General features: G+C 46.1%; 49 protein-coding genes (1 of these 49 running past the window's edge). 8 read left to right on the plus strand and 41 right to left on the minus strand.

What is annotated here, in order from left to right:
• The 7 genes from FJQ58_RS00945 to FJQ58_RS00975 all read right to left on the minus strand — a co-directional run.
• Window positions 1-1,539: MBG domain-containing protein (locus FJQ58_RS00945; protein ID WP_139990583.1), on the minus strand; the 1,539-nt coding region annotated here is incomplete at its 3' end.
• A 398-nt stretch (window positions 1,540-1,937) separates the two neighbouring features.
• Window positions 1,938-2,435: a DUF3267 domain-containing protein gene (locus FJQ58_RS00950; RefSeq protein WP_139990629.1), complete on the minus strand. Its 498-nt coding sequence runs from the start codon at window positions 2,433-2,435 to the stop codon at window positions 1,938-1,940.
• 143 nt (window positions 2,436-2,578) lie between these two features.
• Window positions 2,579-3,043 (minus strand): DUF975 family protein, encoded by a 465-nt coding sequence (locus tag FJQ58_RS00955; RefSeq protein ID WP_238403673.1) that lies wholly within the window; start codon window positions 3,041-3,043, stop codon window positions 2,579-2,581.
• Window positions 3,044-4,245: 1,202 nt separating this feature from the next.
• Entirely contained in the window at window positions 4,246-5,292 is a 1,047-nt protein-coding gene (locus FJQ58_RS00960; RefSeq protein ID WP_139990585.1) for a hypothetical protein, read from the minus strand.
• Window positions 5,293-5,296: 4 nt separating this feature from the next.
• Window positions 5,297-10,435, minus strand: a complete 5,139-nt coding sequence (locus tag FJQ58_RS00965) for an AAA family ATPase (RefSeq protein ID WP_238403675.1) — start codon at window positions 10,433-10,435, stop codon at window positions 5,297-5,299.
• 1,072 nt (window positions 10,436-11,507) lie between these two features.
• Entirely contained in the window at window positions 11,508-12,002 is a 495-nt protein-coding gene (locus FJQ58_RS00970; protein ID WP_139990586.1) for a hypothetical protein, read from the minus strand.
• 1 nt (window position 12,003) lies between these two features.
• A complete protein-coding gene (locus tag FJQ58_RS00975) occupies window positions 12,004-12,303 on the minus strand; it encodes a hypothetical protein (RefSeq protein ID WP_139990587.1) in 300 nt (99 codons plus the stop codon).
• 632 nt (window positions 12,304-12,935) lie between these two features.
• Here FJQ58_RS00975 and FJQ58_RS00980 point away from each other — a divergent pair.
• The gene (locus FJQ58_RS00980; RefSeq protein WP_139990588.1) at window positions 12,936-14,321 is read left to right on the plus strand and encodes a hypothetical protein; all 1,386 of its coding nucleotides are present in this window, start codon (window positions 12,936-12,938) and stop codon (window positions 14,319-14,321) included.
• Between the two features lie 370 nt (window positions 14,322-14,691).
• Here the strand turns inward: FJQ58_RS00980 and FJQ58_RS00985 are convergent, their stop codons facing one another.
• The 9 genes from FJQ58_RS00985 to FJQ58_RS32765 form a co-directional block, all read right to left on the minus strand.
• A complete protein-coding gene (locus tag FJQ58_RS00985) occupies window positions 14,692-15,558 on the minus strand; it encodes a sulfurtransferase (protein ID WP_338016114.1) in 867 nt (288 codons plus the stop codon).
• A 28-nt stretch (window positions 15,559-15,586) separates the two neighbouring features.
• Window positions 15,587-16,360 (minus strand): ABC transporter ATP-binding protein, encoded by a 774-nt coding sequence (locus FJQ58_RS00990; RefSeq protein ID WP_139990589.1) that lies wholly within the window; start codon window positions 16,358-16,360, stop codon window positions 15,587-15,589.
• 18 nt (window positions 16,361-16,378) lie between these two features.
• Window positions 16,379-17,416 (minus strand): ABC transporter substrate-binding protein, encoded by a 1,038-nt coding sequence (locus FJQ58_RS00995; RefSeq protein ID WP_139990590.1) that lies wholly within the window; start codon window positions 17,414-17,416, stop codon window positions 16,379-16,381.
• Window positions 17,417-17,447: 31 nt separating this feature from the next.
• Window positions 17,448-18,233 (minus strand): ABC transporter permease, encoded by a 786-nt coding sequence (locus tag FJQ58_RS01000; RefSeq protein WP_139990591.1) that lies wholly within the window; start codon window positions 18,231-18,233, stop codon window positions 17,448-17,450.
• 66 nt (window positions 18,234-18,299) lie between these two features.
• Window positions 18,300-19,667: an LLM class flavin-dependent oxidoreductase gene (locus FJQ58_RS01005; protein ID WP_139990592.1), complete on the minus strand. Its 1,368-nt coding sequence runs from the start codon at window positions 19,665-19,667 to the stop codon at window positions 18,300-18,302.
• 47 nt (window positions 19,668-19,714) lie between these two features.
• On the minus strand, window positions 19,715-20,704 hold the full coding sequence (locus FJQ58_RS01010; RefSeq protein WP_139990593.1) for an aldo/keto reductase: 990 nt from the start codon (window positions 20,702-20,704) through the stop codon (window positions 19,715-19,717).
• Window positions 20,705-20,826: 122 nt separating this feature from the next.
• Entirely contained in the window at window positions 20,827-21,690 is an 864-nt protein-coding gene (locus FJQ58_RS01015) for an ankyrin repeat domain-containing protein (RefSeq protein ID WP_139990594.1), read from the minus strand.
• Between the two features lie 475 nt (window positions 21,691-22,165).
• Complete coding sequence (locus FJQ58_RS33290; protein WP_338016115.1) at window positions 22,166-22,420, minus strand: VOC family protein; 255 nt, start codon at window positions 22,418-22,420, stop codon at window positions 22,166-22,168.
• Entirely contained in the window at window positions 22,381-22,578 is a 198-nt protein-coding gene (locus tag FJQ58_RS32765) for a VOC family protein (protein WP_238403676.1), read from the minus strand. The genes FJQ58_RS33290 and FJQ58_RS32765 overlap by 40 nt, the downstream gene beginning before the upstream one ends.
• Before the next feature lie 128 nt (window positions 22,579-22,706).
• Here FJQ58_RS32765 and FJQ58_RS01025 point away from each other — a divergent pair, with 128 nt between their 5' ends.
• On the plus strand, window positions 22,707-23,816 hold the full coding sequence (locus FJQ58_RS01025) for a metallophosphoesterase (RefSeq protein WP_139990595.1): 1,110 nt from the start codon (window positions 22,707-22,709) through the stop codon (window positions 23,814-23,816).
• Between the two features lie 76 nt (window positions 23,817-23,892).
• On the opposite strand, the gene FJQ58_RS01030 is transcribed toward FJQ58_RS01025, so the two are convergent.
• Together FJQ58_RS01030 and FJQ58_RS01035 are read right to left on the minus strand one after the other, a co-directional pair.
• Complete coding sequence (locus tag FJQ58_RS01030) at window positions 23,893-25,044, minus strand: serine hydrolase domain-containing protein (protein WP_162341232.1); 1,152 nt, start codon at window positions 25,042-25,044, stop codon at window positions 23,893-23,895.
• Between the two features lie 84 nt (window positions 25,045-25,128).
• Window positions 25,129-25,470 carry a winged helix-turn-helix transcriptional regulator gene (locus FJQ58_RS01035; protein ID WP_139990597.1) on the minus strand — a complete coding sequence of 114 codons (342 nt, stop codon included), beginning with the start codon at window positions 25,468-25,470 and terminating at the stop codon, window positions 25,129-25,131.
• A gap of 143 nt (window positions 25,471-25,613) precedes the next feature.
• On the opposite strand from FJQ58_RS01035, the gene FJQ58_RS01040 reads away from it, so the two are divergent.
• Entirely contained in the window at window positions 25,614-25,967 is a 354-nt protein-coding gene (locus FJQ58_RS01040) for a DoxX family protein (RefSeq protein ID WP_139990598.1), read from the plus strand.
• An 86-nt stretch (window positions 25,968-26,053) separates the two neighbouring features.
• Here the strand turns inward: FJQ58_RS01040 and FJQ58_RS01045 are convergent, their stop codons facing one another.
• The 3 genes from FJQ58_RS01045 to FJQ58_RS01055 are packed head-to-tail and all read right to left on the minus strand — an operon-like array spanning window position 26,054 to window position 28,249.
• Window positions 26,054-26,485 (minus strand): hypothetical protein, encoded by a 432-nt coding sequence (locus FJQ58_RS01045; RefSeq protein WP_139990599.1) that lies wholly within the window; start codon window positions 26,483-26,485, stop codon window positions 26,054-26,056.
• Between the two features lie 10 nt (window positions 26,486-26,495).
• Window positions 26,496-27,035, minus strand: a complete 540-nt coding sequence (locus FJQ58_RS01050; RefSeq protein ID WP_139990600.1) for a LytTR family DNA-binding domain-containing protein — start codon at window positions 27,033-27,035, stop codon at window positions 26,496-26,498.
• A 32-nt stretch (window positions 27,036-27,067) separates the two neighbouring features.
• Window positions 27,068-28,249 (minus strand): serine hydrolase domain-containing protein, encoded by a 1,182-nt coding sequence (locus FJQ58_RS01055; protein ID WP_139990601.1) that lies wholly within the window; start codon window positions 28,247-28,249, stop codon window positions 27,068-27,070.
• A 329-nt stretch (window positions 28,250-28,578) separates the two neighbouring features.
• Between FJQ58_RS01055 and FJQ58_RS01060 the strand changes: the two genes are divergently transcribed.
• Window positions 28,579-29,250, plus strand: a complete 672-nt coding sequence (locus FJQ58_RS01060; RefSeq protein ID WP_162341234.1) for an MBL fold metallo-hydrolase — start codon at window positions 28,579-28,581, stop codon at window positions 29,248-29,250.
• A 175-nt stretch (window positions 29,251-29,425) separates the two neighbouring features.
• Here the strand turns inward: FJQ58_RS01060 and FJQ58_RS01065 are convergent, their stop codons facing one another.
• On the minus strand, window positions 29,426-30,397 hold the full coding sequence (locus tag FJQ58_RS01065) for an aldo/keto reductase (protein WP_139990603.1): 972 nt from the start codon (window positions 30,395-30,397) through the stop codon (window positions 29,426-29,428).
• A 172-nt stretch (window positions 30,398-30,569) separates the two neighbouring features.
• On the opposite strand from FJQ58_RS01065, the gene FJQ58_RS01070 reads away from it, so the two are divergent.
• The gene (locus tag FJQ58_RS01070) at window positions 30,570-31,013 is read left to right on the plus strand and encodes a MarR family winged helix-turn-helix transcriptional regulator (protein ID WP_139990604.1); all 444 of its coding nucleotides are present in this window, start codon (window positions 30,570-30,572) and stop codon (window positions 31,011-31,013) included.
• Between the two features lie 105 nt (window positions 31,014-31,118).
• On the opposite strand, the gene FJQ58_RS01075 is transcribed toward FJQ58_RS01070, so the two are convergent.
• The 7 genes from FJQ58_RS01075 to FJQ58_RS32770 all read right to left on the minus strand — a co-directional run bounded on the left by FJQ58_RS01075 (window position 31,119) and on the right by FJQ58_RS32770 (window position 39,939).
• The gene (locus tag FJQ58_RS01075; protein ID WP_139990605.1) at window positions 31,119-32,072 is read right to left on the minus strand and encodes a hypothetical protein; all 954 of its coding nucleotides are present in this window, start codon (window positions 32,070-32,072) and stop codon (window positions 31,119-31,121) included.
• The gene (locus FJQ58_RS01080) at window positions 32,069-32,626 is read right to left on the minus strand and encodes an RNA polymerase sigma factor (RefSeq protein WP_139990606.1); all 558 of its coding nucleotides are present in this window, start codon (window positions 32,624-32,626) and stop codon (window positions 32,069-32,071) included. The genes FJQ58_RS01075 and FJQ58_RS01080 overlap by 4 nt, the downstream gene beginning before the upstream one ends.
• A 338-nt stretch (window positions 32,627-32,964) precedes the next feature.
• On the minus strand, window positions 32,965-33,720 hold the full coding sequence (locus FJQ58_RS01085) for a YheC/YheD family protein (protein ID WP_139990607.1): 756 nt from the start codon (window positions 33,718-33,720) through the stop codon (window positions 32,965-32,967).
• A gap of 240 nt (window positions 33,721-33,960) precedes the next feature.
• A complete protein-coding gene (locus FJQ58_RS01090; RefSeq protein WP_139990608.1) occupies window positions 33,961-35,700 on the minus strand; it encodes an ABC transporter ATP-binding protein in 1,740 nt (579 codons plus the stop codon).
• Window positions 35,697-37,631, minus strand: coding sequence for an ABC transporter ATP-binding protein (locus tag FJQ58_RS01095; protein ID WP_139990609.1), 1,935 nt, complete (start codon window positions 37,629-37,631; stop codon window positions 35,697-35,699). Before FJQ58_RS01095 ends, FJQ58_RS01090 begins: the two co-directional genes overlap by 4 nt.
• A gap of 84 nt (window positions 37,632-37,715) precedes the next feature.
• Window positions 37,716-38,666 carry an ABC transporter substrate-binding protein gene (locus FJQ58_RS01100; protein ID WP_139990610.1) on the minus strand — a complete coding sequence of 317 codons (951 nt, stop codon included), beginning with the start codon at window positions 38,664-38,666 and terminating at the stop codon, window positions 37,716-37,718.
• A 247-nt stretch (window positions 38,667-38,913) separates the two neighbouring features.
• Window positions 38,914-39,939, minus strand: a complete 1,026-nt coding sequence (locus tag FJQ58_RS32770) for a helix-turn-helix domain-containing protein (RefSeq protein ID WP_238403677.1) — start codon at window positions 39,937-39,939, stop codon at window positions 38,914-38,916.
• A 266-nt stretch (window positions 39,940-40,205) separates the two neighbouring features.
• Here FJQ58_RS32770 and FJQ58_RS01110 point away from each other — a divergent pair, with 266 nt between their 5' ends.
• Genes FJQ58_RS01110 through FJQ58_RS01120 form a run of 3 tightly spaced genes read left to right on the plus strand, consistent with a single transcriptional unit; the run spans window position 40,206 to window position 43,181 of the window.
• Entirely contained in the window at window positions 40,206-40,412 is a 207-nt protein-coding gene (locus FJQ58_RS01110; RefSeq protein WP_139990611.1) for a helix-turn-helix transcriptional regulator, read from the plus strand.
• Window position 40,413: 1 nt separating this feature from the next.
• Complete coding sequence (locus FJQ58_RS01115; RefSeq protein WP_139990612.1) at window positions 40,414-40,860, plus strand: hypothetical protein; 447 nt, start codon at window positions 40,414-40,416, stop codon at window positions 40,858-40,860.
• 44 nt (window positions 40,861-40,904) lie between these two features.
• Window positions 40,905-43,181, plus strand: coding sequence for a preprotein translocase subunit SecA (locus tag FJQ58_RS01120; RefSeq protein WP_139990613.1), 2,277 nt, complete (start codon window positions 40,905-40,907; stop codon window positions 43,179-43,181).
• Between the two features lie 60 nt (window positions 43,182-43,241).
• Here FJQ58_RS01120 and FJQ58_RS01125 read toward each other — a convergent pair whose 3' ends face one another.
• The 12 genes from FJQ58_RS01125 to FJQ58_RS01180 form a co-directional block, all read right to left on the minus strand.
• The gene (locus FJQ58_RS01125; RefSeq protein WP_139990614.1) at window positions 43,242-44,249 is read right to left on the minus strand and encodes a FecCD family ABC transporter permease; all 1,008 of its coding nucleotides are present in this window, start codon (window positions 44,247-44,249) and stop codon (window positions 43,242-43,244) included.
• Window positions 44,246-45,295: a FecCD family ABC transporter permease gene (locus FJQ58_RS01130; protein ID WP_139990615.1), complete on the minus strand. Its 1,050-nt coding sequence runs from the start codon at window positions 45,293-45,295 to the stop codon at window positions 44,246-44,248. The genes FJQ58_RS01125 and FJQ58_RS01130 overlap by 4 nt, the downstream gene beginning before the upstream one ends.
• Window positions 45,282-47,252, minus strand: coding sequence for an AraC family transcriptional regulator (locus FJQ58_RS01135; RefSeq protein WP_139990616.1), 1,971 nt, complete (start codon window positions 47,250-47,252; stop codon window positions 45,282-45,284). Before FJQ58_RS01135 ends, FJQ58_RS01130 begins: the two co-directional genes overlap by 14 nt.
• 714 nt (window positions 47,253-47,966) lie before the next feature.
• The gene (locus FJQ58_RS01140; RefSeq protein ID WP_139990617.1) at window positions 47,967-48,434 is read right to left on the minus strand and encodes a hypothetical protein; all 468 of its coding nucleotides are present in this window, start codon (window positions 48,432-48,434) and stop codon (window positions 47,967-47,969) included.
• A 24-nt stretch (window positions 48,435-48,458) separates the two neighbouring features.
• Complete coding sequence (locus FJQ58_RS01145) at window positions 48,459-49,217, minus strand: SDR family NAD(P)-dependent oxidoreductase (protein ID WP_139990618.1); 759 nt, start codon at window positions 49,215-49,217, stop codon at window positions 48,459-48,461.
• A 135-nt stretch (window positions 49,218-49,352) separates the two neighbouring features.
• Entirely contained in the window at window positions 49,353-49,778 is a 426-nt protein-coding gene (locus tag FJQ58_RS01150; protein ID WP_162341236.1) for a MarR family winged helix-turn-helix transcriptional regulator, read from the minus strand.
• Window positions 49,779-50,265: 487 nt separating this feature from the next.
• Window positions 50,266-51,105, minus strand: a complete 840-nt coding sequence (locus FJQ58_RS01155) for a sulfurtransferase (protein WP_139990620.1) — start codon at window positions 51,103-51,105, stop codon at window positions 50,266-50,268.
• Between the two features lie 257 nt (window positions 51,106-51,362).
• Window positions 51,363-52,523 carry a tryptophan synthase subunit beta gene (gene trpB, locus FJQ58_RS01160; RefSeq protein ID WP_139990621.1) on the minus strand — a complete coding sequence of 387 codons (1,161 nt, stop codon included), beginning with the start codon at window positions 52,521-52,523 and terminating at the stop codon, window positions 51,363-51,365.
• 115 nt (window positions 52,524-52,638) lie between these two features.
• Window positions 52,639-52,794 carry a DUF2569 family protein gene (locus FJQ58_RS33370; RefSeq protein WP_162341238.1) on the minus strand — a complete coding sequence of 52 codons (156 nt, stop codon included), beginning with the start codon at window positions 52,792-52,794 and terminating at the stop codon, window positions 52,639-52,641.
• A gap of 21 nt (window positions 52,795-52,815) precedes the next feature.
• The gene (locus FJQ58_RS01170; protein ID WP_238403679.1) at window positions 52,816-53,670 is read right to left on the minus strand and encodes an alpha/beta hydrolase family protein; all 855 of its coding nucleotides are present in this window, start codon (window positions 53,668-53,670) and stop codon (window positions 52,816-52,818) included.
• Window positions 53,671-53,711: 41 nt separating this feature from the next.
• Complete coding sequence (locus tag FJQ58_RS01175) at window positions 53,712-54,953, minus strand: molybdopterin-dependent oxidoreductase (protein WP_139990622.1); 1,242 nt, start codon at window positions 54,951-54,953, stop codon at window positions 53,712-53,714.
• A gap of 199 nt (window positions 54,954-55,152) precedes the next feature.
• Window positions 55,153-57,671: the final stretch of an immunoglobulin-like domain-containing protein gene (locus FJQ58_RS01180; protein ID WP_162341240.1), read on the minus strand. Its footprint extends 5,569 nt past the window's final position; only the last 2,519 of its 8,088 coding nucleotides appear in the window; its start codon lies beyond the right edge, outside the window; the stop codon is at window positions 55,153-55,155.

Raw genomic sequence — 57,671 nt, forward strand, 5'->3', positions numbered from 1 at the left:
TAGCTTATTATTCGGGTCAACCAGTGTGGCTTCAATCGTATAGTTCCCTACATCACTTGTTTGGTCAGCACTCGTTGCGTACGTTGCTGTAATCCCATCTGAAGATAATCCGCCAGTTATTGTCCCTGTGAATACCGGATTGCTTGTACCATATTCACGAGTCGCATCGTCTGCGGTTACTGTAAGGGCCGCTTTCGTAACAGTTAGACTACCTGCTGTTTTGGTTACTTCGTAATTTCCTAGCTTATTATTCGGGTCAACCAGTGCTGCTTCGATCGCATAACTCCCTACACCACTTGCCTGATCGGCACCCGTTGCGTACGTTGCTGTAATCCCATCTGACGATAATCCGCCAGAGACCGTTCCTGTAAATACCGGATTGCTCATTCCGTATTCACGAGTCGCATCGTCTGCGGTTACTGTAAGGGCCGCTTTCGTAACAGATAGACTGCCTGCGGTTTTCGTTACCTCATAATTCCCTAGCTTATTATTCGGATCAACCAGTATGGCTTGAATCGCATAGTTCCCTACATCACTGGCTTGATCAGCACTCGTTGTGTATGTTGCTGTAATGCTATCTGACGACAAACCACCCGTTACCGTCCCTGTAAATACCGGATTGCTCATTCCGTATTCACGCGTCGCATTATTTACGGTTATTGCAAGCGGCCTCTTATCGACCGTCATCATAACAGAGTCACTCGAAGTAAGATGGGTAGGATCTCCAGCGAATTCCGCTGTTAGCATATGATTCCCTATTGCCGTATTAACCAAATAGCTAAATACTGCTTCACCATTTCCATTCGTATTAGATGAACCAAGTACAGCTCCATCCAGGGAAAATGTGACTCTTTTATTCGATACTGCTTGATTTTGAGCATCAAGCAATGTTACTCTAATCTCCTCAGTATCACCATAAGTTGTTGTAAGCTGGTCCATCTGCAATGAAGTCGAATAGTCCCTCTGCTGAGATGCTACATACGTCCTGAATGCAAAATCAAAATTGGAATGATTCCAAGTTCCCATATAATACGGTATACCGCCGGCATATGTGCTAGGGGTGTATATTCTCCAAGTTACTTGGAGCATTTGATGTGGATCATTGTTGGTTGTCTCCATCATCATGGCATACTGCTTGTTAGACTCCACGTAAATCCCTTCGTTAAAGGTAAACCGAACCCAGCCTCCCGGAAAATCAGGCACAATACTACTGCTTGCCTTCGCTACGCCTAGTACTGTCCCATTAATATCTACACCTTCATGAATCGTCAAGCTTATCTCTCGCTCAGTAGCTGCCGATTTCCACATAAATACATCGACATCGTACATCCACCCTGTTTTACCTGCAGTAAAGCTTTGTCCTACTCCTTTTGATCCGCCTTGCGAATTCGGGATCGTATTTTCTGTATCCGATGTTTGATCAATTGGATCAACGAATGCCGCTTGGCTAGATTCTGACATTGCGAAGGCAATCAATAAAATACCAATTACGATTAGAACCCCTCTTTTGAAAAGGTTCATATGTCTTGAATGAAACATGGTTGCAACGCTTCCTTCCGTTCTTTATTAGTATGTACTATGAATGCTCTTATCTTGAAAATTAATAAACGCACCTAACTATTAACATTATTATACATCATAACCTTTTCGCTACTAGGATTAATCTATAAAAAAAATACAAAATGACCTTAAAAATAGCTGTAATTACCCCTTACCCTTCTTCGGATTGAGAGTATCTTTACCGTTCAATTACCTTATTTAATGAACGGAAAGAGATCTGCACGTAAATAAGACCGAATACCACTCGTAAGAGGAGGATTTCCGGCCTTTAATTGCTCTTTTTATATCTTTAATTCATTGCTTCATGAACTGTTCCACAGCCTATTAAAGGGTGTTAGCCCTACTAGCAGAATACTAACTTCTTTCGTTCGTATACGTTAATTTTCAGCTTTATAATAACCTCTACAAAATACAGATTTATTTGGTTTGATTAAAATCAAAAAAGAATTAATCACATCTGAGGATGAGATCATGCAATTAATCCAACAAATAAATAACAAAAGTGACTGAAGCCTACCCGATAAAAAGAATGAGGCGATAGCTGGTACTACCGATAATAAAATAAATGGCAAGCTCATAAATAGCCAATACCTTGTTTTCGATAACGTCGCATTCGTGTTTAACCAGAAAAATAGGCCTTTAAATGTTAAGCTAATATCGCCTTTACTATGTACTACAAGAATATGTATGATCTCATGTAGGACAAACACAAAGACGATAATAGGAATAAGGGGCATATTTGAAAAGAAGTTGAAGCCGTCCTTGAAGCAAATCGGTGCCAATATAATAAAAGCCATTAATACATAAACAAATTTCATATAATGCTCACGAAACCAATGATTTTGAATGAACGGAGTCCATTCTGACAACCGCATGCTTTTATGAGGCAAATGCCGGAACCACAAAATCATAGCTAAATTCACCCATTCTACGATAATGAACGATAACAATTCATAAATAATATCGAAATTGCCGCAAGAGCCTTAGACTCCTGCAGCATATGATCATAGTTTCTTATTTAAAAGACAGGGGTTTGGTTCAATCTAAGCTCTTCCTCACTTGTCAGTCCATTCTTCAGTGCCTGTTCTCGTAATGCCAAGTAAAGCTCGGCCTTTGTGGAATGGATATAAGGCATCACAAAAAAGACACCAACGAAGATTAGAAGCAGCCCAAGAAGGATCCAGCCAAGAAAGCTTAGTTCTAACACGAAGATGCGGAATTTACTTCCCCGTGTCATATCGTTGCTTAATTCTACCGCGCGCCTATAGCCAATGTTGGGGTTGTCCGCCAAAATATATGGCACCATACTATACGCGTACGATTTTACGATGCCGGGGATGAAGAGAAGCAAAAACCATAAGAAGTTCAATAAGCTTCTCCATAACATCGCTTTCAGAACATCCCAATACCTATGCTTATTAAAAGCGTAGCCGATATGATTTAGATTTACCTCATACTCCGCTGCTTGCTTGAAGTAACGCATAGAACCAACCTCAAGGGGAAAACAAACAAAAATCCGAAACGCAAGGGAAAATACGAAAAATATAATAAACGCGATAATTCCGATTACCAAGAATGGAGCAAGGGCCTCCCAATTCACATTCCAATGAAAGATATCCGAGACATCAGAGTTACTAGAAAAGCCCAAGTTAAAGTTTAGGGTTGGAGGGCTTCCACCACCTCCACTGACAAAAACTAATATCATACTTACCAAAAATGCCTTCCAATACGATGTTCGCAGCACCTCTTTCGCCCTTTGCTTTAACACCTTACGATCCCACACTGCGATCCCTCTCTCCTGTAATGTTTTAGTTTTATTTAAAAATTGATACCATTGTTAATATAGTACGACAAGCAGGGAATCATTCGTTTCCTATATAAAAGCTATGAGTACTTTTAAATAATCCTACCACAGATATACCTATATTTACCTTCTTTTTTTGTCATGGATCGACAACGATATGTAGTTTTTATGAGATTCATGAAGCATTATGGCATCTATACATATATTAGAACTAAATTTTAGTGATCCAGACTCTTGTTAGAACTTTTTTCCCTTAACTCGGGCAGTAAATGATTAACATTCTATAATCCCGCATTGCTGATTCTAGGTTGACTCTGAACATAAAAAAACATCGCCGGGGTTTGTAAGCCCATTGGCGATGTATTCAACATATACATACTGTTATACCTTGCTCAAATCTTCTTCGTTTCCGGTTGTGATCGGGTTATTAGAATAACTAATCCAAATACTCCAGCTCTCATCTGTTCTATGAAAATGGTTTCTAGGTGGAAACCTTGGGCATGTACAGAAAACGTGATTCCTTGGTTTTTTGTGTCGTTAACTAGAATGATTTTGGGGATATTACTTCTACCACATAGCTGAAAGACTCGGTAACTAGCATTTCATCGTTTGTGAAACTGAGGAAGTAACAAGCATACAGCCAAATATTCGGTTGTTGCTGCTGACAATCAGCCAAAAGCCGTGATTCCTCCATCTAGTGGCATTGGTGGAACCTAAATGGCATCACCAGTGGCAACCTTACCGACAAGGGCGAGCTTCCTAAAAAACTATACAAATGGCACTTCCAAAAATAAAAATAAAACCAACAAAAACAACGAAGAGGCTGTCCCTTAGTCTCGAGGACTTACTGGACAACCCCTTAAATTTTCAACTACCTTTCCCTAGCCTCGACCATTTAACGCGAATATCTTCATAATTCGACTGCTTTCCAATGGTTCCAAGTGTGCTAGATCATTCCTGGCGTCATATACGAGACGGAATGTGCTCTCATCCCCTTCATGGCGGAACCCGCTCGATTTGAAATAGTAGTACCACATATGTCTAAACTCCATATCGTAAGGCGATTGCAGCACCTTATCGAAATCATCTATTACAGGAAATATATCCTCTAAAGCAGTTCCATATCGCTCAATAAAGTCTCGACGTACCTTCTCAATGATGGGGAAGATCGTTTGGATCTGCGCTTCCCATATGATCTGTTCCAGAATCCCTCTCTCACTCACTAGCCTTGCCGCCTCTTCATGGGCGGGCACCAGTCTCAATAATAATCCTCGCAAATCAAGCGCGGCTTCTTCTGTAGCCAGTGCACTGCATAGATTAGGATTAGTGCCCGCAATTCGGGAAGCGAGCAATGCAATATATTCTCGTACCCCCGACGATAGAAGCTGGCGCTGCGCTACGCAATACGATGCGAACAATTGCATATCATAGCTCGTGAAATAATCCCCCCATCTTAACATCGTTACACCTTTGCGCGGTTGAGTAAGTGGAGCAACTCCACTGTACGTAAGGATAAACAAACCATTGTGCATAGTACTAAATTTCGCGTATTCTATGGCGGTATCGATCCATTCCCTCCGCATATTGGCATTCCTTACTATGAATGCGCGATCAGCGAGCAAGTGATGCTTCGCTATGTATTCGATACGACTGCCGTCCATCGGATGATAATCGCTCTGGGGAGCATATCTGTTCATCAGCGTTTCGCCAATGGCAACATTATCCCCCCAATTCTTGGCATGGAGGTTCTCAATCTGAAGACTGCTATCCCACTGCCGTATTCTATCCTGCAATAGAAGGAAGAAGTGATCCATGTAGGGGGCTTCTTCAATTAGAAGGACCTTTCCGCTTTCTGCCGCCGCTACTATATCATGAAAATAGCGAGTGGCGCCTGAGATGAAGTTCCACCAAATCAGCTGTTGATCCATCTGATTACTTCACCCCCAGCTCGTATAGTTGCTCGAAGAGTTCGAACTCACTGCTGCCCAGCATCTGAAGAAAGCTATGACGATTGAATACATATTTGTCAGAGCCGCGTGTCTCCCGGCGGATAATATTTAGCTCATCCATCTCTTCAAGCAACGCTGCCACACTACTTTTTTTCAAGCTTGTAATCTGGTCAATCCCAAACTCGTTGCAGATTAGGAGAATATCCTCAACCGACGTGCCCGGACTAGTGTTTGAAGAGTAATAGCGATAAGCGATCACTTTCGCCAGCGTTTCGTACAGGTTATCGGAACCTAGCTTTAGCGTAATCCGGAATTTGTTCTCGATCTCGATTAGGAATTCCTTCTGACCAAGCAGTGTCTTGATATACTTCTCGTCAAGCAAATACGGCGGGTTCATGTTCTCGTTGTAATTGCCGTTTCGGTAGCTATCGCTGATTGCCTCGATAAGCTTCTCGCAATAAAAGTGAATGAGCCCCGGATAATAGTTCGTCTTTGCCAGTATTAGATTGATGATGTCTTCGCCATTCTCCTCGATCCGAAAACCCAAGTAATGCAACGGCCGCAACAACAGGTCACGAGCATCCAGGTACTTAAGCGGCCGAATCGTAATATGTCCAAAATGAGCTAATACGCTGTTACCGCCCAGCCTTTGCTTGTCGAACCGGATGACGTCTCGAAGACCGGCCAGTACGAATTTAAACTGTCCATTGAAAGTATTCTTCAGCTCCCGCAAAATTTCCAACGGCACGTTGCCGCCTTCTTCGCAACTGGACAAAAAGGCATCTGCTTCGTCAAGTAACAGCATGAACTTATAGATTGGCGTTTCTGTCGAAGTAAGTCGTTTGCGCAGCGCTATCCGTAACTGTTCCCATGTGCCACAATGCTCTTTCAAAACTTTTTCGTAAACCAACGCTTCACTAATGCTCCTTAGCGAAGCGTTAGCATCCTTTTCCCTCAAGTCTACAAAGACCGCATAACGGCCTTTGTCTGGGTTGTGCTCTCGGTTCTTGGACTCTTGTAGCAATGCCGTCTTTCCAAGTTGTCGACCTCCGTAAACAAATATCGGCCCGTTTAAATCCCTGATCTTGTCCAACTCATCGGTTCTTCCAATGAACATCTCAGGAGAGATTCTGCCTACTGGTATATATGGCTGAATCTTACTCGATGGAAGTGTAACCATTAGAAACGCATTTCCCCGTTCGATCTGGCTGTATCCGGCAAGGAACAACGCCATAACCCGGTCGATCACGACGACAATTCCCGGGAATGACTTCAGCTTGATAGACTTGGCCAACAGCTTGCGATGAGCCAACGACAGCGCATAATCCAGAATGACGATCGTCGCCGATCCGTTGCCTGCATCATGTCGCGCGACTTCGTCCAGTAAATTATCGGCAGTACGAACACCCGCCATCGTTAGGATCCGCAAGCCTTTTTGCACGGCGTCCGTCCCGAATTCCTTGAACGGGTGAGGATAATGGCTAAGCAACGCATCCTGCGCGGCCGGATACACCATGAATTCATTGTCGTCCAGTCGATCGACGTGCCTGATGCGATGGAATAGCAACTGCTCCATAAATTCTTTGATATGGTCTGGATGAAGCTTATACCACTGTCGAATAAATCGTTCCGCGCTGGCCACATTACGGTTATTTTGATTCGAGAAAAGCATTTTCCGAACCGATTGGTCGTATGTCCGATACAGATCCACATTTTTATGTGCGTTGCAGCTATTAAAGAGTGCTTGATAATTGTTGTGAAACTGTATCAGCAGATCGCTGTCGAACATCTGGATAGACGAAGTGTCCTTGTAACCGGACGCAGCAAGTTGAATATAGTCTTCGGCCACCGTCATGTTACGCTTTTCGAGGGCCATCTCGATCTTCTTAAGGATCGGCCACTGCCGCAACGTCTCTTCGTCGCCGATCTGCTCTTCGCGTTCCTCTTCGCGAAGTATGTCGCTCTTCAGAGCGTTCAACCGGCTACGCATCGCTTCCACCCTGATATCCGCACGTTGGACTATGCTCATTCTGCATGTATCCAACAGCCGCTTAAAAAATCCTGCGTTATGCGTCTGCTCCGCGTGCTTTTTGGCAGCTTCTGCCAGTCGAATATATCCGTACATCTCGTCGTTGCTGGACATCTGTCCATAGTTTTGTGCGAGTTCTACTTCAGTTCTGAACTCTTCGTTATATCTGTCCAGTTGTTGCATGGCGCGTCGGCGGGTATCCTTCACCGTCACCTCGTTCGCCCATTCTCCGGGCCTACGGGTAATGAGATCATAGGCCCCCATGTTGTATTCACGCAAAGCCTGGCTGGCTGTATCCTCCCAAGTTCGCTGCCCAGCATTAGAATGTTCCAGTAACCTCTCCCATAACCGGTATCCGTGAATCGGTCGCAGGTCCTGTAGCCATTCCCCATCTCTGAATGGCTTATAGTCCTCGCTAAGCTCTACGCTGACGGACAATAACAAAGGTTCATAAAACCTTCGATTCGTCTCACCCAAAGCGCCATCCAGTACTTGCTGGATATGCTCAATCGTTGAACGGAGCAAGGTATGTCCCGCTTCATTCCAATTATCGGTCGTGTCCTCAAGCTGAAGCAATGCTTCTTGCATCAGCTTCTTGGAGCGATTGCGGGTCTTGCTTGCCAACTCAGGGGAAATATCCGTAGTCCCTCTCTTTGCATTTAGCGCATTACGACAAGCGTAGCAGCGCAATAGCAGTTCCGTTGCATCACGAAGCCAACTCCGCATTCGGCTGCGATATGCACCCTTCAACATATCGCTTTTATCGTTTGACGCCTTCATGTTCATACCTGCCCAATAACGATCGATATATTGCTCTAGCTTGGCCTCATTTGGGTTAAGCTCTAAGCCAATCCATTCTCCACTCAGCGAAATATCCGTGAACTGCTGGCATATGTCACGTAATTGTGATAGTGGAGTATTATGCGCTTGTTGTAGATAACTGGTCATAACCCCGCTGTTTCCGTAGAGATCAACCGCCATCTGTTTTACCTTACGATGGTTAATCTCCGTAGAGACATTGCGCGGGAACACGGTTTTCAACATCTCCTCTATCTGGTGACGGTTCTGATCCAGCGTATTGTTGATGCCAAGTTGATTGCGCACGTCAGAGGAGGTACAATATTTGATTCCAATATTATAACGTTCGATGAATGCCCAGAAATAACTGATGAGTTGCTTAATACCCGAATATCTTTCCATAACCCGACTTGACAAATCGCTATTAATCTGCCGCCAGCGATTATTCAGTCGATAATCGTTTGGAGCGTCAGGATCGAAGAATAGTCTAAGCCATATTGCGGACTGCAGATAATCGTCCAACTGCTCATAGGATCCGAATGGCAGTTCAATTGGCAAATCGGCGAGCAGATGAACGTCCGTCTCGCTCCACAATGGATCTCTTACAATATATGAGATTTTATTCCTTAGAACGGAAACTGTTTCCGAATGCTCTGCCGCTTCGTGAAGCAGCAACATACCTTCTGCACGGCGGCCAGAAATGAACATTTGCATGGCCGTGTCGACAATGAGTTGAAGTTCGTCCGTTCGAATAGCAGCAGATTGCTCGACAGCTCCTTCTCCTTGTTCTTCTAAAGAATGAAAACTGTTGACTTCCAATATTGACTCCGAATCGAATTGCTCCTGCTGAGTGTCAACGGATATTTGCATTTCTTCTCCATTATTCTCTGACTCGAGATCCTGCAACCCGAACAACGCGGCAAACTGATCTTCTCCCCGTCCATCTCCAATGAATAACTTATCGTTTTTGATAAGAAGGAAATACACCGACCGATCCGTCCGAGACAGAAGGTTAGCCCATAGTCCCCCTTCCTCTGGGGTTGAGACGATCATCATTGGACTGATTTCAGTGTGTTGCTTCAGTATCTCAATAATCTTATCGCAATCGCCTCTCATATCAACTACATTCAGTAATCCGGGAATTAGCAAAAACCGTTTATCAGTCTGTTTATCAAAAAGCTCTCGGTACGGAAACGGCATGATTCTTGGAGGGTTGACAGATATCCGTTTCGGAAGAAATTCAAAGAAGAGCTCCTGTACGCGATTAAACAGACGAAGCCTGAATGCAATCTCTTCTCTCTGATTCGCATGCAATACTCTTGGCTCATCCTCCGGGCGGAAGTAAAGCTTGGTACCTACCCGCGTCTGTATGAATTTACGACTTGAATCCTTACGGAACGCTGCCGCTCCATAGGCACTAAGCGTATAAAATATATCGGAATCGGAGCGAAGGGTAATCGTATGTATTGACACGTAACCCTTCTGATAGAGTTTATTCAAGTTATCTTTAACAGATTCAAGTATGTTAGACTCGGAGTTGTCTCCGCGCAGTTGTCCTGCAAATATATCTAACTGACTTTGCGCCACGGCCCCATTATTATAAAGATAACTTAACAGGATTAATGCTAACCGTGGACGAACCGAGATTTGTTTCAGATCCCCTTCAAACCGATTCGCCGAGAAGTTGTCTGCCAGTTTCTTCTTTTCCAAAATATCGTATTGGAGCACTGTGAAATCGATTGCCCCACCTGTATGACGAAAGTCCTCCAAGAAATCATTCGAATATTTCACGAGCGGTTCAGCTTTCATCCCGTCCAATATGGCTTCGTATGCAGCTGCGCCTTCCGCTTCTGCTTCGATGCCCAAGATAGGATCATCGATTTCCGACAGACCTTCGGTCAGCTTTGCGAAAGTACTATCCGCAGGCACAGCAAGCTCGACCATGGCAATTAAGGGATCATCCACCTGTAATGATAGCCAACCCTGCTCAAGCGCATATCGAGTTGCAAATCCAATGGATTTCGTAATCTGCTTGAATGTGTCTAATTGAACAGTCCCTGCATCAGGATACTCAATGATTTGAATTACTGCTTGGTATACTTCCCATACTTCCAATAGCTGATCTTCGCTATCCGAGTCTAGCAACTTACTCGCGGTCGTTTGTTGAATTAAAAATTCATCGAGTACCTCTTCATTAGAGCAATGTAAACGAGTGAACAATTGAACTACACCCTTCGCTTGCTCAAGCATTGACGACTGGTTTATATCTTGGATAAACCATTTCAACTCTGTCATGGTAGAAGGTTTCTTATTGGATATTGGAAGTTTGCTCAAAAGTTCGTCTTGAAATCGAAATACTGTCGATACGATCGATTTTAGATCGTCCAAAGCATCTACGGGCCACAAATCATCTGAATCCGCGATTATTGAAAGCTTTCTCACATGTTCAATAGCGTTTTGACGAGCCTGCTCCAAGAGTTCCATTTCTTCACTTAAACTATTTGCCTGTGCGATATGATTCTGAATTCCCATCACCCCTCCACAATGTATAGTTCTATTATACTATACACCATATTCTTCCTCTAGAAGAAATTGGGATATGAAACAGAATACCTATAAACAAAAATTGAGTTTCACCCGTCAAGATAAATATGTAAGAAGCTGACGATGTGCTCAGTCGACATTTCAAAACGAACTATAGCTCACATCGATTTCGGCAGTTGAGCTCAGTCGTAAGCATAATCAGGTAAATCCAGAACTCCTGATACGGGCTTTAAGAATATAGATGCAGCTTTTCTTTTTCGAAGAACATTGCGTTGACTCCCGAACACCGACGCTATAGCTATGGTAGCTTTTTTGATTTCATTTTTCAGACAAGCCATTTGTATGCAAACGACAGCAGGAACACTCGAACAGGTGACTTCTGTTGCGATTACTTTAATTAACCATTTGTTGACTCCTTATTGAATAAACACTTTTGATTTTCGAGTCGTTGATTTGGCTTTATCAATTCCATATAGTAATCCGGCCTTCATTGTGAATATGGTGGGGAGCAGTGACATGAGAGCTCTATACAACGCATTGTTAAGCATACGACCCTCGCATACGTACATCCTCACCACTGTACGCACACAAAGAAGGCCGATCAGCTCCTCCTCGTAGGAGTGCGAACCGCCCCTTATCGCTTTTAACGCATCTTCTTACTCTTTTGTTTTTTGTTCCCATCGCTCACATTAAAGATGTTTATCTTATTCTCTGTTCCATGACTGGCATTAGCATCATTCAACTCATTGTCTGTCCTCGCAATCATAAATTTCGGAACAGGTCCCTCCGTTTGGAATGTGGTTCTTTCAAAAAAAAGTCCGGTTTAATTGTCGATGGCGTTTTTGAAGAATACGATTACACTCATAGCTGTCTTGTCGCCTGAATATATGCAGAAATCCCTTTTGGTTGGTTTCGGTTCTGCAATATAAACTTCACGATATAGTTCTGTGACCAAATTTTCAAAGTTTCTTCTAGCCTTGACGATGGTATTAATTGTCTCTTTCTTCAACAAAAAACGATCCTTAACTTCAATATATACGCCGGTACGATGTTGCCCATCTGTGAATGGGTGATATGCTTGATTTGATCCTGAGTTTTCCAAAACGTAATCGACAATATCCTTTAAAATTTCCTTGATAATATCTGAGTTTGTCGTGGACTCTTTCATGTGCTTCTTTAGAAAGTCTATAATAGTATCGAGTTTTGTAAACCGCAGTTGCAACACTGCGTTTACAGTTTTGAGAGACCATACCAATACAGCAGCTTTTGTTGCAAGACGATTATAAACACTATTTGCGGATTCTTTTCGAGCAAACAATTTAGAATATTTCGTTAACTTCCCGAGTAATTTCAGCAGGGTTCTTGGTGCCTAAATAAAACAGCCAATCATCAAGAATATGTCCGCAATTCTGAACCGATTGTTCCACGTAATCGTCAAATTTCTCCGATGTTACGTTCTCAGGGAAAGGTTCCGCATTAATCATGATGATCCTGCCTAAAAGCCCACGACTATTAGAAATTAATGTTTGCTCAGACAGTGGAACTTCTCCGTTAAAGGCTAAAACAGTCTGTGGCTTTTGACGTTCTCTGTTTATAAGTTGTCCTGTTACTTTACCCACTTTCATTTTATCTCCCTAGACACCATTGATGAGCGTATGTAGTAAATTTACCACTGCTGGCTTAATATGATGGGTATCATCCAGTATGATAGGCATATGGTTTGCTCGGCTTGCTATTCCCCAAATCCGTTTGGTGTGGCTCCGTCCCACGAACGAACAATTGGTCTACAGTTACCATATACTAAATTGAATGCTATCATTTGAAGGGATGTCTTTCCTGTAGCAGCAAGTTTCGAAAAATCACGTCCATGCCCTCTCTAAGACGATCACTGATAAGGTGGACAACCGGAGCTGCTAACATGGTTAGAAATACAAGTTTCTTGCTATAGTGTTATATTTGTCTGGTCGCTTCTTCCCGAGTTCCTACTTTGCTGCTACTGAACTTAACAAACTCTTGGTAATCATCTAAACTAAAACAAAAACAGTTAAACCCATCTGACTCTTATCGAGTCAGCGGCTTTATACTTATTTGAAATATGTTATATTGAAAATCAGTTTAATGAACTCAACTATGTAGATTTACAAGACTTAAAGACAAGTTAGATTGCTAATTTCAAAAAACTCACCATATACACAGAATATATCATGTTGTAATATATGGATAAACAAATTAGAATGGGGAATCAACCTAAGTGATTGGTTTTAATACTATCCTTCCTTTATCAACCACAACCACCATTGACGAATTCCTACATTGTTGCAAAACTTGGGTTCAAAAGAGTCCCTTCACCACTTTAAATATTGACGATGCTGAAGTTTTTGACGGGCAAATTTATAACAGCCCATCAGAAAGTTTGGAGTTTGTTAATCACATGAATGCTACAGGATATACCCATTGCGGGGTAAGGCATATTAAAAAAGATGATGATTGTGAATGGAGAACTGACGTAATTGGTTACAAGACAAAAGATAGTTTTAATGTATCTGTGGTCACCTCAAAAGCAGATTTTAGTGTAACCACATATTCAAAATTGCCATTGAAGCCTTATATAATTAAGCTATTAATGGAGAGTACTCAACCAATGTATGATGCTCAAATTCCTATTGAGCAAAGAGCCAAAAAAGTAACATCAAACAATTACAGTCAATTGGCAGCATTAATGAAAGATGAAATGGAGAATACATTCCCTGTTGTCTACATCAGCCAATTATCTAATGGAAATTATATTGTAAAACCTGATACCCTTGCAAAATTACTATCCGGCTTCGCTCATGTATACTATCAAGGGGACTCAAAAGTACCCCTTATTTTACGCGAACAAACCAATGGGCTGAATACTTACAATGGGACCATTGGAATCTATTGGCCTGGAGGGGCACGAAATCAATATAATGATCATTTTGATGGAGATCACCTTACGAAACTCAGAATCTTTCTTCAAAAGAAATTAAGCAATAAAACTTTATTGAAAGAACACAAATGGTCATTTATACAAGAATTAAAATACAATGAAAAAATAAACTTGTACAGAAACAAAGATTCCGATAATAATGAATTAATAGAACTATTCAACGCAGAGATAGAAAAACTCCAAAGTACCATAAAAAATTTAGAATCCGAAAATATATATTTGAACTCTCAAGTGGATCTTCTGTCTTCATCAGAATTTTCTAATTCAAAACCATTACTCTATAAAGGATCAGAGAGAGAGCTTTTCGAAAACGAACAATTCGAACTAATAAAATCACTCCTTAAAACCAAATCTGAAGCCGCTAATTGTTCGGTCAGAACAAAAAATATCATCTCTTCAATTCTATCTGCAAATGGTCAATCCGATAACAAAGAAAACTTTTTAAATACTATAAAAAGCATACTACTCTCAGAGAACGGATTAAAAGGCCAACAAAAGAGAGAACTAACAAGGTTAGGATTTGACATTCATGAGGATGGAAAACACTATAAGCTTGTATTTAAGGCAGACTCACAATATTCCTTCACCATTCCAAAATCGCACAGCGACCATCGGGGTAAACAGAATAATTTCAGGCAATTTAAAGATTATTTTTTATCTGGATAAACTCCAACAAAAATCAACCATCTTTTTACATTGTTGATCTTCCGTTGATTTCTCCAAATAAAACGTTCACTTGTTGACTTTCCTATATTAGTCTTAAGAAAAAACAATAAAGCTCGGCCGGTCCGTACTCCCACGAGGAGGAGGTGCTGATCGGCCTTCTTTGTGAGCGTACAGTGGTGAGGACGGACGTGTGCGTGGGTCTGTATGATACATAAAAAGCATACAAACAAGCACTCGTTGCGGGGTTGCCTGAAAATGTTTACAGAGAGCAAGCCTTGAATCCCTGTTGACTTCGAGCATAAAAAATACATCGCCCAAGGCACTCGGCCCACATGGCGATGTATTCAAAATCCGCATACTATATTACCGCTTAAGCCTTCTCCTCATCACCCACCGCAACCGAATTCCCCTCATACGAAATCCAATCACTCCAACTACCCGCATACAACTTTACGTTCGTATACCCCGCCTCCTTGAGAGCAAGAACGTTAGGAGTGGCGGAAATGCCTGATCCACAATACACGATGATTTCGGCATCCTTCGGCAATGCAGTGAACCGCTCACGCAGCTGTTCTGTTGATTTCCATGCGCCGTCCTCGCTCAGCACATCTTTCCAGAAGAAATTTGCCGCCCCAGGAATATGCCCGCCCACAGGATCGAAGGAAACATCACGCCCCGCGTATTGAGCTGCATCGCGCGAATCAACCAGCCTCGTCCCTCCTTCTCCTCTGTTAGCGGATGCTGCACGCACCTCATCCACGCTGACAAGCCAATCGGCTTTCGGCGCAGGCACAAACTCACGTGGAGCCGTCACGACTGCCGGCTCCTGCGACACAGGCTCGCCAGCCGACTCCCATGCGGAAAAACCTCCATCCAGCACTTGAACGCGCTCCACACCCAAATACCGAAGCACCCACCACAACCTTGCGGCGGCCGGTCCATTGCCGTCCTCATAGGCGACCACTGCTGAATCACGGTCGATGCCAAGCAATCCAAAAAGCTCAGCAAGCCGCTCCGGGGTTGGCAGCGGACTGCGCCCGCCATGCTCACGCGCGGGATCGGTCAAGCTCGCCTTAAAATCAATAAAATGCGCTCCAGGCAGATGCCCTTTCGCATATGCCTCCTTGCCGTAAGCTGGTACCTTTGGATGAAAACGAACATCCAGCAGCACAATTTGCTCACCGCTTGTTATTCTCTCTTTCAATTGCTCTACACTTAGTACATTGGACAATGACACTTTCTCCACTCTCCTTTAAAGGGTTATCTCAAATCGTAAATTCCAAACTTTCCGCCGATTTGACTTCCAGTAGGGCTGCATAGATTTCATTCTGAATCTGCAGCAGTCCCAGATCGTCGCGCTTGCGAGGGCGCGGTTTCGGCACCTCAAATATGCGATTAATTCGCCCCGGCCTCGGGGACAACAGCACTACCCGATCCCCGAGAAACACGGCTTCGGAAACGTCATGCGTCACGAATACAATCGTCTTTTTATCCGCCTCCCAAATCTTAAGCAAATCATCCTGCAATTGCAGCCTCGTCAGATGATCCACCGCGCCAAAAGGCTCATCCATTAGCAGCACCTCGGGGCTGTTGGCAAGCGCCCTTGCAAGACCCGCACGCTGCTTCATGCCGCCAGACAGCTGATGAGGATATTTGTGCTCAAAGCCGCTTAAACCAACTAGATCCAGATACCGCTGCACCGCCTCCCGGCGCTCCTTTCGTTCCACGCCGCGCAGCTCAAGGCCTAGCTCAACGTTTTTGAATACGGTTCTCCACGGATACAGGGACGGGTCCTGAAAGACGACACCGCGCTCGATGCCCGGTCCCTTCAGCTTTCTTCCGTCGAAACTCACCTCGCCCAAGGTGGGGAGCTGCAGTCCGGCTAATATTTCAAGCAGCGTGCTTTTGCCGCAGCCGCTTGGACCTAGAATGCTCAGAAACTCGCCATCCTGAATGGTCAAGTTGATATTCTGAAGCGACTCGGTCGGAGTCGCTCCCCCGTAGATTTTGGATACGCCGGAGATCAAGAAGCCCGCCATACAATCACCTCGCCACTCTTACTTTTTTGGAATAAAGCGCAAATCCAACAAATCATCAATATCATAGATCTGATCCTGGAAGCCCAAATCCAACTGCACCTGCTGCGTGTCCCGCAAAGCATTCAAATCAACGTCAGGATTGTTCTCCCACAGCTCGAATTCGCGTTCAAACGCTTTGTCCACCGCAGCCGGGTCCACCTTCACATTTTCGAGAAAATAAGTTTTGTACTCTTCCAGATTGGATTTAGCATACTCCTGCGACTTGAAGTAAGCGCGCAGCAGCTTCTCCAGCAGCTCCGGATTTTTATCGATAAAATCATTCTGGGAAACCAGAACGCCTGTATGGAAGGTCGGAAGGTAATCCCATCCTTTTGCCAAAATCTTGCCAGTGCCTTCAATCTCCGCTAACGAAGCAAACGGCTCATGAATGATCGTAGCATCGACTTGACCGGACGTCAGGCTTGCATAAGCAGCCTCATTGACCCCCGTTGCCAAATACGTTACATCTTTTTTGCTAAGTCCATGCTTGTTCAGAATCGTTTGGGTGTACACGTCCAGACCGCTGCCAAGCACCGCCGCCCCGACTTTTTTGCCCTTCAAGTCCTCTACGCTTTCGATGCCTGTACGGGCAATCAGATAGAACGGCCCTTTTGTGCGAAACATGGACGAAACGATTTTGATTGGCGCGCCTTTGCCCGCTGCTACGATGACGTTGGTTGTTGCGCTGTCGGCGACGTCAACCTCCTTGCTTGTTAATGCTTCGATCGGATTTTGTGTAGAAACAAGCTCAACCTCCAGCCCCTCCTCCGCGAAAAAGCCTTTTTCGATGCCGTATCGTACGACCAGCCCGCTGACTCCATTAAAAGGCGCATATCTGATTTTCTGCAGCTCCGCCGGGGCACTGTCCGTTGCCGAGGCTGACTCCGATGCAGCTGGTGACGCTGCCGGAGAAGCCGACGGCGTTCCTCCCGATGTATTGCCTCCTCCGCAAGCGGTAAGCACCAGTGCAAGCGATGCCGCCAAAATTCCACTGCCTAGCCATTTTTTCTTTATCATGGTTTCTCTCTCCTCTATCATTTAAATTAAATTAAGATGATGACTTCCATCGCAATACAATGCGCTTCTCTAGCAAATCAATGCCTGCAATAATAAGCACCGAAACAACCGTTACAATTGTAATAATGGCAAAGGCCTTCGCCGTATCGTACAGCGATGTTGACTGCACCAGCAGATTGCCAAGCCCATCCTTGGATGCCACCATCTCGCCAAACAATGCCCCAACAAGCCCGGTCGCCGCCGATACCCTCAAGGACACAAAGATTGTTGGCGCAGCCGACGGCAGAATAACCTTTACAACCGTTTGCAGCTTGGATGCTTCGAACACTCTAGCAACCTTGAGATGGGCCTCCGCCGTTTGCTTAATGCCAGTAATCGTATTGAATGCAATTGTAAAAAAGCAAAACAGAAACACGATAGCGACCTTATGCGACAAGCCGATGCCTAGCCACAGCATCAGAAGCGGAATAATCGTGACCTTCGGTATCGCCATAAGCGCTGAGAGATACGGCCGAAAAAACGTCTCTGCATGAGGCACAAGCACAAGCACCATGCCCGTCGCGATGCCGGCAAACGCGCTGAGCAGATACCCCGCTGCAAATTCCTTGAGCGTCACGAATAAATGATGGAAAATATCGCCGTCCGCGAACAGCTTGTAGATTTCTTCCACGACCTGAGTCGGCTTCGACAGATACAGGCTGCCGACGATCCCCGACCGGACGAGATATTCGATAATGCCCAGGCAAGCCAACAGCAGTATGACTTGCCCGGTGATGATGCGCCACTTGTAGCGCTTTTGGCCAATGTTTTGGTCCATGCCGTTGTTCGCCCCCTTTCCTTCCCGTACGCGGTTATGCAGATAGGTGTTGCCCAAAGGGCATTCCTAGTCCCTCACGCCCTCCAGCGCCGCCTTCCGGGCAAAGCGGTTGTCGGGGCGGGACAGGCCGAAATGACCGCGGAAGGTGTCCGCCTCGTACTCCGTCCGGAATAAGCCACGCTCCTGAAGCACCGGAACGACCAGATCAAGGAACAAATCCAGGCCATCAGGCATGTACGGAGGGCAAATATTAAACCCGTCCGCTGCTCTTTCGTCGAACCACTTCTCCATTTGATCGGCAATTTGCTCCGGATCGCCAACAATGAGCAAATGCCCTCTGGATGTCGCCGCGAAATAATGGAACAGTTCCCTAACCGTAATCTCTTCTTTCCCTTCCGCTTTTTGCGCCAGCTCCACAAGCCACTCTGCCTCCTTGCCCGGAAGCGTCGACAGCGACAGATCCGGCAGCAGCCCATCTAACGGATATCGTGAAAGATCGATGCCAATGCGAGCAGACAGTGCCGTCAGATCGTAGTTCGTCACCAGCAGGCTGTTCAGCTCCCGGTATTTGGCATGCGCTTCCTCGGCCGTGCGGCCAACAAGCGGTACCAGACCCGGCAGAATGAATACCTCATCCGTGCTGCGACCGAACTTAACCGCCTGGGTCTTAATATCCTTGTAAAATTCCTTCGACAGCTCCAGCAGAATTTGCCCCGTAAACACAGCGCTGGAGAGCTTAGCACCCAGCTCGCGGCTGCGTTCCGACGTACCGGCGTTCAGCAGCGGAATCTGGCCTTGCGGCGGTCTTGCGACATTTAGCGGACCCGCGACGGAGAAATGCTCGCCTTCATGCTGAATTTGATGCACTTTGCTCCCATCTACGAAAACGCCGCTTTCCTTGTTCCGAATGAGAGCGTCATCCTCCCAAGAATCCCACAGCTCCTGCACGATTTTCACGAATTCATCCGCGTAATCGTAGCGCCGGGAATTATCCCAATGCTTCTCCCGGCTGTAGTTTTGTGCCGCCCGTACATCCATACCGGTAACCACATTCCATGCGAGGCGTCCTCCGCTCAAATAATCCAGCGACGCCGTCTGGCGCGCGATGGTGTATGGCTCGGAATACGTCGTATTCGCCGTAACTATCAGTCCGATCTTCTCCGTCACTGCCGCGATGTTCGCAATCATGGTGAACGGCTCAAGCCGGACCATCTGCGATGGAAACTGATATTGCATATCCGCGCTTGTTGCCAAGGCATCCCCGAGGAAAAAGAAATCAAACTTCGCTTCCTCCAGCCTTCTTGCTACCCGTTGCAGAAACTTCGGATCAAATGCACCGTCGGTTGCCGCTTCCGGCAGCCGCCAGCCTGCCGGATGATAGCCCGTGGAGAACAGGAACAAACCAAGATGAAGCTGTCGTTTAGATGTAGCCATAACCTTCACACTCCCAATATATAGTTTGTCTATGCGAAAACAAGGAATTAAATCCGAAAAAGTCCGGTGTTTCGGGAAATATCGTCGATTTCCTTCAATTCCTCCGAAGTCAATTTTTCATTTGCATGCTTAAGCGAATCGACAATTTGCTCTGGCTTTGACGCTCCCAAGATAGCGGATGAAATATAGGAGTGGCTCAGCACCCAGGAAAGCGCAAGCTGGGCGAGCGTCCAGCCTCTTGCTTCGGCAAGCGGGCGAATCGCCTCCACAAACGCATAAGCCGGATTAGAATCCAGCAGCAGCTCCAGCCGTTTTTCGCCCAATGCCAATCTAGAATCCGACGGAGGCGCTTCCCCTTGGCGGTATTTGCCGCTCAGAATGCCTCGGCCAAGCGGGCTGTAGCTAATGACTCCAACCTGCTCCGATTCGACAAGAGGCACAAGCTCCCGCTCGATTCCTCTCGTAATGAGGCTGTACTCCGGCTGAATGCTCTCAAAGCGGTGCAGTCCATGCTGCGCACTGATTCCATGAGCCTTAGCCAACTGCCATGCCGCATAATTAGAGCAGCCTAAGTAGCGGATTTTTCCTTGTATGACCAAATCGTTAAGTGCCCGTAATGTTTCTTCAAGCGGCGTCTCGGGATCAAACGAATGCACCTGGTACAAATCAATATGATCGGTTTGCAATCGGCGCAGACTGTTTTCAAGGGCGCGGTAAATGTAATAGCGGCTCTGCCCTCGATCGTTAACGCCTGGCCCCATGGGAGCATGGAACTTTGTTGCCAGCACGATGTCATTGCGGCGGCCGCGCAGCAGATTTCCGAGTATGCTCTCTGATTCGCCATGCCTCAACCGGTCACCCGTATCCATGCCGCTGCCGTACACATCCGCAGTATCAATCAAATTAATGCCAGCCTCCAAAGCCGCATCCAGTACCTTGCCGGACGCGCTCTCGTCGATCCAGCGCCCGAAAGCCATCGTCCCCAGACTGGCCTCCGATACCTTCAGCCCCGTTCTTCCTAATTTACGGTATTGCATGCTGTCTTCACCCTCCTTGGAATGCGACAAAAAAAGACACACGAAAGCCGCTTAAGTACATGAAGCGTCTCTCCGTCTGTCCGGTCGAGTTGTTTTATGTGGTTAATATCATCATTCTTCAATCAGTCAATCTTCAATAGCTCCGCGCTGGCCGTATGGCCTAGCGATAGGGCTAGCTCGTAAGGCGTCTGTCCAATAGCGTTGGTTGCTGTTTTTTCGGCCCCGTAGCCAAGAAACTTCTCGATGAGCAGCGGCTTATCAAAGTAAGCAGCAACATGCAGCACGTTAAAGCCATCTCTAAGCTCACCCTCGCATTTGGCGTGAATATCCGCACCCTTCTGCATCAGCAAGTCAACCAAATGGCCATAACCTCCGAAAATGGTAGCATGAATGACTAGATTGTTCAGGCTGCCGTCGCGGCTTCGAGCATGAATAGCCGCTCCACGTTCAAGCAGCAGCTCTACCGCCTCGCTATTACCAAAATGCGTAGCTAGCGATAATAGTGGAAAACCGTCAAAGCTGTAGCTGTTGACAAGCTCCGGCGATTGGTCGAGCAGCTCCTTTAGCCTGGAAGTATAACCCACGGCGGCCGCTTCAAACACAGTCAGTTTGCCCAATCCTTTCTGCAGCAGCAGCTCCTTGATGTCATTAGCACGTAGGAAGGCAGCCAGCAAAACGGGCGTTTCTCCCTTTTGGTTGCTCGTATTAATCAGACTTGCGTCGCGGTCTATGAGCTCGGCAACTTTGCCGATGTCGCGCAGCTTGACTGCTTCAAACATTTCGTTGCGCAGCCTATGAAGATTATCGGCTTGCTCCCGCGCCCGCAGCAGCAAATCATGGGATGCCTGCACCCCGACACTTACAAAATGGGCAACCGCTCTTGACCGATTAGCCTCGAGTCCAGATTCAACGAGCAAATCCACGGCTTTGACAGCCTCATCGTCCAGCCTGATCGAAAGTACGGCGGTGTTCTTTTTCTTCGGCATGGTACTCCTTGTCGATCAAATGTAATTTTAATTACAAAATTACTATAACACGAGATTCTTCATTTGAATACCCTTAAATTCATATTGATTTACAGGGATATATGAAAGACCGAGTTTTCACAATGAAAATATAGCAAAGGTATTATTCGTAATGTTGTGGCATTCACCTACATCCTGAATAGCCTAATCTGAAAGACATAAAAAACGGTATACATGAACGGTTTCCCACAATCAATCCTACAATTCTCTCTTCGGCATACATCGCTGTTCATTCGAAATCTCCTATGACCACAACCTTTTGGTGATATGATCGGTTTGTGCAAGCTGTAATCTGCAGAATATCTCATCAAAATCAATTTTCAGAAAATAGAGCCAGACCATTCCCTTGGGGAGAATGGTCTGGCTCTATCGTTGTTCGAACGGAAAAAATCGATGTACCGCCGCCTCCTAGGCTGACGTTAACTACAGTAGGTGCTCATTCTTCTTTCTCTGCAATTGGGTTAACTGCAAATAAAGAGTGAATATTGCCATCAGGATCGGCAAAGAATCCCGTAGTATGCCCCCAAGACATTGATTTCGGCTCCGTAATCGAAGTGGCTCCCCTCGAAACAATATCAGCATAAATATCGCGAACCGCTTCTGGAGATTCACATTGAAAATTAAGTTCAAAGGCTTGCCCTTTACGTTCTTCTATAAAGGAATAATGCTCGTTTGTATTATCCTCATTAATGGCTTAGAACAAATCGCGAAGCGAACTCCGTCATTTACAAACTCTACATAATGACCTTCCTCAATGACAGCAACAAAACCAAGCACTTCGTTATAAAACCTAGCCAACCCGGAAACGTCATTCGACAATACCGTAATACCTTCTAATTGAACTCTCATCCTAGAACCTCTCCTTTATCATTCTCCCGTATACTTTTGAGAATACCACGAATCGGCGTCATCTTAAGGTATCTTTCCATGCTACAATTAAAAAAATCATAGAAAGCAGCATTTTGAAGGGGGACAACATGTTTATCGTCATCGGGCTCGTATTTATCATTTTATATGCCTTAATTGTATTCTATATCGGATGGAGCGGTTGGACGTGGATAAAACCTAGGATATCGCGTAGGTTCCGGCTCGTCTATATCATTGCGCTCGTCTTTCTGGCAAGCTCTCTCATTCTCTCCAGAGTTGTCGCGGGTTCAACTCTTTTAAGCGTAATCGGCAGCTATTGGCTGGCCTTATTCAGCTTATTGCTCATGCTGCTCCCGCTGGTTCACCTTACGGTTTGGATAACCAAGTTGACACGCCTGCCGCGCCATTCCGTACAAAAGTGGTCGGGAATCGTCACTTTGGTCCTGCTGATTGTTCTGCTCGGTTATGGAAGCTTTAATGCTTTTAGTCCGGCCGTGCAATCCTATGACATCCATATCGACAAAGAAGGCCCTGCAAACGGCGAACTAAATATTGTGATGGCCTCTGATATGCATTTTGGCTACTTATCGGGAAAAAGCCATGCCGAGCGGATGGTTAAGGAAATAAACAACCTAAAACCAGATATTGTATTGCTCCCTGGCGATATTGTAGATGATGATATTGTTCCGTACATCAACAAAGGCATAGGCGATATTTTATCGGGGATCCAAGCGCCTCTCGGCGTTTTCGCTTCTTTGGGCAATCATGACCGGTTCGACGGCGAGATCGACGAGCTAATCGGGCTTCTGGAGGAGAGCGGGATTCAGGTGCTTTATGACGAGACTTTTGAGCTTGGAGGTTGGCTGACGCTGGTCGGGCGGAAGGATTATAGCGATAAGAAGAGAGCGGAGCTTGCTGATTTAACAGAAGGTGTAGATCTCTCGAAGCCGGTGTTTATGCTGGAGCATCAACCAGTCGGCCTTGATATCGCAAAGGAGCAAGGCATCGATTTGATGGTATCCGGCCATACGCATCATGGACAGATTGCTCCAGGCCATTTATTAACGGCTAGATTGTTTGAAAATGATTTTGGATACCTGCAAAAGGGACAGCTGCATTCCATCGTATCTTCCGGCTACGGCTTCTGGGGCCCGCCGATCCGAATCGGTTCAAGGTCAGAAATCGTATCCATTCATGTTCGTTTCGCGAATTCACCTTAATTCCTTTTTGGCTTCACATCAGGAATAATACAAAAGAAGTAAATCGCCGCAAAAGCGATTTACTTCTTTTTCAATATTACGCTTGCCAAATGCTTGCATAAGCATAATTCCGTACCGTCCCATGCCAGCGATACCATGGAGAACCATTTTCCTGCTGGGCATAAAACAGTGTCACTTCAGATTCGGGATCAATGACAACATAACAGCCTCTAGCGCCATCCCAGCCAAATTCCCCATTTTGACTAAGAGAATTGTTATCCTCGCGATTCACTAAGGTTCTAACCCCTAGGCCGTAGCTATATCCATATTTGCTTGCCCCGCCAAACCGGTCAAAATCCTGCCGGGCAATCGGAGATAAGCGAGGACTGCGCATGGCATCTACTGTTTCCGGCCTTAGGATACGCTCGCCATTTGGCGCGAGACCATAACGACATAAAGCCTCTGCAAACACAATATAGTCTGGTACCGTTGAAAACAATCCGCCTCCGCCACTCTCATAGGCTCTGCCCGGTTGAAGCAGAATAGTCTCTCCTACGCTTTCCGCTTGGTGAGTTTGAGCATTAAAGTTGTTATACAGCTTACAGAAACGGCTCTCATCCTTTAGCTGAAATGAGGTATCCTTCATGCCTAGCGGCTCAAAAATGTTTTGCTGCAAATAATGTCCGAAGGTTTGTCCCGTTATGACCTCTAGCAATGCAGCTAACACGTCGTGGCAAACCGTGTATTTAAAATGCGAGCCCGGCTCAAAGGCAAGCGGCTCCTGCGCCAACGCCTTGATTACCGTAAGCGTCTGACCTTCACCGTTGCTTGCGGCAACAGCTCTTTGGACAGCATCCGTATGAATCGTTTCGATGCCTGCTGTCATCGTAAACAAATGCTCAATCGTAATTGAATTTTGAGCTGGAAGCAGCTCTACTGTTCCATCTGGCAGCGTATGGCGGACAAGCATATGCTTAAACTCAGGAATGTACTCGTATAAAGGATCTGTAAGCTTATACCGGCCCTGCTCAAGCAGCTGCAGCAAGGCGGTACAGGTCACAACCTTTGTCGCCGAATACAATCGAAAAATGCTGTCCCCGCTAAATGGAATCTGATTCTCGACATCTGAAAAACCAGCATAATGCTCGTAAATAGGTTGATGTTTATGATACATAGCCATACCTAAACCAGGAATATTTTTCTCATTATAAAACGTTTCCAAATAGGCTGTTAGCTTCGCAAAATTCATCATTCTCCACCTGCCGTTTCTTATAATCGCATTCCTAGTCATACAACGGTTAGATTGTAAGCGAGCGAAATTCCGTGTCTGGCATTATTGTTTTTCGCCTTCTCCGTATAACTCTGTCATATGCTTGCTATGGGATTCTCCCCAATCGTTAAGTGCCTGTAACACCGTGCTTAAGCCTTTGCCGTAGTCTGAAATCGAGTATTCTACTTTCGGTGGAATTTGGCTATAAACCTTGCGATATACGATATCGTTATGCTCAAGCTCCCTTAATTGTTGAGTAAGCATCTTTTTGTTTATATCCGGTATTGCTCTTTGCAGCTCGCTGAATCTCATTATGCCGTTAGATATCAGCTGAAGCAAAATGACAGGCTTCCATTTCCCTACCAAGATATCCAGTGCCGATTCAAACTTACAATACGAATTCATTTTACCCTCCCATTCCCTTTGTTTTAGCAAGGTAACTTTTTGTTAACTATGTTTAATTAAAGTGCCTACTTCCTTAAGTCCATGTTTAAAGACTATTATACCTTTAGCAAGTATCGAATAAATAGTCAGGTGGTGCATCATTAATGAATATCGCGGTATGGATCGCGCAAGGCCTGCTAGCGCTGGGCTTTGTTTACTCGGGATGGCTAAAGGCATTTCAGCATGAAAAGGCCCAAGCGTCTTGGGGATGGGTAAAGGACGTTTCAAAGGCGCTCGTAGTCGCTATTGGATTAATCGAATTGTTGGGGGCACTTGGCATCATTTTGCCTCAAGCGACAAATATCTTGCCTGTGTTGACGCCAATTGCTGCAATTGGGCTTGCCTCAGTCGTTCTGCTGGGCGCCCTCTTTCATGTTAAACGTAAGGAATATCGAGATACTGGCGTGAACATCGCCTTCTTCGCGCTCGCAATATTTATTGCAATCCATCGGTTTTAAACTACCGTGCCGCAAAACAAAGAGAAGACAGTACCGCCGTGGATACTGTCTTCTAAATAAATATTAGCTTGCCTTAGACGAATCAATTATTTATCGTTCATCCATGCCTTAAACGTTTTTAATTTTTTTTGTGCTCGCCGGTACATCAAATAATCAAATAGATTGGCTATGCATATGATTCCAAGCACTATCCATACGATTGGCAGGAATGACTCTTTATTCTCCATTGTACTGCTAGTGATCACGATTAACGAAGCCATAATTAGGGCAGCAACGATTACGGCAATTAGGTTGTTTATAAAGAAGTAAGTTCTCGCATTTGCCAGACTAATGGGCAGTATGGCCGTTATCCACTCCGTAATTAACCCTATGATAAATCCGATACTCCCGCTAGCTAATACCGCCATAACTTTAAAGGCGTATGGCATATCGGTATGATCATAGAATTGTAGAATAACGCCAATCAAGATCCCAAGAAAAAATGACTTTATTATATTTTCAAAATTAATGTTTTCCATTTCGGTTCCCCTATATTTTGAGTGTGATCCTCAGTTTTTTCGAGAACATTTTGGATACTTCTAGCTCAACGTTGTTATCCATTCTAAGTACATATCTGGAGTTAAACCACGGGATAATTTCTTTGACGTGCAGCAAATTAACGAGTTGCGATTTATTGATTCGCATAAATCCTTTGACTACCCATATGTTCTCATAATATTGCAAGGTTTCTTTGATACTGTAACGATTGGATTTTGTATAGGCCATAATACCATCGGAGGCGGCTTCTAGATATAAAACATCCCTTGGTTCAATAACCGCAAATTTATTCTCGCTTAAGCCTGTAAGAGTGTTCATCAAATGCAGGTCTTCTCGAGCGCCGGAGACTAGAAGCCTAATCACATCCATATAATCGATCGCATCAAATACAACGCAAAGCTTTTCGCTTGGCATGTCATATCCTTTCTCGACTAAAGCCAAATCGCTGTCTTGCTTAATCTCGATTTGGTATTTGGATAATTCTCGCTTCAATTTCTCATAAACCTTATCCGAACACAATAATTGAACCATCAGTGTCTCCTATTGATAGCTTTTGCAGTCATTTATTCCACTATCATTCTATCATAAATCATTCTTATTTTTACTAATTCTTCTATCCCTTTCTCGGCAAAATCCAGTGCTCCAAAATTAGCAATAAAAAAAGTGTCCTTATCCTTATCGTATAACATATAGGTCCCCGTTGCCCCGACCCCGCCATAAACATCGGTCATAGAACCTAATAGAAAGGACAACTCGCTAAAGTCAAAATACATCATGCCCTGACCGTAATAAATGCCTTTTTCGTAGCGCTGAGTAAAGTTGGTCATCCCACTATAAGCTTCACCGGAAAGCAGCGTTTCATTTTCCAACGCCTTCATGAACGTTAGAAGATCATTCATAGTGGTAACCACGCCGCCGCCTGCCCAGTCAACCGATAATGCGTTTCTGCTGCTAAAATCAATGCCATTTAGATATATCCCCACAATATCGGCTGGTTCATCTTGATAGAACATTAAATAACTATCCTTCATATCCAATGGCTTAAATATTTTTTCTTCTAAAATATCTGAATAAGCTTCCCCCTCGATAGCTTCCAGAATGAGGCCAAGCAAAATATATCCTGTATCCGAATAATAAAATTGCTGTCCCGGTGGACCGATTGGATATTGGTTATCCCTCGTGAACGCGATCAAGGCTTCCGGAGTAAAGGATAAATCCGGATTCGCAGAAATGATATCCAGCATCGGTTTGCCGCTTTTCACCGGGCCTTCGAAATAGTCGCCAACTCCAGACGTGTGGCTCAGCAAGTGCTGCAATGTGACTTGATTGCTATAATCGATGCCGTCGATCACAAATAATCCCTTTAGAATGTCATCCTCTAGCCAAAAATCAATTTTATCGTCATAGCTAATTTTGCCTTCGTCAACTAACATGCCGAATACAGCAGCGCACATGGTTTTGCCGATGCTCGCTGAATGATACTGGCTATTGATGCGAACCGGCTCGTCTGAGGAGGAATTTTTCGTACCTACCGCAAATTGCTCAAAGTACCCTGACTGATCGGAGTAAATCGTCAATAATACGCTGGATAACGAATCATTTTTGGCCACAACCTTCGTGATGTGTTTTTCGATTTCCGCATGAACTGCCTCTTTCGAAATCGGCCGATTCATAACAGCCAATACACCATAACCAATAATAAAAACAACGATCAAACCAACCACGATTCTTATGGCTATTTTCATATGAACCACCTTTCGCTTTATGCAGGGGATATACATTAATCTAATCAATGGTTAACGTTTTAGATACGCTTCTATGCTAAGCGGTCGAAATTCAAGGGTAAGATGACTCTTCGGTGCTCTAACTATGCCATCCCAGATGGTAACGACCTTCCCTTTATGACAAATGGTAAAAGAGTATTGGTACGAACCTCCATCTTGATAACTACTCTCATTAAGGATTTTTATGGAGCAAAGGGTTTTTCCTAATATTTGAAGAATAGTAATAACAACCTAAAGGAAAGGAATGAGCCCATCGAATGGAACTCTATGCCGTAAAAGTTGGAGAATCGATGTTTAGCTTAAACTATATCTACCGCGATACGAATCATTCAGAGGAACAAGTCAAGATTGCGTGGTCTTATTATATTGCAAAGCATAATCATAAAACGATTTTCATTGATACAGGCTTTCGCGATGAGAATGTAGCCAAGCAATGGGGGATTACGTTCACAGACGTTGAAAACGAAATAGGAAGCATCATTGGCAACCGAAGCTTAGTTGATACAGTCATGATTACTCACAATCATTTTGACCATATTGATAATCTTGATTTATTTGATACACCTGAAATCATTATTTCAAAAATCGACTATGATCTTACGCTAAAGCAATGCTCGCCATCCATCAAAGAGAAACTGCTTCAATGCCATGTTGTGGCCGTAGAAAATGAATATGTATACAATGATCTATTCAGATTCAAAGTGATCGGCGGTCATAGCGAGGGGTCATCGGTCATTTATTTTGAAACGAATAATCACAACTATATTATCACTGGCGATGAATGTTATTCATGCGATAATATGATAAGCAATCGGCCGATAGGCGTTTTTTCGAGCACAGAAAATAACGAAAGATTTATCAATGATATTCATCAAAGCGGATTAATCCCGCTTCCATTCCATGATTTGAACCTATTCGAGCAATATCCTGCCATTTCTAAAAATATAGTCCGAATCCTTTAAAGGTACGACTTCATTCAGGTTTAACATTAGCTGAATCTGCTGTTTTACCACTACTTGTAGTATGGTTCATCGTACTGTTTGAAAGGCTGTATGATCAAAGACCGCCAAAAATGGCGGCCTTACATCAGCCCTATGCCTTTCTTCTATCGGGTATCCATGCTTCACTAGTTAAAATTTATACTAATGGATGTGGGATATAAAGTTCTTCCAAACTGGTGATTTCTTCGGGCGTCAATGTAACCGACAACGCAGAAACCGCATCTTCGAGATGGCTGATCCTGGTCGAACCGATAATCGGTGCTGTGACCTCTTCCTTTTGCAGCAACCATGCGAGAGCAATTTGTGCGCGTGGAATTCCTCGGTTAGCAGCAACTTCCGCAACTCTTTCTGCGACTTTGCGATCAGCTTCTTCCGTTTTAATAAACAATCCCTTGCCTATTTGGTCATTCTCGGATCGTGCCGTCTGTTCATTCCAATCCCTGGTTAACCGGCCAGCAGCCAACGGCAGGTATGGAGTGATGCCGACTCCCTCATCTTTACAAAGAGGGAGCATTTCCCTTTCTTCTTCCCGATAGAGCAGGTTTAGCCTATTTTCCATAGAAACGAACCGTGCCCAGCCATTGCGTTCCGCTGTATGCTGAGCTTTCGCGAACTGCCATGCCAGCATGGAGGATGCACCGATGTATCTGACCTTGCCCAACTTAACCAAATCATGAAAAGCCTCCATTGTCTCCTCAATTGGCGTAGTCGGATCCCAACGATGGATCTGATACAAATCAATGTAATCTGTTCCTAGCCGTCTAAGACTGTTATCAATTTCGGTAAAGATGGTTTTACGGGAAAGTCCCATAGCATTCGGACCCTTACGCATCGGAACGAAAACCTTGGTAGCAATGACAACTTCGTCTCGATGAGCGAAAGCCTTTAATGCACGTCCGAGAATTTCTTCACTTGTGCCATCGGAATACATATTAGCAGTACTGAAAAAGTTAATGCCCAGTTCTACTGCTTTTTTAATAATCGGTTTGCTATCCTCTTCATTTAACGACCATGGAGTATTGCCGCGCTCAGGTACGCCGAAGCTCATGGTTCCAAGGCTTAGCTTCGAAACATCCAATCCGCTTCGTCCAAGCTTCACATATTCCATTAATAGTACACTCCTTATAGTTTTATTGGGAAAACCGTCTATAGGCCTTTCAATATTCCCCTTAATTGACACGTCAACCTTAAGAAAACACTATTCCTTTGGTTGACATGTCAACTTACAGGTACACTGTAACACCTTGTGGTTGATACGTCAACCATGATATTATATTCGTATGGAAAATATAAACGAGCTGAACGAAGACGACATGCGAATATGGAATATGTGGAAAGGCTCCTATAAACGAATCTTTGGTCGCGTTGTCAAAGAAATGTCTGAATACACGGGACTATCAGAGGGTGATTTTGGCGTATTAGACCGGTTGGTTCAATTTGGGAATGGTAAGCTTCGCCAACAGGAGTTAGCTGACTCAATGGACTGGGATAAGAGTCGACTATCGCATCATCTAACGCGGATGGAAAAACGCGGTCTTGTGCTAAGAAAACCACTAGATACAGATCGCGGTGTTCAAATTACGATTACTGCTTCCGGTAAGTCAATCTTGGATCAAGCCCTTCCCATCGTCTCCAAGGCAATACGCAAGCATTTTCTAGATCTATTAACCGATGAAGACATCGAGTCGATTACTAAACTGGCGGTAAGATCAAAAACACCCTGACAAGAAACGGCCTCTATCATACGCATCTCCCTCTAAAGCGAACATCAACAAAGGAGCATGCCTTCGCAGCTCCTTTGTTGATGTTCTTATTTTTTTTTCAGAAATTTAGCTGGATAATTTAAGCTCTTTTACCTCGATCTCCTTTTTGCTAAACTGATACGTTACCATAACATTTTCTATGATCTCCGTATTCTGGTATGCAAGGGAACCCTCAAACCTTAACCTATCATTGCTTTCCCACACGATATTATTCACAAAGCTATAATTTTCATGGTCTGTGCGAATCCATGTTTCTAATTCCTTTTGCGTACCATAGTTGATTCTTGCGGATTCTACTAGCTCCGGGCTGATCATTCCCTCTTCGACATTCATAATTTGTACGAATTGGCTTTTGTTAGAGCCCGTTACGATGGCAACAAGCTCCCGATCTGGTGATGGAATAATTTCTGTAATATACATAGACGGTGCAGAAAAACTAAAATACTTCTCAAGCACATTGTCTTTTATCCGCCAAAGCACATTTTGACTGCCATAATCCGAGTAATTGTTAAACAGCGTAAATAGCTTGCTTCCGTTTGCTAGCTTAACTATATAAGGGCTGCGATAGCTTTTTGACAAAATATCTACGGCAAACGCAGCCGCATCCGCGATTTTCGAATGATCATTGTTTAAATATGGCTGAAGCTCTTTTAACGCTTTCTCTCTTAGCTTTGGATCATTAAAGCATTCAACTAGCCTATTAATAGCAATATATACGTATTCATTATTATCGCTTCTTAAAGCGTCTAGAAATTTATTCGCATCATATTGTGCAGCAGGCACAAGCTCCATAGCCTCGTCAGTCAAATATCGTATATAGGGCTCTGCATTTTGATTTTTATAATATTCGGTCGCTAATAACACGGTAGAGGTTGAACTATAAAGGATGAGGCACGCCAATAAAGTTATCCACTTTTTAGAAAAGGTTCTTTGCCTTCTTCCCGCTCCACTATGCTCGGCCGCATCAATTAACCTCTCATCAATAAGCCCGATTTCTTTGTATAGCTCTTCTCTTTTCATACGTGACCCTCCTCTTTGTCTAAAAACACTCTAAGTTTATTTCTTGTCCGAAATAATAGGGACTTCACCTTACTGCTGCTCATATTAAACCTCATTGCTAAATTCTCGATTGAATCGGAGTGCCAGTACCTCCTAATAAAAACATTTCTCGCTTGCTCATCCAAGGCATATAAAAATTGATTGATTGCACTAGCTGTCTCGCCCGCTTCGTACTCTGTTTCTACCGTGTTAGGGGAAGCTAAACATCCCTCTAATTCAGTTAAAATGACTTCAAACTCACGGTTGCGCTTTTTCGCCGTATTATAACCATGCTTATCCAGCGCAATATTTCGTGTGATCCTTCCTAGAAATATAGAGAACTTCCTAGGCAAGTTAGGAGGTATGGCATGCCATGCCGCTAGGTAAGTATCGTTCTCACACTCTTCGACATCCGCATAATTGGAAAGAATATTTCTTGCAATCATTTTGCAATATGCTCCGTACTTATTTTTAGTCTCTGCAATAGCTTGCTGCGATCGCTGTAAGTATAGTTGGACTATTCCTTGATCTTCCACCCGGTATTCTCCTTTGGTTAGCCTCTTATGTATATAGTAGAAAGTTTTTAAAAATAGTTGCACCTGTTCTATTATTTAACTATATCTATCAGAAGCCAAGTGTCTCTAGATAAGACAGCTCCCCTTGCGTTCATAGCTATCAACGACCAGCGATGACAGCTAAAAAAACCTTTTCGAACTATTCCAATTCTATAAGGAGAAGCCGAATTCTACTATTGCGTACGAGCTGGATTAGACAAAAAAAGAGTTGCCCCTCGACAAGGCAACCCGGTTTTTCTATGCTTCGATTAACTCATTCTTCTATTGGGAGGACCATTTAACAGGTTCCGCTTCTGTTTCTATCTTTTTCTCCCGTATTGCTTGGCATAGGACATAATGCTGCGATACATGCCTTTGTCTTTCATTTGCTTGAGCGGATAAAACTGAGGTCTTGTATTCACTTCAAGAATCCAAGCTTTCCCTTTTTTATCTAAGGCAATGTCAAGACCCAGCTCCCGAAATCCGCTGCTATGCTTGTCAAATAATCGGCCGACCGATTTGCCAAGCTTCTTTAGCTCTTTTTCTTTCTGATCGATCATGTTCTGGCTAAAACCCGCTTTAGACAGCGTTTGCCGGAAATATCCAACCTCGCCGCCTTGATGGTAGTTTGTCGCTACTTTGCCGGGCATTCCTATTTTCGTAAAAATCGCTGTGCACTTCCATACGCCGCTGTTCGATTTCTGAACCATGACGCGAATATCAAAGGGCCTGCCATTTACAGCAGCTAATTGAATGCCCTTCTGCAGCAAATAGGATTGCCCCGCTGTACGTTTCTTCAATTGGCCATGGAGAAGCTTTACTGTCGCATACCGGCTTTTCTTTGCGTTGTGTTGAATTTGGTAGCCACTCTCTAGTTTCTTTATACGGTTAATATTAAACCCGCCTGTACCGCCTGTAGGCTTGAAGTACACGGTTGAATACTGAGATAGCATACTTCTAAGGTTGCTTTGGTTAAAGCGTAATGTACGAGGAACATATTTTCGAATCGTCGCTTTTTTAAGCAGCCACTTCGTTTTTACCCATTTGCTCTTAACGGTTGTACTGTGATAGCCCATAATGTCCAACTCCCCTCTTTCTCTAGCATATGAGGGGCTATGAATGATTGCTCGTGCTCTTGTCTACTAACTGAAGCTGATGGAAATTAGTTGACTCTTTGTTGATATTTTTGTTCCTGAGCACAACGCAAAGAAGTACATCGCATATGAGCGATGTACCCCGAATTATAGTTTACTATTCGCCTTATGCTTTCTCTTGGTTACCATCACTTTTAATACAATTCCCTACGCTGTTTATTCTTATTTGAGCTGCCAGCCTGCCGCTTCCTGCTGCAGGTTCCATAAGCTAGCATAGCGTCCAGCCTGGGCGCATAACTCGTCATGCGTGCCTTCTTCTACCAGCCTGCCCTGCTCGAGAAACAAAATTTTGTCCGCATGCTGAACGGTCATCAGACGGTGGGCGATCATAATGACCGTCTTGCTTGCGACTAACTCATTAATGGCCTGCTGAACCTCAGCTTCATTTTCCGGATCAAGCGAAGCCGTTGCTTCGTCAAGCAGCACGATTGATGCATTCTTGAGCAGTGCGCGGGCAATGGAGATACGCTGCTTCTCGCCGCCGGACAAGGTGGAGCCGCCTTCGCCAACCGGGGTGTCATACCCTTGCGGCAGCCGGGAAATAAACTCATGGCAACAGGCACGTCTGGCCGCCGCTTCAATCTCTGCTTGCGTTGCATCTCGTTTGCCGATGCGTATATTGTTTCCAATCGTATCTTGGAAGAGGTATACATCCTGAAAGACCATCGACATATGCGATAACAAGTGCTCCGCATCAGCCTGTGCAAGTGTCTGCTCCCCTATGCGGATAGCGCCTTGCTGGACATCCCAGAAGCGAGCGATTAAGCGCAATACTGTGCTTTTCCCACTGCCCGACGGTCCCACTAACGCTGTAATGCTCTGCGGCGGAATCGTAAATGACAGCTCCTTCAGAACAGGTGCTTCTGGCCGATAACCGAAGGTAACCCGGTCGAATACAATCGCGCCATACTCGTCAATGCTTCCCGTTCCCGGCAACGGCTGCTCCCGCCGAATATCCATAATGCGCTGTGCACTATAAGCGGAATAACGAATCTCCCCATAGTTCATCAGTACGGCGGTCAGCGGGTCGAAGACTCGGGTGCCCACCAGTAGAAACAGCAGAAAGACAGTCAAAGAAAGCGTCCCTCCGGCAAGCCAGCTGCTCCCTGCCGCAATCATGATCGTCATGCCTGAGCGGGTCAACAGCGTCGCTCCCAAGATAAGCGGGCCCATTAACCCTTCAAGCCGAATCGAAGCCTGCCTCAGCTGGTCAAAGGCAAGACGCAAACGTTCGAATCGCTTGCCCCCCATGTTATGGGCTTTAATTTCTTGAATGCCGCTCAAATATTCCTGCAGCCGGTTGGCAGCTTCATTTTTGGCCCGGATGTGCCCTTCGCTCAAACGCACCTGCAGCGCGTCCGTCAGCCAAAGCAGCAGCAAGCCAGCTGGCACTGCCACGAACATCGCCAGTGCCATTCGCCAATCCAACAGCAGCAAGCCGCCCAATGCCAGCACAGGCAGCATTACTGCACTGATTAACTGGGGGACATTATGTGATATCGTATGCTCGACTTGAGCGTAATCGCTCAAAAGCAGATTAGTCATATCCGCCGGATCACGCTTTCCGAAATAACCTAATGGAAGACGGCGTAAATGTTCAGCCAAACTCATCCGACCCGCAGCAGCTAGGCTGTACGCCGCTCGATAAGCTTTGTTGTACAGCAAGGAATACGCCGCGTAGGAGACAGGCAGCCAAACCATCAGTACAGCCGCCACCATCCAGAGCCGCCAGGTATTCCATGCTGTACCCGGCTCCGTATAGAAGGTATACATCGTATGAAATAGATCGGCCAGCAGAGCGGCGGGGACGATCTTGACTACGCCATCCAACATAGCAGCAAGTGCCGAAGGGATAAGGGTACGAGGATTCCCGCCAGACAGATTCGTCAGATAATGCTTCATGGCTTCCCTCTCCTTCTATCAGAAGCATGATGTACAGCCGCAATTACATCTTTGGACGATGAAGGAGAATCTCCAATTATCTCAGCCATTACGGTTGTTCCAGCAGCTTCTGCAGCTGCAGAGCGCCTAGCTGTGGCCCGCCCCGCCCCAAGCTTCCAAGCGGCAGCACTGGTATGAGATTTCCACATCTGCTCATATCGTCCCTGTAATGCCCGAAGCTCGTCATGAGTGCCACGCTCTACAATTTCTCCTTGTCGAAGAACCAGAATCTGTTCTGCCGCCCGTATGGAAGATAACCGATGAGCAATAATAAGCACTGTTTTTCCCTGCACCAGCTTAGCCAACGCTTGCTGAATGAGGTACTCATTCTCGGCATCTGCATAGGCGGTTGCCTCATCCAGCACTAAAATTGGAGCATCCTTGAGCAACGCCCGCGCAATAGAGACCCGCTGAGCTTCGCCGCCTGACAGATAAGTGCCGCCTTCCCCGATCATGGTGTCATAGCCTTGCGGAAGCTGCTCAATAAATTCATGGCAACGAGCCATCATTGCGGCTTTTCTTACAGCTTCCTTGGAAGCCGTCCTATTGCCCATTCGAATATTGGCTTCGATTGTATCGTAGAAGAGATGTACATCCTGAAAAACAAACGATACGAGGTCCATCAGCTTCTCGGTTCCGATCTCTTGAATGGGAATGCCGCCAATCGTAATACGACCTTCGTTAATCTCCCAAAACCGCAGCAGCAATTGGGCAATTGTAGATTTGCCCCCGCCAGAAGGACCCACAAGCGCAGTCATCTCGCCAGCTTTAGCCACAAAACTGATATTCTTAAGAACTGGCTTGTAATGGTGGCTGTCGCTGCTCTCATAGGCAAAGGAGAGCTGCTCAAACGCAATGTCATAGAATGATGGGCCTCTCGGAACAGCAGGCTCTTCGACAATTCCTTCCTTAAGCACAGTCTCAATCCGCTTGTAGCCCTCTACAATTTCCCGCAAGCCGCTCCCGGCTTGCATCAGCTTTAGCAGCGGTACTGCCATTCCTGGAGTAATAAGCAGAAACAGTACAAACGTAACCGTAAATGCCAAGTTGCCGGGCGTATTGGAAGCAAGCGCTAGTCCTGCTGGAATGATGAAGGTGAATAGCGAGCTAACCACCAGAAAAAACAGACCGTACGGCCTTCTGTAAAGGTCGGTTATCCGAAGCGATATATCCCGATAGCGCTCGACTGCATACCTGAAGGTAAGAAAGCTATCCGCTTTAATACCGAACACTTTGACCGCAGGCATCCCGCGAACATACTCAACGCCGGTTGCATTCATTTCCTCCACCGCATATTGAAAATCACGGTAGGTGTTCCGACCGCTTTCGCTTGCAAACATTCGGGCTTGCAGCCAGTAGCCGAAGCTGATCGGTACGAGCAGTACCAAGGCCATCCTCCAATCCAGCCAAAACAAATAACCAATTAACAGCAAAGGAATCATGATGGCGCTGACCGTATCCGGAAGCTGATGGGCAATAAACTTTTCGATTTTCTCGACACTGACCTCGATAATTTTTTTTAACTCTCCGGTCGCAGTTCTTGCATGATAGCCCATTGGAACTTTGGCCACATGATCGGCAAGACGAACCCTTAATCGGTATAAAATATCAAAAGCCGCAATATGCGAGCACATACCGCCAATATAGAGCGTGATGAGAGCTCCGATTAACGCCGCTAATGATGCAAGACCCCAATACATGATGAGACTCTTGTCCATGCCTGCCGAATCGTTCGCATGGAGAAATAGCTCCTGTACAATTTGATATACCGCAACAAAAGGGGCCACCTGCAGCAAGCTGGAGATCGTCGAGAAAATGACGGCCACGGATAGAAGTCCTTTTTTCTCTGCGGTAACTTGCAGTAAGCCCGATAACTCGGATTTCAAATCCATGGCAATAACTCCTTTACAATAGGATTGAACAGCCTATTCGGGTTTTAAGACCCATCGGCCTGGCCAAGATGAGCACGGACCTACTTACTTCTTGTGCTTCTCCAGAATAAGTGACCCAATCATGTCCAGCAGATGCATCCTGCCCATTGCGGTATAGGAATAATTGTAGTTATCGATATTTGTAATTTGATACACATTGTCCTTCTGAACCGCCTTTAAATTGCTCCATACTTTACTATCGCTCATTTTGTTTTCGCTGTTCTCCATGAGCAGCAGATGATCCGGGTTAATAGAAGTGAGACCTTCCAAACTCATCTCCCGCCCTCCCCAATGATCAGGTTCAGGAATGCCCTCTGTGCGTTTAAAGCCGAAATCTTTATAGATCAACTCCGCACTGCCCGTAGAGGAATAAGCCACCAGGTTGTTCGGATAGGTTTCGATCATAGCAAAGCTCTCATCCTGAATAATCGGCGATAGCTTCTCCTTCCAACCCACAACCTTCTGCTCATATTCCGCCAGCCATTTATCCATTGCATCCTTTTTGCCAAACAGATCCGCCAGAAAGGCAAATCGTTCCCGCCAGGCGTAATAAGGGTGCGGAACAACCACAGTTGGCGCAATTTGCGACAACTGTTCGTACAAGTCTTCATTGAACAGCGTTCCTAATATGATCAAATCGGGCTCAGCTGATATGACAAGCTCTATATTAATCGGCTCGGCATACCAGCCCAAATTAATCGTATCGGGGTCCAACTTGTCTTTAATCGTAGGCGTGAATGCTTCCCGGATTCCATAATCCGCATTTGCTGATGCAATCGGCTTAATCCCTAGAAGCAGCAATTCTTCTGTTGATCCCGATAAATCAGCAATCCGCTTGGGATGAAGCGGCAATTTGATTTTGTCTCCCCTAGCATTCTCAATCACTTTGAACGTCGCCTGACCGTCCTCTCCCTTTTCCCCTGTTGTCTTCGTGCTACTGCAAGCTGACATTACGAACATCATGCATGCTATGGCCAAAACTAACATCTTCTTCATCTCTTTATCCACCCTTTCCCGTATTGAGTACGCTCTAGCCTAGTTGCCAGCTGAATGAATGCCGTTCCTGTACGTAAGTACTCGTTTCTCTATCCTTAAAAATTAATAACGATTATCATTATCAATCAAGTCGAAAAAAAAAGAGCTTCGCTTCACGTTAAGAGGTCATTCAGCCGATATGCCCTACTATCTCATACCTGCACTGCCAGCTGCTACCCAAATCGGGAGGGTAAAGGACAAATCCGGATTATTGTACAGGAAGTATACGCTCCCCGCTCAGCTTCCGATGATGAGGGAAATATTCAGAAGGTTTCATCCCGTATTTGCGTTTAAACTGATCAGAGAAATGACCTGCCTTGCTAAAACCCACAGCATAAGCAGCCTCCGTTATATTCACAACTCCCGCCTCCAGCATGTAATAGGCTGCTGTCAGCCTGCAATCAATCACATAGGCATGGACGGGGAAACCGAACAGCTCCTTAAAACCCTTTTTAAGCTTGTATTCGTTCAGGCATATTTGCTTGGATAATTCGCTTAGCCCTGGAGGCGTCAGCAGATTGGCATCCAAAATTTCTTTGGCCCGATGAAGGGCAGCAAGATCGGTTCTGGACAAATCCGGCATATTTAGCGGCTTCTGAAGCAGCGATTCACTAACGTATAGAGCAATAAGCTCCAATACTTTGGCGCTCATATAAATTTGCTTTACATCACCCGTGTAACGGCAGTGTACAATCTCGTGCGTAATTTGCTTCATGCCTGGCGTCATCTTGCTGCTGAATACTTGTCCCTTTTTCTCGAAAAAAGCATGCATGACCTTATCGATGGGAAGCTGCTGCAACGATTGGCTGGCCATTTGCCGGTTCAGCTTCAAGGTTAAGCCCTGAAAATGCCGATGGACATCATACTCGCAGCAATGGCTGTCCTCCGTGTTAAAGAAGGCCGACACCTCGCCCGAATCCAGTCCGTACTCCTTTCTATTGCCCTCGACATTCCACCAGATCGGATCGCCGAGACAAAAACCAATAACGGCCGAATCTTCTGCTTCTTTGCTGCTCATCACCGTTTGTTTATGAAAGCGCACATCGCAAAGCACCAACTCGACAGCAGCAAGCGGCCGCATACGCTGCCAATAGCCGTTTCCAATCTCGAAAGGAACTTTCACTTGATGCTCCAGGTCATCCGCACTGTACATGCGATTCAAATGAGCGGTCAATTCACAGCTTTTATTTCTTTTATTTTCAATTTCACACCCGCGTCGTTGGATGTCCTCCATTCTGGTTTAACCCCCCGATACTTTTTTTCTATTATATTCGTTTGGATCGAGAAGTTAAACAGGAAAAGCATTGTTAGAAATGGTATCCTTTCCGATCATGACCTAATCGTTCTATCAGGTAATGTAAAGAGGATGCAATGAGCCTATTACCGACTTCTTTTTATCTGAAAATGACTATGATACATTCCAAAATGCAATACATTGTTTACATTTTGGAATACATAAATTACAATAAATTCAAACTGATACGGGAAAGGATCTCTCGCATGCTTGTTAATAATGTTCGTGAACTGAGAGCTCGCTTCAGATGGTCGCAGCAAGATCTAGCGGATGCCATCGGAGCCACTCGCCAGACCGTAGGGTTAATCGAGAAGGGAGATTACTCCCCTTCGATTACGCTCGCGCTTAAAATTGCTTCAGCATTCAAGTTACCCGTTGAGGAAGTTTTTTATTTAAAAGAGGAGGTTGAATAAGATGTTAACCCGAATCATGCGTTCGCCATTACTTTCAACCACATTGTTTCTTAGCACGCTCGGTTTGTTTTACCTTTTAAAGTTGATGCTGTCCGGGGAACTTTCAACGACGACGGGAAGAATTTATTGCGCCTTATTTGTTGTCCCTCTAGGTGCACTGTGGGTGATGCTTGTAGGCATGTATAATCGAAGGAATCCGAAAGACCGTATTAATGTCTGGGCCGTCATTCCCTTTGAACTTCGGGAAGTGGATGAGGGGCAGCAATGGATTACGTTCAAAGCATGCCGCAACGTCTATCTGTACTACAGCACTTGCTTGCCCATCGCTGTAGGGACAGTCATATTGCTTCCACCCAATGCTGCCTATACGTTAATCACTTTCGGATTGTTCGGATTGGGCCAATTTCTCGTCTATGGCCTGACTCTATGGAAGTATAGCCGCGTCTGATCTCAATACTAAGCATATTTCTACCGAGGGGAGACCTATTGTCTATGAATATGGCTGTCAAATGGATGCAAAAATTCAAAGATCACGTTACCGAGGATAAGCTGAAAGGCTATCAGGACAAAGTGCAACTCATCAGGAAGCGAAATTTGGAAGCATGGGACGACCAGCAGCTGCAAGCGGAATCCCTCCGGCTGCAAAAAGCAGCAAAATCAGGTGCGCCATTGGACGAGCTGCTTGTCGATGCCTATGCGCTAGTCTGCGAGGCAGCGAAGAGACAGCTAGGATTACAGCCTTACGATACCCAGCTCATGGCTGCCATCGCTCTGCATGAGCGATTTTTGATTGAACAGCATACCGGCGAAGGCAAAACGCTCTCTGCTGTTTTGCCCGCTTATCTAAATGCGCTTACTGGCGAAGGAGTTCATGTCCTGACTTTTAACGATTATTTGGCAAAGCGGGATGCCGAGTGGATGGGCCCGATCTATCATTTCCTCGTGTTAAAGGTAAACTCGGTTCAAGCGGGTATGAGCCTGTCTGAGAAACGGGAAGCATATGCCGCGGATATCACCTATGTGACGGCCAAAGAGGCAGGCTTCGACTATTTGCGTGATACAATTGCGCTAAACGAAGCCGATACTGTACATCGTCCTTTCCGCTACGTCATTGTCGATGAAGCGGATTCCCTGCTTCTCGACGAAGCACGGGTGCCGCTAGTCATCGCCGGCGAGCCGGGCTCTTCCAGCCACGACGGCATTCGTTTCGCAGAAGCAGCTCGGCAGCTCGAAGAAGTTGAGCATTACGACTTCGACGAATTCCAGCGGAACGTTTATTTGAATGAAGCAGGCTCTGCCAAAGCGGAGTCGCTGCTAGGTTGCGGCAATTTGTACGAAAGCTATAATAGTCATTTGTTATCGTCATTAAATTGCGCTCTGCATGCAGAATTGTTATTGAAAAGAGATGTCGATTACATCGTTCGAGACGGTGAAATCGAGCTGATCGACGAATATACCGGCCGCGTGGCGGAGAACAGGCATTTGCCGGAAGGGTTGCAAGCCGCGCTTGCAGCCAAAGAAAGGCTGCAGTCGAAAGTCGGCGGGAACATTCTCGGGACGATCACCCTTCAACACTTCCTTAGCCTATATCCGAAGATTTGCGGAATGACGGCTACCGCGCACGCTTCCGCTATGGAATTCGAAGCTATCTATAATCTGCAAGTCGTACGGATTCCACCAAATCGGCTAAACATTCGGATCGACCATCCGCACCGGATTTATACCCATAAACAAGCCAAACTTCAGGCACTTGTCCAAGAAATTTCGTCCGTCCATGCGACGGGACGCCCAATTCTCATCGGGACGTCAAGCGTCGAGGAGTCAGATATGCTGGCGGAGGCGCTAGCGGTTGCCGACGTGCCTTGCCATGTTCTGAATGCAAAAAACGACGCAAAAGAAGCCGAGATCATCGCCAAAGCGGGAGAACTCGGCGCCGTGACGGTATCTACAAATATGGCAGGACGCGGCGTCGACATTCGCCTCGGCGGCGGCAACCCCGCGCAAGCAGACGTGGTCGCCAAGCTGGGCGGGCTATACGTCATTGGTACGCATGTGAACGAAAGCGTGCGGATCGACAACCAACTGCGCGGGCGTTCTGCTCGCCAAGGCGACCCGGGAGCTTCCGTATTTTTCGTAAGCTTGGAGGACGAGCTGATGGTTCGGTTCGGCATCCATAAATTGATTCGCGCTCCTAAGCAGGATCAGGCGATCGAAGAGTCGGCGCTTCGCGGCAAAATCGCGCATATTCAGCGCGCTAATATGGCCCAAAACTTCTATATACGCCAGGAACTGAACGGTTATTCGGATATGGTAGAGGATCAGAGGCGAATTTTATACGAGGAGCGGCTCGGAATTCTGAAAGGCGAGAAACCGATGAGCCCTTCGGAGCAGCGGGTACGGCTTTTTTATATCGATAAGTTCTGGGCTGACCATCTCGCATACGTTTCTTACATTCGCGAAGGCATCCACTTAGAAAGCCTTGCTAACCGCAATCCGATCGACGAATTTCATACGCAAATCATGCGAGCATACGAGCAAATGCCAGCCAAAATAGATCGAGAATCGGCAAATATACTTGCACGGCTCAAAGGTTCAAATGATCCAGCAGAATGGGAAAAATTCGGTCTGAAGAGCCCTACTTCCACTCGGACATATATTATTAATGATCAATACATAGAGAATAAGCCCGGCACATGGGGCTTAGATACGGTATTCGCTTATTATATTCGCAAGATTATAAAGCCGCTATTCAAGCTATCCAAATATTGATATTTGTCATATGCCAAAAAGCCTTCGAGCTTGCTCAAAGGCTTTTTTAATATTCGTTATTCATTTTGACCGCATCAACAAAAATAGAAAATAAGGCACACTCAGCATTGTTACAATAATTCCTGCTGGAATATCAGCCTTAAAGCTGACCGTACGAGCAATCGTATCTGCTGCAAGCAGCAATATCGCGCCAATTAGCGCTGAAGCTGGCAGAAGTACTTTGTAGTCGTTGCCGACCAGCCTGCGAGCCACATGCGGACTAATCAATCCAATAAAAAAGATCGAGCCTCCAAGCGCTACACAGCCAGAAGCAATGCCGACAGCGGCAATCGCCAGGCGCAAAAATTTTAGTTTTACGGCGACTCCTACTCCTATCGAGATTTCAGTGCCTAGCACCAAGACGTTCAATGTCCGAAAATTGGCATAAAGATAGGCGAATAGCAACAATACCCACGGCGCCAGCAAGCTGATATAAGACCACTTGTCTCCCCATAAATATCCTGCTTGCCAGCGCTGCGCAAAATCATACTTCTGGTCATCAAGCTTTAAAGTCAGAAATAAAGACAGGGCACTTAACCCCATGTTAATTGCAACACCAGTCAAGACAAGCCGTGTCGAAGAAATCATACGACGTTTTCGATAAGCTAGAACATAGATCAGAACGGCTGCCAGCAGGCCACCTACGAATGCCATAGACGGCAGCAATAAGGTCATAGCAGCGCCTTGAATGCTTACCGTTGAGATGATCAGCAACACCATAAGGCCTGAACCTGAGCTAATGCCAAGCATGCCGGGATCAGCCAGGTCATTGCGCAAGAGCGCCTGCATAACCGTACCGGCCAGTGCCATCCCAAATCCAACAAGCATCGCTAATACGATCCGCGGAAGACGAAACTTATACACAACGAGATGATGCTCTTCTGGGCCTTGTCCAAGCAATACTTGAAATACTTCAAGCGGATGAAGAGACATTTTTCCCAGATTAAGACTAAGAACCGCTCCGGCAAGAAGCAGTATGGAGAGAGAAGTCATCCATATTGTCGCCTTATAAGATTTAACAGCATTCATTTGATCGCTCTCCTCTCTTTGCTTGCAATGAGCAAGAAGAAAGGAACGCCAATCATTGCAAAAATAATGCCCAACGCCGTCTCTGCCGGACGGTTAATCAGCCTTCCTGCGATATCCGCCACAACCATAAGCGCGCCTCCGTAAATGGCTGATGCTGGAATAATATAACGATAATCTACGCCTACAAAAAAACGCATAATATGCGGTACAATTAGCCCTACAAAGCCGATTGGCCCTACAAGCGCAACAGCTACACCCGCGAGTAAAAGAACCGCAAGCGTAGCTATCAACTTGACGAGAACGACCCGTTGCCCGAAGCCTTTCGCTATCTCTTCACCCAAGTTTAAAACCGTAATCGATCGCGAAATAAATAATGACAACGCCAGCCCGCCTAAAACCCAGGGAATAACTAGCTTGATTTCCGTCCAAGTCGCTCCGGCCACACTACCCGATGTCCAATAAGCAAGGGCACGACCAATACCATAGTTTAATGAGATAAATGATCCCATGGCGCCAAACAGCATTGTAAATGATATCCCCGCTAGCACTAGTCGTTGTGGTGTCATTCCTGAGCGATTCAATGAAGCGGCAAGATACGTCAAGCCTGCGCCAAGTCCTGCGCCAATAAAGCTGATGAGCAATGTTGTCGTCTGCAGTTGCCCTGGGAAGAAAGCGAGTGTAACGGCCATTGCAAAAGCGGCTCCTGCATTGACTCCCATTAATCCCGAATCAGCTAACGGATTTCGCGTATAGCCTTGCATGACCGCTCCTGCTACCGCGAGACACATGCCCGCAATAAGATCAGCCGCCGTACGCGGAAGACGAAGGGAATGGATAATCTGATGCTCGGTCAATTCAGGATCAAATTTGAAAATCGCTGTCCATGCCGTTGTCAGGCTCATGGAAGCAGAACCAAAAGAGATAGAAGCTGCTACCGAAAGCAGCAGCAGCAATATCCCGATGAGTAAAAACAGAACGAAATACGATTTTCCTTTTAAACGCGGAATATCGGTTGTTCTATCATCTAGCTTTCTATTTTTTTTCATACGCTGACACTAGCTTCTCAACTACAAAATCAAGCTGCTTATCTAGAGAGTAGATATCGGAATAATAGGAGAAATCAAATCCAATTTCAATTAATCTACCTTCTTTGACTGCTGGAATGCTGTTCCAAATTGCATTTTCCGTCAAGTCATCAGCCCCATCCCATACCGAGCGGAACACGAAGTCTCCAATATACTCAGGCAACACTTCTAAAGAAACAAATCCTCCCGTTGCCTTCTCTCGTCCATCAATCTTCTTCTGAATAATTTCTGGCGCTTTTAGCCCTAAATATTCATAGATGATCTGAGAGCCCCTTCCGTAAAGCTTGCTATCAATAACCGCCATCTCTTTTTTGCCGCCCTCAATAATGGTTACCGTCTTATCCAAAATTCCAAGCTCAGCAAGCTTCTGCTTACTCGTCTCCACTTTCGCGTGGAAATTATCTAGTAGAGCTTTTGCCTCCTGCTCCTTGCCAAATACCTCGCCAATCTTCATGATCCGTTCATCCGTCGACATTTTTTCATATGGAATAGGAACGGTCGGTGCGATATCCTTCAGTATTTCGTAGGTTTCATCAGAGGCAGCTATAATTAAGTCCGGCTTTACTGCCATAATAGCCTCGGGATTAGGCTCATACCATGAGCCGAGATTTTCAACACCAGCCATCTCTTTTGCAAAGGCCGCTCCTTCAAACACGCTTGAAGTACCTACTGGCTTAATGCCCAGAGCAACAAGATCCCCTTGAAGATATAACACGACAACCCGCTCCGGATGAGCAGGTACGACAATATCTCCTTTCGTCGTAGAGATCGTTCTTGTCTCAGCCTCCTTAGCAGCATTATCAGTTGCAGTTGAATTGTTGGTCGATGATGTAACTTCTGGAGCTTTGGAACCATTAGCATTCGTGGCATTAGAACCCACGTTTGCAGTACCGCATGCACTTAAGAGCAAGGTAAAGCTGAGCAGCATCGCTACAAAAAAACTTGATGTCTTTGTTATTCGCATTGGTGAAGACCCTCCGATTGTTTTGTTATGATAATGATTATCATATTCAAACACATTATATCGGGAGGATATGTTCTCGCCAATGGAGAATGTGGCGGCCGTAAATGGACGATTGTCCGATGAACTCATCTGCTTGCTTTCCTTGCGGAATCGAATAGGAGATTGTCCATTATATTTACGGAACAAACGGCTGAAGTAATAGACATCACTATAGCCAACTTCTTCTGCAATATCGCGAAGAGGAGCTTCGGTACAGCGTAATAGCTCTTTGGCATGCTGAAGCCGGAATCGTATCATATATTCGATTAAGCTAACCCCCTTCTCCCCCTTAAAGCGCGACGATAAATGACGCGGGCTGTAATTAAATTGCTCAGCTATGGATTCAAGCGATAAATTATGACGATGATGCTCCTCGATATAACGAACCACCTGCCCAATGACATCCGGTTGCCTGAGATTTATTCCATCCTTTGCAAACTGCTTCATTAATTCATGTACGAACTGATAGAACAAGCCTTTCACTTGAATTCTATCGATTAGGCTTCCTTGTGCCCAGATTTGTTCCATTGCCATTAGTTGATAGTGCAGTGGCAATGGCTCTATGGACTCGAAGCCATACTGCATCCGAAATGGATTGCTGCGTTCCAAAAGTCTGACTAAATCCTTTCTTCCTGGCAAAGAGGCTCTATAAAATAATAGATAATACTCAAACATCTCCCCTGCCTCTATGCTTAGTCTCATGCCTTTGCCGCCATGCACAATAAAGTGACGGTCTGCATCATATTCTATGCCATTAAGGTTTAAGCTTGCTGTCCCCCGCACAGTGTAGATAAATCCACAAGCAGGTAATATATAGCTTTGCAGCTTGTCCCCTGGCTCCATCACCGTATGCCGAATATCCAATACTTTAACAGCAGCATGATTCCATGCGACTATATGGTCTTCCAGCTTCATCCTTGCCGTTCACTCCGATCTATACCGCCATCTATTTGAGTTGACTTCATGTTCGAATATTGATAATGATTATCAATTAGTATTAGGCAGATCTTCTATTTTGTCAATCGCTGTTTACGGTCATGGAGGCTTATAGCTTCATACAAACTCGGATTACACGGATTCGGATAGAAATAGACATACAATTTGAAATGCTACATATAGTTGCTTTTATAAAATGGTGATATATTCGCTGCGAGAGCTCTCTGCAAAGGTACATACCCGTTTCGGCCGGAACGGGTGAGACGAACCTTACTAGGAGGAATAAATAATGAAGAAGATAGAGCCTGGCAGAAATGAGCTCTAAGGAAAGCTGCTCGCACAGATTTTCTTCAATGAAATCGATGGTAACCCGAATATAAGTGTAATATCCCATAAATCACCTCTTGTTAAGAGTAATAGACTACTGTGGAGTTGTCCTGATTTTTCTTGCTAAATTTCTACTATTCACGATAATACCGAATCCACAAGGAAGCATCCCTAGTATAAGCGGTCTTAATGCTTTTGTTATTCCCTTCGACTATGATAACAACCAACGTAAGCGACACGCCCGGATAATGGATTCCTGTAAGTATTTTCAAGGAGCACTCGTTGACTTCTGAGATCCCGAGCACAATACAAAGAAGTACACCGCTGCATGAGCGATGTACTCCAAGTCGCATACTATTATGTCGATTACGCCTTCTCTTCGTCCCCGACGGCTAGCGGGTTATCTTGCCAAGTAATCCAGTCACTCCAACTCGATTCCATGCCAGCCACCTCGTCTATACGGTCGTCGTTACGGGCAAGATGCTGGAATGCGGAAGCCAGACTGTCCACAAATTTTAATTGAATCGATCCATGCCGCTCGACTTGTCTAGCTGCTGCAGTCTCTTTGACGGCTTCGGGCAGCACGACAACAACCCATCGCAGGTGCGCATGTTGGAGGATCGGCAGAGCTTTCAACATCGAATCCAGAGTGGCGACCGTCCTTTCGGCGATAATCCGATTATCGATCAGAAGGTGAAAGGGCTGCGTCGCCTCTTGCAAAGCCATGTGCGCATCCGCAGCGATATTCCGGAAATCCTCCATCGTTACCACCGGTTCAAAATGCGTCAAAGCCAAAATATGATTTTGCAACAGCCACCCTGCTTTATAACGCATGCTTAACTCCCCTTTGTCATGTGGTCAAATATATTGTCGACTGTATAACCATAGCGCCTCAGCTTCTTGGCCTACGGGCAAAGGAACGCGGAAACGCATTGGGTGATCCTGCTTCCAATGAACCCCCGAATGCTTCTCCAAGATCAGCCGCCCCAGATAAGCGCTCCCTTTCCCTATCGGCTGGCCGAACATTTGAGACAACAATCGGAACAGCAATGGTGCCTCTTGGAACAAATTCGTTCGAACCATTCCCGGATAGCAGGTATGCACGCGCAACTGCGGATATCGCTTGGCGAGCTCGGAAGCATAGAGATCGACCGCAAGCGCTGCCTTCATCGCCGACGATAGACCGGCTTGAGGTTCAGCCCAAGAGGTCGAAGCATTCTTGTGGACGCCATTACCTCCTACCATAACGATGCATCCGTCAGGTACGATCTTGTTCTGCTGAAGAAGCATCTCCGATAACGCGAATTTACTCAAATAGTTTGTTGCGAAAGTCGTCTCCAACCCTTCATTGGTCAGCCGTGCCTCTTTGTCGGTATATATTCCTCCCGCACACAGCGCCAACGCATTAATCGGCCCTTCGAGCTGTTCCGCTAATTGACGTACATCCGACATCTTGGACAGATCTGCATAAAGGTAGCCCGCCCCCAGCTCGTCGGCAATCCTCTCGCCTTGGGTTCGATTACGACCGACGATCGTTACCTCCCAACCGCGTTCCGCGGCAAAGCGCGCCGTCCCGTAACCGATTCCGCTTGTTCCTCCTGTAACTACGATTCGCATAATGCCTCCCCCTATTAATTAGGATCCTAGCTATAAAACAAACATTATTTATCTTCATACTTATAAACGCACCATTGCACTCACCCCCTCTTTAATCGTTAGGATCCTAGCTATTTGCAGGCGGAAAGCCCCCTTTTAATAATATTCCTTATCCCCTAGATTCTTGGCCATTCGTTGCAGCCACTGTCCCAGCAAATCTCTCTCGGCTTGCGTGAATCCTTTAAGCATCTCGTTCTCGAATTCCAGAATAAGACCGACCAGCTTACCGAACACCTCGTTGCCCTGCTGCGTGAGAGTCACAACGTTAGCCCTTCCATCCGTATGGCTAGGCTTGCGGGAGATGTATTTCCGAGTCTCAAGCTTATCTAATATTCCGGTCAACGTCGCGGATGTAATCCCGCTATGATGCTGTAGCTTCTGCTGCTCCAACCCCCCGGATTGAGCCAAATAGCCCAGGATCTCGAATTGCGAAGTCGTCAGATTTAACGTGCTTAACCGCACGTCAAGCTCTTTGCGCATAATAATATAGGTTCTTTTCAAGTAAAGGATAGATTGAGACATGCGGTATGGCTCCATTCTGAGATCGTGTTAATATAATTAGCATCCTAATTATAAATCAGAAATTTCCATAATGTCAACCGACCTTTAATTTCGACATACAAATAACACGGAGCTACAACGATTTCCGCACGTAACTCCTTTTCCCTTGTCACGAATAGGGAGTCAATATTCGAACTCGCCCGCCTCCTCTATGAAAACATCGTTGATTTCGTGTTGATTATCGATTCTGTTTCTTTAAGTTGTTGACTTGCTCTGCAGTCGGTAGCCAAACAGTTAATACTAACGACTTGGAAGGCAACCCGCTATGGTTAGACAGGCTTAAGTATAACGAGCATGATCACTTGGTCGGCTACGCCCGCTCTGTTAGTACTTTCAGGAGTGAAGCGTTGACTCCTTGTTGATTCAGAACATAGAAAAATACATCGCCTGGGCATATAAGCTACATGGCGATGTATTTAAAAATTAAAAACTATGATGTGTGGTTTGGTTATTCTTCATCCCCGACGGCGATGGGATTATCGTTGTAACTAATCCAATCGCTCCAGCTTCCCGCATATAAGCGCACTTTCGTGAAGCCTGCTTCCTGCAGCGCAATGACGTTTGGCGTAGCTGTGACCCCGGAGCCACAGTAAACGATTAGATCGCCGTTCTTGTTCAGATCATGGAACCGATCAGATTGAGCGGCGGCCTCCTTCCACTCACCAGTTTCTGCTAAACCATCTTTCCAGAAACGGTTAATCGCTCCCGGAATGTGGCCGGCGAGGTGGTCGATTGGCTCGACCTCGCCGCGGTAGCGAGGAGCTTCACGCGAATCGATGAGCGTGACTCCTTCGCTGCCCAACAGCTCCCTTACCTCATCCATTTCCACTAGCATATTGTGCTGCACGGTTGCAAGGTAGGTTGCAGGCTGCACCGCTTCCTTCTCCGTTGCTACAGGCAATCCTTGGTTGAGCCAAGCCGAGAATCCTTTGTCCAGCACATAGACCTGCTCATGCCCCATATACTTTAGCAACCACCACAGACGTGAAGCCATCGCTCCGCCTTGATCGTCATAGGCGACCACAATCGAATCATTGGTTATGCCAGCCTTGGCAAAGGTAACCGTCATTGCAAAAATATCCGGAAGCGGATGACGTCCGCCATGCTCCTCGACCTCACCGGATAGATCCTTCTCCAGGTCCAAATAAACAGCCCCGGGAATATGCGACTCTTCGTATACTCGGAGTCCTGCACTCGGATCGTCCAGCCGAAAACGGCAATCCGCGATGACTAGCTTCGGCTCGTCCATTTTCCCCTTCAGCCATTCCAACGACACGATGTTATTCATTCCGATTCGCCTCTTTCGTTCATTTATGTAATCTATTATGAAACCTTAGCTTTAGCTTGCTCCAATTACCTTCCTATCTATAGTATATGTTGTGTTTCCAATCTTCAATGGAGCGTTTCAGCCAATTATAAACAAAAACCGGGAGTCTCTCCAATAAGGAGGCTCCCGGCCGGCATTTTTTCAATTCAAGATTAATTGGTTGCTTTCGTGATCGTTCTCGTCGGCACGCATCTATTCCGCATAAATTCCACCTATGATTATTTAATCATCTGAAATACTTGCTCAACATCTTTGTCTCCACGGCCGGAAAGGTTAATAATCAGAATTTGATCCTGATTCATTGTCGGTGCTAGCTTCTTGGCATAAGCCACCGCATGCGCGCTCTCTAGGGCTGGGATAATCCCTTCCGTACGGGAAAGCTCTTGGAACGCTGCCAGCACTTCCTCATTGGTAACCGTCGCATATTCAGCGCGTCCCGTCACCTTCAAGTGGCTATGCTCCGGGCCGATGCCCGGATAATCGAGGCCCGCGGCGATCGAATACGTCTTCCGTGGCTCACCTTCCTCGTCGAGCAGTACCAAACATTTGAAGCCGTGAATAATGCCTGGAACGCCTTCCGTTAAGGTCGGGGCTTGATCGGGTTCAACACCGATTAGACGAACGCTTGGCTCGTCGATGTAATGAGCGAATGCGCCAATCGCGTTGCTACCGCCGCCCGCACAGGCAATCACGGCGTCAGGCAAACGACCTTCCTTCTCCAAAATCTGCTGCTTCGATTCTTCGCTGATGACAGCTTGAAAATGCTTAACCATCGTTGGAAACGGGTGTGGACCAACCGCCGAACCGAGCAAATAAAACGTATTTTTATAATTGCGAACCAGATCGCCGAGCGCTTCGTCCACCGCATCCTTCAGTCGACCCTGCCCCTTATCCACCGGTACGACAGTAGCACCGAGCAGCTCAATCCGGAACACGTTGAGTGCCTGACGACGCATATCTTCGGCTCCCATATAGATGACGCATTCCATATTAAACATGGCACAAGCCGTCGCAGTCGCTACTCCGTGCTGACCGGCACCCGTCTCGGCGATAATTCGTTTAGCTCCCATCCGCTTGGCGAGCAGAATCTGACCAATGGCGTTGTTGATCTTGTGCGCCCCTGTATGGTTCAGGTCTTCCCGCTTCAAGTAAATCTTGGGTCCTCCCCATGCATTAGTCAGCCGCTCCGCAAACGTCAGCGGGCTCTTGCGGCCAACATATTCACGCAGGTAGTAGCTCAGCTCTTCCTGGAATTCCGGATCGTCTTTGAATTTGTAAAATTGCTCGCTCAAATAATTTAGCACTTCCTGCAATTCCGGCGGTACGAAGCTGCCTCCAAACTCCCCGAAGTACCCCTCTTGCTGCAACTGTTGGTCCATAAAGTAAGCGCCTCCATAATATAAAGTGAAATGGTAATCTCTCACAACTATATTACCATAAATTACAGTTTTATTTTATACTATGAATTCCCTAGTAGAGCTTTTGCCGTTGCCTTCAAAATGTATTTCTCACTCTCTTCGAATTCCTAAAATATAAAATCCATATTACCCCCAAGACAATGACTATTAATAGGTCCAATAGTTCAGTGAAGTCTTTATTTGAAATGAAATAGTCAACGAGCCCAATAAATATGCCTAGGATTCCCCTCAAAGCTACTCCATTGTCTATCCATTAATAGTTTCGTTTCAGCAGCGGCGCAAAAAAAGCACTCGTGAGCGCAATCGCACGCTCCAAATCATCCGTCGTCCCTGAAAAAGGATGCTTTGTCCCGAACGTATGCGTCGCTTCCTCCAATAACGCGAAGCGATGGTGAGGCGCCGCCGCCTGCAGCAAATGAAAGCCTGCAAGCAGCCGTTCCGAATCTTGCCCTCCCTGAATGAACAGGATCGGCGTCTGCAGCTCCGAGGCTTTAAACACAATATTGAAACGCTGCCGATTCATGTCGATATCCTCAAAAACGACCGCCTCAATCGGCATTTCCTGCTTTGTTCTCGCGTTCGTGACATAACCGATACCATCCTGCAGCACCTGCTCGCGAAACGCTGCGCCGAACAAATTCACATTCGAGATCCCGTTCCATGAAGCAACACCGCGAATTTCGGGATGCTCTGCTGCGAACAGCACGCTGTTCCCGCCTCCGCGGCTGTGACCCACCAGAAAGATCTGACTGTTATCAAGGCGATCCGCCAGCGGCAGGCTTCCTTCAAGCACCGCTTGAAGCACTGCAGTTAAGTCCTCTTGCTCCTGCGAGTAGGTATTGCGTCCGAACTTATCCAGCTCATCGAAATCCTGCTCCCTCACGCCGTTATGCGAGAAGTTAAACGTAACCACCGCAAAATCCTGCCTAGCTAGCCGTTCGGCCGCATACGGGAAGAACCCCCAGTCCTTGAACCCTTTAAATCCATGCGCAAGAAGGAGGACAGGCCTGCGCCCTCCCTCCTCCTTCACACGTACATCGCCTCTAACATAAATGCCCGGGTTCAGCTCCAACGTAAACGTCTGATGCACAATGCTCGTTTGACTCATTAGCAGCACCTTCCCCATATCAATTTATTAAATAAAGCTCTTCACACCCACGCATCGTTTGAATATCCGCGAGCCTCCCAGTAGCCCACATGCTCGCCTTTGATCAGCTCGATACGGTTTAGCCATTTTACCGATTTATAGGCATACATTTTCGGCACAATGAGACGAACGGGGCCGCCCAAATCGCTTGGAATAGGCTTGCCATCATGCATGACCGCTACGATGACGTCGTCCATGTCGGCTTGCTCCAGCGTCAGCGTATCGGTGTACACGCCATCTCCGGAATAAAACTTCACCGTTTCCGCGCCCGACTTCACGCCAGCCATTTGGAGCAGCTCCTTGAGCGGAATGCCTTCCCACGTATTTTTGTACACGGACCAGCCTGTCACGCAGTGAAAATCACTGACCTGTACCGATCGCTTCAGCGCCACAAACTTTTCCCAGTTCCATTGAAACGACTGATTGACGAGCCCGTCTATGGTAAACGACCAATCCGCATTCGTAAAAGAAGGAATCGGCGTCACCGTGTACACTCGGAACTGCCCAATCGCGCCGCCTCCAAGCGGCGGAGCCGAGGCCGGCAACGGCTCCGGTGCAGGAATCAGCATATTCGCATCATTTTCGATGAGCTTATCGATCGTTTGGCTTCCGCCCACACTGCCAAGCGAGGTGCCGAGCCATTTTAGAAAAGAGGGGCCGACCGTAAAGGCCAGGCCGATGCCGATTGCGCCGCGAATAAATGCCTTCCGCGTATAGACGGCCTGAGGCGACCCTGCGGGATGCAGGACATCGGCTTCTTTTTGCTCATTTTTGATTGTACGGCGATTCGGCTCCTTCAGCCACTTCACCCGGGTGATGGAATGGTAGATGATATACGGAAGTCCAATCCACGTGAGAAGGTCATGCACGACTAACGCCGTATTGGAGACGCTTGGGCCGACAGCTTTGAACTGCCACAGCAGCACGCCCGAACCGAACCAGCCGAGAAGCAGCCCCAGCACCACCAGCACATTAAACCGCTGCCACGGCTTTTGCTTCAGCTGCTTCCAATGCTTGCCCGCAAGCAGCAAATAATAGATAACAGGCAAAATCGACGCAATGCCGACCACGATATGCGCCCATTTGATCCATACCCGGCCCTCGCCGAGAATGCCGCGCCAGAATCCCCCGACCAGAATGAGTCCGGTTATCGCCAAAATCACAACTATCCAGCCATTCCACGCATGAAGCGAAACGAGCTTCTTCCCATAACCCTTGCGCAGCCTATCGATTAAACCGCTCATTCGCACAGCCTCCTCGTTCTATTTTTGAACATGCACCATTCATAATCGTTTTTCTTCTATTATAACGCCGTTTGGACACGGATACGACTCCACCCGCTAGCTGCTTATGTTCAACATGATGCTGCTCATCTACTACCACGACAAAAACAAAAAAACAGATCACCCTCTAACGAGGAATAATCTGTTTTCTGGTGAGCTATTAAAGCTTCAACAATTTGTAGATCACGGCTGCGGCTTGCGCGCGCGTCGTTTGCTGCTTCGGCTGGTAGCTGCCATCGGTAAATCCATTGATGAAGCCTGCCTCCTGCATCGCTTTTACGGCGTCAACCGCATAAGCTGAGATCGCAGCTTCATCCTTAAAGGTTTGTTCTGTGCTTGTGCCATTGCCTGCAACGCCTGCAAGAGCAGCTGCGCGAGACAGCATCACTACCATATCTTCTCTTGTGATGGACTCGCTTCCTTTAAAGGAGCCGTCGGCTTTGCCTTTTACAATGCCAAGCTTCTCAGCAGAAGCAACAGCTGCATAGTACCAAGCGCCTTCTGTCACATCATTGAAGCTGCTGCTTGCTTGGTCGTCAATGAGGCCAAGCGCGCCTAACAGCTGCTGTACAAATTCTGCTCTCGTTACGGCTCTGGTTGGTTCAAACACGCCATTGCCCGTTCCGCGAACGATTTCTCTCGCAGCCAAAGCCTCGATCATCGTTTGTGCCCATGGCGCTTTCGATAGATCAGCAAAGGCTACACCCGCATGCGCTGCCGCATAACGGCTGAAATGCTGCGGTTTAAAGCTGATCATGCCTGTCGCTTCGTTGTATTTCGCATTGCGTACAACCTCAAGCTTGCCATCGGCGCCAAGGTAATAGATGACGATTTGATGAGCTTTCTCGCCTGCTTGGAGCGTGTACTTCATTTCTACAGTAACCGGCTCGCTTGCGTTAAACTCGCTCACCGCTTTGCCGTCTACACTTAACGTAAAGTCATAGACTGGGTGTCCATTCACTTGAGCTCTTACGTCTTCAGGAAGGTCAGCATGATTTACTTTTGTGATCACAACCTCAACCTGCTGAGCGCCTGCAGTCAAAATGCCAGCCGCTGCGTCAGTGCCGAAGTAAACAATCACATCAGCCGAGCTCACTGCAATTTGTTTCACGGTTTGATTGGCATTCAGCAATGTTTGAACAGGAATCGTTACCTTAGTACCGCCAAAAGCACCGTTATTGCTTGCTTCCACTTTAATATTAAGCGTAGTCGCTGTGCTCGCTTCAAGTGCCTTCTTCAAATCTGCTTCTGTGATGTTGGCATTTAGTCTGCCATTTGCATCTACGGATGTCTTCACCGCAATACTGCCGCCGGCTGCTTGCACGGAATCATTGTTCGTGCTGGTGCCGCCGTTATTGCCAGGATTGACTGGTGTAGTCGGGTCCGTTGGATCAACCGGATCTACAGCTTTTGTCTTCGCCAATACGGCAGTGGACAGCTCAGATTCAGCGGTTTCATAAACAGCGGATACTTTGTAATAGTAATCTGTATTAGCGCTCAGTCCTGTGTCTGTAAACGACGCATTCAAAATGCTAGCGGTGTTTACTTTGCTATACGTGCCATCCACGGCATCCGCACGATAAACGTTGTAGCTTAACGCATGTGCAATTGACTGCCACGTAAGCTTAACCGAGGATACCGATGCTTCTGCTGCTTGCAGATCTGATGGTACGCTGATTGGAAGCTCCGGATCAGTTGGATCAACTGGATCTACAGCTTTTGTCTTCACCAATACGGCTGCGGACAGCTCGGATTCGGCAGACTCGTAAACAGCCGACACTTTGTAATAGTAATCCGTATTAGCATTCAGTTCTGTGTCAGTAAATGACGCGCTCAATATGCTCGCTGTGTTCACCTTCACGTATGTGCCGTCCACGGCATCCGCACGATAAACGTTATAGCTTAGCGCATGTGCAATCGACTGCCACGTAAGCTTAACGGAAGATACCGATGCTTCTGCTGCTTGCAGCTCCGACGGTACGCTGATCGGAAGCTCCGGATCGATTGGATCAACCGGATCTACGGCTTTCGTCTTCACTTCCAGTGCGGAAGAGAGATCCGATTCGCCCGAGCTGTTCACAGCTGACACTTTGTAGAAATACGTGGTGTCTGCATTTAGTCCTGCGTCTGTGTAGGAAGTGCCTACGATACCTTCCATATTCACTTTTACGTATACGCCATCCGCTTCATTCGAGCGGTACACGTTATAGGTAACGGTGTTTTCCGATGGCTGCCAAGACAGCTTCACGGAGCTTACAGTTACTTCATCTGCTTGCAGGTCACCCGGAACGCCTGTAGGAAGCTCCATCGTTTTGGCTTCAACCGCCGCAGACATAGCCGATTCTTTGTTATCGTACTTCGCTGTTACCTTATAGAAATAAGTCGTATAAGCAGCCAAGTTTGTATCGGTATAACCATTGGTCAAAACATCCGAGCTATTCACTTTCACATAGCTGCCGTCCACCGCATCAGAGCGGTAAACATTGTAGCCAAACGCTTGTGGAATCGCCTTCCATGAAAGGGTTACCGCACTGTCTGTCGCTTCCGTTACTGTAAGCTGAACAGGTGCGCTAATCTCATGTCCGTACACCTTCACTTCGCTAAGCTGAGGCGTATACCAGTTGCTTGGGTTGTTAACAAGCACGGCATCTACGAGCTGCACTCTCACATATCTCGCTG

It is taken from the genome of Paenibacillus paridis (genome assembly GCF_006345825.1).
GTDB classification, from domain to species: Bacteria; Bacillota; Bacilli; order Paenibacillales; family Paenibacillaceae; genus Pristimantibacillus; species Pristimantibacillus paridis.

Bases quoted from the DNA above. Each gene is read 5' to 3' on its own strand.
- FJQ58_RS00950 (WP_139990629.1), bottom strand. From the start codon at position 2,435: ATGCGGTTGTCAGAATGGACTCCGTTCATTCAAAATCATTGGTTTCGT.
- FJQ58_RS00955 (WP_238403673.1), bottom strand. From the start codon at position 3,043: ATGCGTTACTTCAAGCAAGCAGCGGAGTATGAGGTAAATCTAAATCAT.
- FJQ58_RS00960 (WP_139990585.1), bottom strand. From the start codon at position 5,292: ATGGATCAACAGCTGATTTGGTGGAACTTCATCTCAGGCGCCACTCGC.
- FJQ58_RS00965 (WP_238403675.1), bottom strand. From the start codon at position 10,435: ATGACAGAGTTGAAATGGTTTATCCAAGATATAAACCAGTCGTCAATG.
- FJQ58_RS00990 (WP_139990589.1), bottom strand. From the start codon at position 16,360: ATGGCGGGCTTCTTGATCTCCGGCGTATCCAAAATCTACGGGGGAGCG.
- FJQ58_RS00995 (WP_139990590.1), bottom strand. From the start codon at position 17,416: ATGATAAAGAAAAAATGGCTAGGCAGTGGAATTTTGGCGGCATCGCTT.
- FJQ58_RS01000 (WP_139990591.1), bottom strand. From the start codon at position 18,233: ATGGACCAAAACATTGGCCAAAAGCGCTACAAGTGGCGCATCATCACC.
- FJQ58_RS01005 (WP_139990592.1), bottom strand. From the start codon at position 19,667: ATGGCTACATCTAAACGACAGCTTCATCTTGGTTTGTTCCTGTTCTCC.
- FJQ58_RS01010 (WP_139990593.1), bottom strand. From the start codon at position 20,704: ATGCAATACCGTAAATTAGGAAGAACGGGGCTGAAGGTATCGGAGGCC.
- FJQ58_RS01015 (WP_139990594.1), bottom strand. From the start codon at position 21,690: ATGCCGAAGAAAAAGAACACCGCCGTACTTTCGATCAGGCTGGACGAT.
- FJQ58_RS32765 (WP_238403676.1), bottom strand. From the start codon at position 22,578: ATGAGAGTTCAATTAGAAGGTATTACGGTATTGTCGAATGACGTTTCC.
- FJQ58_RS01025 (WP_139990595.1), top strand. From the start codon at position 22,707: ATGTTTATCGTCATCGGGCTCGTATTTATCATTTTATATGCCTTAATT.
- FJQ58_RS01030 (WP_162341232.1), bottom strand. From the start codon at position 25,044: ATGAATTTTGCGAAGCTAACAGCCTATTTGGAAACGTTTTATAATGAG.
- FJQ58_RS01035 (WP_139990597.1), bottom strand. From the start codon at position 25,470: ATGAATTCGTATTGTAAGTTTGAATCGGCACTGGATATCTTGGTAGGG.
- FJQ58_RS01040 (WP_139990598.1), top strand. From the start codon at position 25,614: ATGAATATCGCGGTATGGATCGCGCAAGGCCTGCTAGCGCTGGGCTTT.
- FJQ58_RS01045 (WP_139990599.1), bottom strand. From the start codon at position 26,485: ATGGAAAACATTAATTTTGAAAATATAATAAAGTCATTTTTTCTTGGG.
- FJQ58_RS01050 (WP_139990600.1), bottom strand. From the start codon at position 27,035: ATGGTTCAATTATTGTGTTCGGATAAGGTTTATGAGAAATTGAAGCGA.
- FJQ58_RS01055 (WP_139990601.1), bottom strand. From the start codon at position 28,249: ATGAAAATAGCCATAAGAATCGTGGTTGGTTTGATCGTTGTTTTTATT.
- FJQ58_RS01060 (WP_162341234.1), top strand. From the start codon at position 28,579: ATGTTTAGCTTAAACTATATCTACCGCGATACGAATCATTCAGAGGAA.
- FJQ58_RS01065 (WP_139990603.1), bottom strand. From the start codon at position 30,397: ATGGAATATGTGAAGCTTGGACGAAGCGGATTGGATGTTTCGAAGCTA.
- FJQ58_RS01070 (WP_139990604.1), top strand. From the start codon at position 30,570: ATGGAAAATATAAACGAGCTGAACGAAGACGACATGCGAATATGGAAT.
- FJQ58_RS01075 (WP_139990605.1), bottom strand. From the start codon at position 32,072: ATGAAAAGAGAAGAGCTATACAAAGAAATCGGGCTTATTGATGAGAGG.
- FJQ58_RS01085 (WP_139990607.1), bottom strand. From the start codon at position 33,720: ATGGGCTATCACAGTACAACCGTTAAGAGCAAATGGGTAAAAACGAAG.
- FJQ58_RS01090 (WP_139990608.1), bottom strand. From the start codon at position 35,700: ATGAAGCATTATCTGACGAATCTGTCTGGCGGGAATCCTCGTACCCTT.
- FJQ58_RS01095 (WP_139990609.1), bottom strand. From the start codon at position 37,631: ATGGATTTGAAATCCGAGTTATCGGGCTTACTGCAAGTTACCGCAGAG.
- FJQ58_RS01100 (WP_139990610.1), bottom strand. From the start codon at position 38,666: ATGAAGAAGATGTTAGTTTTGGCCATAGCATGCATGATGTTCGTAATG.
- FJQ58_RS32770 (WP_238403677.1), bottom strand. From the start codon at position 39,939: ATGGAGGACATCCAACGACGCGGGTGTGAAATTGAAAATAAAAGAAAT.
- FJQ58_RS01110 (WP_139990611.1), top strand. From the start codon at position 40,206: ATGCTTGTTAATAATGTTCGTGAACTGAGAGCTCGCTTCAGATGGTCG.
- FJQ58_RS01115 (WP_139990612.1), top strand. From the start codon at position 40,414: ATGTTAACCCGAATCATGCGTTCGCCATTACTTTCAACCACATTGTTT.
- FJQ58_RS01120 (WP_139990613.1), top strand. From the start codon at position 40,905: ATGAATATGGCTGTCAAATGGATGCAAAAATTCAAAGATCACGTTACC.
- FJQ58_RS01125 (WP_139990614.1), bottom strand. From the start codon at position 44,249: ATGAATGCTGTTAAATCTTATAAGGCGACAATATGGATGACTTCTCTC.
- FJQ58_RS01130 (WP_139990615.1), bottom strand. From the start codon at position 45,295: ATGAAAAAAAATAGAAAGCTAGATGATAGAACAACCGATATTCCGCGT.
- FJQ58_RS01135 (WP_139990616.1), bottom strand. From the start codon at position 47,252: ATGAAGCTGGAAGACCATATAGTCGCATGGAATCATGCTGCTGTTAAA.
- FJQ58_RS01140 (WP_139990617.1), bottom strand. From the start codon at position 48,434: ATGCGTTATAAAGCAGGGTGGCTGTTGCAAAATCATATTTTGGCTTTG.
- FJQ58_RS01145 (WP_139990618.1), bottom strand. From the start codon at position 49,217: ATGCGAATCGTAGTTACAGGAGGAACAAGCGGAATCGGTTACGGGACG.
- FJQ58_RS01150 (WP_162341236.1), bottom strand. From the start codon at position 49,778: ATGTCTCAATCTATCCTTTACTTGAAAAGAACCTATATTATTATGCGC.
- FJQ58_RS01155 (WP_139990620.1), bottom strand. From the start codon at position 51,105: ATGAATAACATCGTGTCGTTGGAATGGCTGAAGGGGAAAATGGACGAG.
- trpB (WP_139990621.1), bottom strand. From the start codon at position 52,523: ATGGACCAACAGTTGCAGCAAGAGGGGTACTTCGGGGAGTTTGGAGGC.
- FJQ58_RS01170 (WP_238403679.1), bottom strand. From the start codon at position 53,670: ATGAGTCAAACGAGCATTGTGCATCAGACGTTTACGTTGGAGCTGAAC.
- FJQ58_RS01175 (WP_139990622.1), bottom strand. From the start codon at position 54,953: ATGAGCGGTTTAATCGATAGGCTGCGCAAGGGTTATGGGAAGAAGCTC.